At 63.1% G+C, this 54458-nt stretch carries 61 protein-coding genes and 1 pseudogene (2 of these 62 only partly in view); 31 read left to right on the top strand and 31 right to left on the bottom strand.

From position 1 onward, the window contains the following. From QRM57_RS11925 to QRM57_RS11865, 13 genes are all read right to left on the bottom strand, one after another. Positions 1-22, bottom strand: the beginning of a protein-coding gene (locus QRM57_RS11925; RefSeq protein ID WP_284986751.1) for a hydroxyacid dehydrogenase. The gene continues 983 nt to the left of window position 1, outside the view; 22 of the gene's 1005 nt are visible here — the first part of the coding sequence; the start codon lies at positions 20-22; its stop codon lies off the left edge, out of view. Continuing rightward, a complete protein-coding gene (locus tag QRM57_RS11920; protein ID WP_284986750.1) occupies positions 19-930 on the bottom strand; it encodes a carbohydrate ABC transporter permease in 912 nt (303 codons plus the stop codon). The genes QRM57_RS11925 and QRM57_RS11920 overlap by 4 nt, the downstream gene beginning before the upstream one ends. Next, positions 927-1874: a carbohydrate ABC transporter permease gene (locus QRM57_RS11915; RefSeq protein WP_284986749.1), complete on the bottom strand. Its 948-nt coding sequence runs from the start codon at positions 1872-1874 to the stop codon at positions 927-929. The genes QRM57_RS11920 and QRM57_RS11915 overlap by 4 nt, the downstream gene beginning before the upstream one ends. Positions 1875-1933: 59 nt before the next feature. Next, positions 1934-3247: an ABC transporter substrate-binding protein gene (locus tag QRM57_RS11910; RefSeq protein ID WP_284986748.1), complete on the bottom strand. Its 1314-nt coding sequence runs from the start codon at positions 3245-3247 to the stop codon at positions 1934-1936. Between the two features lie 135 nt (positions 3248-3382). After that, a complete protein-coding gene (locus QRM57_RS11905) occupies positions 3383-4480 on the bottom strand; it encodes a substrate-binding domain-containing protein (RefSeq protein ID WP_257370716.1) in 1098 nt (365 codons plus the stop codon). Positions 4481-4563: 83 nt separating this feature from the next. Then, positions 4564-4914 (bottom strand): hypothetical protein, encoded by a 351-nt coding sequence (locus tag QRM57_RS11900; RefSeq protein ID WP_284986747.1) that lies wholly within the window; start codon positions 4912-4914, stop codon positions 4564-4566. Further along, complete coding sequence (locus QRM57_RS11895; protein WP_284986746.1) at positions 4911-5483, bottom strand: Asp23/Gls24 family envelope stress response protein; 573 nt, start codon at positions 5481-5483, stop codon at positions 4911-4913. The genes QRM57_RS11900 and QRM57_RS11895 overlap by 4 nt, the downstream gene beginning before the upstream one ends. Beyond that, the gene (locus QRM57_RS11890) at positions 5480-6064 is read right to left on the bottom strand and encodes an RNA polymerase sigma factor (protein ID WP_257370719.1); all 585 of its coding nucleotides are present in this window, start codon (positions 6062-6064) and stop codon (positions 5480-5482) included. Before QRM57_RS11890 ends, QRM57_RS11895 begins: the two co-directional genes overlap by 4 nt. A gap of 46 nt (positions 6065-6110) precedes the next feature. Then, complete coding sequence (locus QRM57_RS11885; RefSeq protein ID WP_257370720.1) at positions 6111-6716, bottom strand: hypothetical protein; 606 nt, start codon at positions 6714-6716, stop codon at positions 6111-6113. After that, on the bottom strand, positions 6713-7294 hold the full coding sequence (locus tag QRM57_RS11880; protein WP_284986745.1) for a hypothetical protein: 582 nt from the start codon (positions 7292-7294) through the stop codon (positions 6713-6715). Before QRM57_RS11880 ends, QRM57_RS11885 begins: the two co-directional genes overlap by 4 nt. Then, positions 7291-7668 carry a hypothetical protein gene (locus QRM57_RS11875; RefSeq protein WP_284986744.1) on the bottom strand — a complete coding sequence of 126 codons (378 nt, stop codon included), beginning with the start codon at positions 7666-7668 and terminating at the stop codon, positions 7291-7293. The genes QRM57_RS11880 and QRM57_RS11875 overlap by 4 nt, the downstream gene beginning before the upstream one ends. Continuing rightward, complete coding sequence (locus tag QRM57_RS11870; RefSeq protein ID WP_284986743.1) at positions 7665-7856, bottom strand: DUF2273 domain-containing protein; 192 nt, start codon at positions 7854-7856, stop codon at positions 7665-7667. Before QRM57_RS11870 ends, QRM57_RS11875 begins: the two co-directional genes overlap by 4 nt. Next, positions 7853-8329 carry an Asp23/Gls24 family envelope stress response protein gene (locus tag QRM57_RS11865; RefSeq protein WP_284986742.1) on the bottom strand — a complete coding sequence of 159 codons (477 nt, stop codon included), beginning with the start codon at positions 8327-8329 and terminating at the stop codon, positions 7853-7855. The genes QRM57_RS11870 and QRM57_RS11865 overlap by 4 nt, the downstream gene beginning before the upstream one ends. A 642-nt stretch (positions 8330-8971) precedes the next feature. Here QRM57_RS11865 and QRM57_RS11860 point away from each other — a divergent pair. Both QRM57_RS11860 and QRM57_RS11855 read left to right on the top strand, forming a co-directional pair. Continuing rightward, the gene (locus tag QRM57_RS11860) at positions 8972-9175 is read left to right on the top strand and encodes a hypothetical protein (RefSeq protein ID WP_257370725.1); all 204 of its coding nucleotides are present in this window, start codon (positions 8972-8974) and stop codon (positions 9173-9175) included. 134 nt (positions 9176-9309) lie between these two features. After that, on the top strand, positions 9310-10113 hold the full coding sequence (locus QRM57_RS11855; protein WP_284986741.1) for a DUF1206 domain-containing protein: 804 nt from the start codon (positions 9310-9312) through the stop codon (positions 10111-10113). A 110-nt stretch (positions 10114-10223) separates the two neighbouring features. Here QRM57_RS11855 and QRM57_RS11850 read toward each other — a convergent pair whose 3' ends face one another. Continuing rightward, positions 10224-10484: a hypothetical protein gene (locus tag QRM57_RS11850; RefSeq protein ID WP_257370727.1), complete on the bottom strand. Its 261-nt coding sequence runs from the start codon at positions 10482-10484 to the stop codon at positions 10224-10226. Beyond that, a complete protein-coding gene (locus tag QRM57_RS11845; RefSeq protein WP_235521163.1) occupies positions 10477-10746 on the bottom strand; it encodes a GlsB/YeaQ/YmgE family stress response membrane protein in 270 nt (89 codons plus the stop codon). Before QRM57_RS11845 ends, QRM57_RS11850 begins: the two co-directional genes overlap by 8 nt. Before the next feature lie 594 nt (positions 10747-11340). On the opposite strand from QRM57_RS11845, the gene QRM57_RS11840 reads away from it, so the two are divergent. Continuing rightward, the gene (locus QRM57_RS11840) at positions 11341-11763 is read left to right on the top strand and encodes a hypothetical protein (RefSeq protein WP_284986740.1); all 423 of its coding nucleotides are present in this window, start codon (positions 11341-11343) and stop codon (positions 11761-11763) included. Here the strand turns inward: QRM57_RS11840 and QRM57_RS11835 are convergent. After that, the gene (locus QRM57_RS11835) at positions 11760-12464 is read right to left on the bottom strand and encodes an alpha/beta fold hydrolase (RefSeq protein ID WP_284986739.1); all 705 of its coding nucleotides are present in this window, start codon (positions 12462-12464) and stop codon (positions 11760-11762) included. The two genes, QRM57_RS11840 and QRM57_RS11835, sit on opposite strands and share 4 nt — an antisense overlap. 230 nt (positions 12465-12694) lie before the next feature. On the opposite strand from QRM57_RS11835, the gene QRM57_RS11830 reads away from it, so the two are divergent. The 6 genes from QRM57_RS11830 to QRM57_RS11805 are packed head-to-tail and all read left to right on the top strand — an operon-like array spanning position 12695 to position 19063. After that, positions 12695-14191 (top strand): fumarylacetoacetate hydrolase family protein, encoded by a 1497-nt coding sequence (locus tag QRM57_RS11830; RefSeq protein WP_502868643.1) that lies wholly within the window; start codon positions 12695-12697, stop codon positions 14189-14191. Next, positions 14184-14843 (top strand): GntR family transcriptional regulator, encoded by a 660-nt coding sequence (locus QRM57_RS11825; RefSeq protein WP_284986737.1) that lies wholly within the window; start codon positions 14184-14186, stop codon positions 14841-14843. The genes QRM57_RS11830 and QRM57_RS11825 overlap by 8 nt, the downstream gene beginning before the upstream one ends. Before the next feature lie 11 nt (positions 14844-14854). Beyond that, positions 14855-16366: a 5-carboxymethyl-2-hydroxymuconate semialdehyde dehydrogenase gene (gene hpaE, locus QRM57_RS11820; RefSeq protein ID WP_284986736.1), complete on the top strand. Its 1512-nt coding sequence runs from the start codon at positions 14855-14857 to the stop codon at positions 16364-16366. A 25-nt stretch (positions 16367-16391) separates the two neighbouring features. Further along, entirely contained in the window at positions 16392-17486 is a 1095-nt protein-coding gene (gene hpaD, locus QRM57_RS11815; protein ID WP_284986735.1) for a 3,4-dihydroxyphenylacetate 2,3-dioxygenase, read from the top strand. Positions 17487-17489: 3 nt separating this feature from the next. Beyond that, positions 17490-18275, top strand: a complete 786-nt coding sequence (hpaH, locus tag QRM57_RS11810; RefSeq protein WP_284986734.1) for a 2-oxo-hept-4-ene-1,7-dioate hydratase — start codon at positions 17490-17492, stop codon at positions 18273-18275. Then, on the top strand, positions 18260-19063 hold the full coding sequence (locus tag QRM57_RS11805; RefSeq protein WP_235521148.1) for an HpcH/HpaI aldolase family protein: 804 nt from the start codon (positions 18260-18262) through the stop codon (positions 19061-19063). Before hpaH ends, QRM57_RS11805 begins: the two co-directional genes overlap by 16 nt. Before the next feature lie 5 nt (positions 19064-19068). On the opposite strand, the gene QRM57_RS11800 is transcribed toward QRM57_RS11805, so the two are convergent. Next, a complete protein-coding gene (locus QRM57_RS11800; RefSeq protein ID WP_235521146.1) occupies positions 19069-19425 on the bottom strand; it encodes a nuclear transport factor 2 family protein in 357 nt (118 codons plus the stop codon). A 9-nt stretch (positions 19426-19434) separates the two neighbouring features. Then, entirely contained in the window at positions 19435-20034 is a 600-nt protein-coding gene (locus QRM57_RS11795) for a hypothetical protein (RefSeq protein ID WP_284986733.1), read from the bottom strand. A 284-nt stretch (positions 20035-20318) separates the two neighbouring features. Between QRM57_RS11795 and QRM57_RS11790 the strand changes: the two genes are divergently transcribed. Next, entirely contained in the window at positions 20319-21527 is a 1209-nt protein-coding gene (locus QRM57_RS11790) for an aspartate transaminase (protein WP_284986732.1), read from the top strand. Between the two features lie 12 nt (positions 21528-21539). After that, on the top strand, positions 21540-22214 hold the full coding sequence (locus tag QRM57_RS11785) for a 4-carboxy-4-hydroxy-2-oxoadipate aldolase/oxaloacetate decarboxylase (protein WP_284986731.1): 675 nt from the start codon (positions 21540-21542) through the stop codon (positions 22212-22214). 201 nt (positions 22215-22415) lie between these two features. On the opposite strand, the gene QRM57_RS11780 is transcribed toward QRM57_RS11785, so the two are convergent. Together QRM57_RS11780 and QRM57_RS11775 are read right to left on the bottom strand one after the other, a co-directional pair. Further along, on the bottom strand, positions 22416-22637 hold the full coding sequence (locus QRM57_RS11780; protein WP_284986730.1) for a hypothetical protein: 222 nt from the start codon (positions 22635-22637) through the stop codon (positions 22416-22418). Positions 22638-22761: 124 nt separating this feature from the next. Next, positions 22762-23706: a LysR substrate-binding domain-containing protein gene (locus QRM57_RS11775; protein ID WP_284986729.1), complete on the bottom strand. Its 945-nt coding sequence runs from the start codon at positions 23704-23706 to the stop codon at positions 22762-22764. Between the two features lie 279 nt (positions 23707-23985). Here QRM57_RS11775 and QRM57_RS11770 point away from each other — a divergent pair, with 279 nt between their 5' ends. The 5 genes from QRM57_RS11770 (at position 23986) to QRM57_RS11750 (ending at position 28791) form a co-directional block, all read left to right on the top strand. Beyond that, the gene (locus tag QRM57_RS11770) at positions 23986-24774 is read left to right on the top strand and encodes a LamB/YcsF family protein (RefSeq protein ID WP_284986728.1); all 789 of its coding nucleotides are present in this window, start codon (positions 23986-23988) and stop codon (positions 24772-24774) included. Position 24775: 1 nt separating this feature from the next. Next, the gene (locus QRM57_RS11765) at positions 24776-25558 is read left to right on the top strand and encodes a 5-oxoprolinase subunit B family protein (RefSeq protein WP_284986727.1); all 783 of its coding nucleotides are present in this window, start codon (positions 24776-24778) and stop codon (positions 25556-25558) included. Next, positions 25555-26568, top strand: coding sequence for a 5-oxoprolinase subunit C family protein (locus tag QRM57_RS11760; RefSeq protein WP_284986726.1), 1014 nt, complete (start codon positions 25555-25557; stop codon positions 26566-26568). The genes QRM57_RS11765 and QRM57_RS11760 overlap by 4 nt, the downstream gene beginning before the upstream one ends. A gap of 56 nt (positions 26569-26624) precedes the next feature. Beyond that, entirely contained in the window at positions 26625-27965 is a 1341-nt protein-coding gene (locus tag QRM57_RS11755) for an MFS transporter (RefSeq protein ID WP_284986725.1), read from the top strand. A 76-nt stretch (positions 27966-28041) separates the two neighbouring features. Next, a complete protein-coding gene (locus QRM57_RS11750; protein WP_284986724.1) occupies positions 28042-28791 on the top strand; it encodes an SDR family oxidoreductase in 750 nt (249 codons plus the stop codon). A gap of 129 nt (positions 28792-28920) precedes the next feature. Here the strand turns inward: QRM57_RS11750 and QRM57_RS11745 are convergent, their stop codons facing one another. The 4 genes and pseudogenes from QRM57_RS11745 to purB all read right to left on the bottom strand — a co-directional run bounded on the left by QRM57_RS11745 (position 28921) and on the right by purB (position 32447). Beyond that, positions 28921-29355: an acyl-CoA thioesterase gene (locus tag QRM57_RS11745; RefSeq protein ID WP_159706417.1), complete on the bottom strand. Its 435-nt coding sequence runs from the start codon at positions 29353-29355 to the stop codon at positions 28921-28923. Positions 29356-29414: 59 nt separating this feature from the next. Then, entirely contained in the window at positions 29415-29918 is a 504-nt protein-coding gene (locus QRM57_RS11740; RefSeq protein ID WP_211710764.1) for a GNAT family N-acetyltransferase, read from the bottom strand. 185 nt (positions 29919-30103) lie between these two features. Beyond that, positions 30104-30767 (bottom strand): annotated as a pseudogene (locus QRM57_RS11735) (histidine phosphatase family protein). A gap of 273 nt (positions 30768-31040) precedes the next feature. Continuing rightward, the gene (gene purB, locus QRM57_RS11730) at positions 31041-32447 is read right to left on the bottom strand and encodes an adenylosuccinate lyase (RefSeq protein ID WP_284986723.1); all 1407 of its coding nucleotides are present in this window, start codon (positions 32445-32447) and stop codon (positions 31041-31043) included. A 168-nt stretch (positions 32448-32615) separates the two neighbouring features. Between purB and QRM57_RS11725 the strand changes: the two genes are divergently transcribed. Together QRM57_RS11725 and QRM57_RS11720 are read left to right on the top strand one after the other, a co-directional pair. After that, positions 32616-32927, top strand: coding sequence for a hypothetical protein (locus tag QRM57_RS11725; RefSeq protein WP_284986722.1), 312 nt, complete (start codon positions 32616-32618; stop codon positions 32925-32927). Then, positions 32927-34276, top strand: coding sequence for a hypothetical protein (locus tag QRM57_RS11720; protein WP_284986721.1), 1350 nt, complete (start codon positions 32927-32929; stop codon positions 34274-34276). The genes QRM57_RS11725 and QRM57_RS11720 overlap by 1 nt, the downstream gene beginning before the upstream one ends. Positions 34277-34288: 12 nt before the next feature. Here the strand turns inward: QRM57_RS11720 and QRM57_RS11715 are convergent, their stop codons facing one another. Then, positions 34289-34717 (bottom strand): phage holin family protein, encoded by a 429-nt coding sequence (locus tag QRM57_RS11715; RefSeq protein ID WP_257370741.1) that lies wholly within the window; start codon positions 34715-34717, stop codon positions 34289-34291. 72 nt (positions 34718-34789) lie between these two features. On the opposite strand from QRM57_RS11715, the gene QRM57_RS11710 reads away from it, so the two are divergent. The 5 genes from QRM57_RS11710 (at position 34790) to QRM57_RS11690 (ending at position 40577) form a co-directional block, all read left to right on the top strand. Continuing rightward, entirely contained in the window at positions 34790-35908 is a 1119-nt protein-coding gene (locus QRM57_RS11710) for a histidinol-phosphate transaminase (RefSeq protein WP_284986720.1), read from the top strand. 151 nt (positions 35909-36059) lie between these two features. After that, entirely contained in the window at positions 36060-37253 is a 1194-nt protein-coding gene (gene pdhA, locus QRM57_RS11705) for a pyruvate dehydrogenase (acetyl-transferring) E1 component subunit alpha (RefSeq protein ID WP_284986719.1), read from the top strand. Then, complete coding sequence (locus tag QRM57_RS11700) at positions 37253-38233, top strand: alpha-ketoacid dehydrogenase subunit beta (protein ID WP_284986718.1); 981 nt, start codon at positions 37253-37255, stop codon at positions 38231-38233. Before pdhA ends, QRM57_RS11700 begins: the two co-directional genes overlap by 1 nt. Before the next feature lie 54 nt (positions 38234-38287). Beyond that, positions 38288-39901: a dihydrolipoamide acetyltransferase family protein gene (locus tag QRM57_RS11695; protein ID WP_284986717.1), complete on the top strand. Its 1614-nt coding sequence runs from the start codon at positions 38288-38290 to the stop codon at positions 39899-39901. Between the two features lie 79 nt (positions 39902-39980). After that, the gene (locus QRM57_RS11690; RefSeq protein WP_284986769.1) at positions 39981-40577 is read left to right on the top strand and encodes a phosphatase PAP2 family protein; all 597 of its coding nucleotides are present in this window, start codon (positions 39981-39983) and stop codon (positions 40575-40577) included. On the opposite strand, the gene QRM57_RS11685 is transcribed toward QRM57_RS11690, so the two are convergent. Then, positions 40574-41674 (bottom strand): amidohydrolase, encoded by a 1101-nt coding sequence (locus QRM57_RS11685; protein WP_284986716.1) that lies wholly within the window; start codon positions 41672-41674, stop codon positions 40574-40576. The two genes, QRM57_RS11690 and QRM57_RS11685, sit on opposite strands and share 4 nt — an antisense overlap. 223 nt (positions 41675-41897) lie before the next feature. On the opposite strand from QRM57_RS11685, the gene QRM57_RS11680 reads away from it, so the two are divergent. Further along, complete coding sequence (locus QRM57_RS11680) at positions 41898-43382, top strand: APC family permease (RefSeq protein ID WP_284986715.1); 1485 nt, start codon at positions 41898-41900, stop codon at positions 43380-43382. Here the strand turns inward: QRM57_RS11680 and QRM57_RS11675 are convergent. The 3 genes from QRM57_RS11675 to QRM57_RS11665 all read right to left on the bottom strand — a co-directional run bounded on the left by QRM57_RS11675 (position 43379) and on the right by QRM57_RS11665 (position 45593). Further along, the gene (locus QRM57_RS11675) at positions 43379-43690 is read right to left on the bottom strand and encodes a hypothetical protein (RefSeq protein ID WP_235521227.1); all 312 of its coding nucleotides are present in this window, start codon (positions 43688-43690) and stop codon (positions 43379-43381) included. The genes QRM57_RS11680 and QRM57_RS11675 overlap by 4 nt on opposite strands. Before the next feature lie 170 nt (positions 43691-43860). Continuing rightward, positions 43861-44289: a universal stress protein gene (locus QRM57_RS11670; protein ID WP_235521129.1), complete on the bottom strand. Its 429-nt coding sequence runs from the start codon at positions 44287-44289 to the stop codon at positions 43861-43863. Continuing rightward, the gene (locus QRM57_RS11665) at positions 44286-45593 is read right to left on the bottom strand and encodes an aminotransferase-like domain-containing protein (protein ID WP_284986714.1); all 1308 of its coding nucleotides are present in this window, start codon (positions 45591-45593) and stop codon (positions 44286-44288) included. Before QRM57_RS11665 ends, QRM57_RS11670 begins: the two co-directional genes overlap by 4 nt. Before the next feature lie 111 nt (positions 45594-45704). Between QRM57_RS11665 and QRM57_RS11660 the strand changes: the two genes are divergently transcribed. The 3 genes from QRM57_RS11660 (at position 45705) to QRM57_RS11650 (ending at position 48263) form a co-directional block, all read left to right on the top strand. Further along, a complete protein-coding gene (locus tag QRM57_RS11660; RefSeq protein ID WP_284986713.1) occupies positions 45705-46553 on the top strand; it encodes an isocitrate lyase/PEP mutase family protein in 849 nt (282 codons plus the stop codon). Positions 46554-46648: 95 nt separating this feature from the next. Continuing rightward, the gene (locus tag QRM57_RS11655) at positions 46649-47743 is read left to right on the top strand and encodes a hypothetical protein (RefSeq protein ID WP_284986712.1); all 1095 of its coding nucleotides are present in this window, start codon (positions 46649-46651) and stop codon (positions 47741-47743) included. Between the two features lie 55 nt (positions 47744-47798). After that, complete coding sequence (locus QRM57_RS11650; protein ID WP_257370752.1) at positions 47799-48263, top strand: hypothetical protein; 465 nt, start codon at positions 47799-47801, stop codon at positions 48261-48263. Here QRM57_RS11650 and QRM57_RS11645 read toward each other — a convergent pair. Together QRM57_RS11645 and QRM57_RS11640 are read right to left on the bottom strand one after the other, a co-directional pair. Then, a complete protein-coding gene (locus QRM57_RS11645) occupies positions 48260-49108 on the bottom strand; it encodes a GerMN domain-containing protein (RefSeq protein WP_257370753.1) in 849 nt (282 codons plus the stop codon). The genes QRM57_RS11650 and QRM57_RS11645 overlap by 4 nt on opposite strands. Before the next feature lie 162 nt (positions 49109-49270). Further along, positions 49271-49837, bottom strand: a complete 567-nt coding sequence (locus QRM57_RS11640; RefSeq protein ID WP_235521117.1) for an NAD(P)H-dependent oxidoreductase — start codon at positions 49835-49837, stop codon at positions 49271-49273. Between the two features lie 96 nt (positions 49838-49933). Between QRM57_RS11640 and QRM57_RS11635 the strand changes: the two genes are divergently transcribed. The 4 genes from QRM57_RS11635 to QRM57_RS11620 form a co-directional block, all read left to right on the top strand. Beyond that, complete coding sequence (locus tag QRM57_RS11635; protein WP_235521115.1) at positions 49934-50539, top strand: TetR/AcrR family transcriptional regulator; 606 nt, start codon at positions 49934-49936, stop codon at positions 50537-50539. Between the two features lie 377 nt (positions 50540-50916). Next, positions 50917-51900, top strand: a complete 984-nt coding sequence (locus QRM57_RS11630; RefSeq protein WP_257370756.1) for an ABC transporter permease — start codon at positions 50917-50919, stop codon at positions 51898-51900. Then, positions 51900-52871, top strand: a complete 972-nt coding sequence (locus QRM57_RS11625; protein ID WP_211710745.1) for an ABC transporter permease — start codon at positions 51900-51902, stop codon at positions 52869-52871. The genes QRM57_RS11630 and QRM57_RS11625 overlap by 1 nt, the downstream gene beginning before the upstream one ends. Then, a protein-coding gene (locus tag QRM57_RS11620; protein WP_284986711.1) for an ABC transporter ATP-binding protein crosses the window boundary here: on the top strand, positions 52868-54458 show its 5' portion. It continues 563 nt past the right edge of the window; the window shows 1591 of its 2154 coding nt (coding positions 1-1591); it begins with the start codon at positions 52868-52870; the stop codon falls past the right edge of the window. Before QRM57_RS11625 ends, QRM57_RS11620 begins: the two co-directional genes overlap by 4 nt.

Below are 54458 nucleotides of genomic sequence, written 5' to 3'. Positions count from 1 at the left end.
CCAAGGCAACGTTCAAGTTCACTTGACGCTCCCTGCAGTGAGGCCGGATTTCCAGAAGCGCTGGAGCAGGATGAACGCCACCAGCAGCGGAAGGATGGACAGCAGCGAGCCGGTGATGACCATGGGTGTGAACTCGGGTTGGGGCAGCGCGTAGCCCTGCCAGATGGAGATGCCTACACTGACCGGAAGCAACTTCTGGTCCTGCAGCATCACCAACGGAAGCATGAAGTTGTTCCATACACCCACGAATTGGAACAGGGCGATGGTGATGTAGCCGGGCATCATCATGGGCAGGCCCAGGGAGAAGAAGCTGCGGATGGGTCCCGCGCCGTCAACGCGGGCTGCTTCCAGCGTCTCGGCAGGGACATACGACGCCGAGTAGACCCTGGCCAAGTACACGCCGAACGGATTGCACAGCACCGGGATGAGGATGGCCCAGACGGTGTTGGTGATCCCAAAGACGGAGGCCAGCAGGTACATGGGCAGGACGGTCGCGGTGTTGGGAATCAGCACGCCCACCAGGACGATGCCAAAGAACGAGTCCCGGCCGCGGAACTGGAATTTGTCGAAAGCGTAGCCGGCCATGACAGAGATCAGCCCACCGAACACCGCGCCGAAGGCGGCATAGAACATCGAGTTCGCCATCCAGCGAAGGAAGACTCCGCCGTCCTGGTTCAGCACGGCGGCGACGTTGTCGAAGAATGCCGGCTGGCCGAATGCGTAAGCGGCGGTGCCGTAGAGGTCTGCCGTGTTCTTGGTGGATGCAAAGAGCAACCACACCACGGGAAGGACCATGTAGGCGCAGCCCAGGATCAGGAGTGCATTGACGGTGAACGAACTGGCAAAACCGCCGCTGCGGGCAGAACGCCGCCGTTTCAGTGGCGAAGCCGGGGCGGAAATCCCCGGGCGCGACATCGTTGAGGTGCTCATGCTTTGTTCGTCCTTGAGCTGAAGCGGGTGACGGCCCAGGACAGTACTGCGGCCATGAGCGCGATGATGATGGAAGCGGCGGCGGCCTGGTTCAGGTTGTGCCGGTTGAACGCGGCGTCGTAGGCCCACATGTTGGGAACCCAGGTGCTGGTGACGGACGCCGTGGCCTTGGAAATAATCGACGGTTCCGTGAACAACTGAAGCGTTCCGATCACCGTGAACAGCATGATCACGCTCAGGGCCGGGAGGATCAACGGCAACTTGATGCTCAGGGCACTCCTGATTTCACCGGCCCCGTCAACGCGGGCTGCTTCCAGGATTTCCCGCGGAACAGCCTGCAACGCGGTGAAGAGGATGATCACGTTGTACCCGGTCCATTCCCACACCGCGATGTTCACGATGGAGGGCAGGATCATCTGGTGGTCCAGGAAGTTCACCGCAACCCCACCCGATTCCAGGGCTGAGACGATCGGGCTGACACCGGGTGTGTACAGGTACGCCCAGATCAGTGCGGCGATGACGCCCGGGACCGCATGCGGGAGGAAGACCAGCAACTGAAAGAGCTTCCTGGCCCGTGCCACGGCAGCATCCAGCAGGAGCGCGAAAGCGAGCGCCCCGCCCACCATGCACGGGATGTAGAGGGCACAGTACAGGGCGAGCCTGCCGATTCCTCCCACAAAGCTTTCCGACTGGAGGACCTGCAGGTAGTTTTCCAGGCCCACGAAGGATGTTTTGGCCTCGCTGAAGCCAAGACCGGATTTCTGCTGGGCAAAGAAGCTCAGCACCACCGCGTAGATAACGGGTGCCACCATCGCGACGGCGAATAATGCGAAGAAGGGGGTGAGGAACAGTGCCGCGGTCCGTCCTCCCGTTCCGGACATGGGGCGTTGTTTGCGGGATCCCGGGCGTTTGGCGCCTCGGACGGCAGGTACTTGGGTGACCATGATTAATCTCCTCGCCGGCTGGTCGGCCCGGTGCTCCCGGGCCGACCAGCCTCGCGGGCCTACTCCTTGACGGAGAGGCCGTTCTGCTTGAGTCCGTCAACGGTGGCCTTCTGGGCCGCATCCACGGCATCCCGGACTTTGCCCCCGGTGCTCAACGTGCCGTAGGCGTCCTTGAGGGCCGTGTTGGTGATGTCCCAGTTGGGACCCCACTGCCAGCCCGGTGTGATGGTGGAGTAGGCCTTATTGAAGACTTCGTAGATGTCGTTACCGAAGTAGCTGGCATCGAAAGCGCTTTGCGCAACGGGGGTCAGCCCAGGCGAAGCGAGGAAAGCGGAGCCGGTGTTGCCGCGGGCCTTGATGGCGGCCGGGCTGGTGGTCAGGTATTCGATGAACTTCGCCGCCGCAGCAGGGTTCTTGCTGCTTTTGGTGACGTTGAAGCTGGAGCCACCGTAAAAGGCGTCCGACGGCGAACCCCAGTTGGGCACCTCCGCTGCTATCCACTGGCCTTTCTGCCCGCTGGCTTCGGTGCGCTTCTGGATGCCGGTTGCGCTCCAGTTGGCCCCCAGGACACCCACGACGGCGCCACTGGCCAGGTCCGCGGACCATTCGTCGCTGAAGGACTGCTGGACTTTGACGATTTTCTGGTCGATCAGCTTCTGCCAGTAGTCCGCTACCTTCCGCGTGGACTGGTCATTGATCCCGACCTTCCAGCTGTCCGCGTCGGTACCGAACCATTTGGCCCCGGCCTGCCAGGAGAGGGCTGCGGTCAGGGCAGCTTCGTTGGGGTTGAAGCTGGCCAGGTGGGCTTCGGGCGCCACGGCCTTGATCTTTTGGCCTGCGGCCTCGAACTCTTCCCAGGTCTTGGGCACCCCGACGCCGGCCTTCTCCAGCATGTCTTTGCGGTACCACATGATCATCGGGGCTGCGTCGTAGGGGAGCGCGTAGGTCTTTTCGTCGAACTGCACCAGGGCTTTGGTCTCATCGCTCAGTTTGTCGAGTGTTGCGGCCTTATCGATCAAGCCGTCCAGGGGCTGGAGTTGGCCGTTGCTGACGAACTGCGGCAGCTGGGGGTATTCCATGGTGGCAACATCTGGGCCGTTGCCGGCCGTGATGGCGGTGGACAGCTTTGCGTACCCTCCGCTCGCGCCGTTGGGTACGGTCTCGAAGGTGACCTTGATCTTGTCCTGGCTGGCATTGAATGCGGCAGCCACTTTGTCCATTCCTGCCAGCGATGACCAGAAAGTGACGGTGCCGGTGGGGTCCCCGGTAGGGGCGGGCGCGGATGTCGCGGCCGGGGAACTGCCGCAGCCGGTGATGAGGGCGGCGCTGGCCATGAGGCTGACCGTTCCGAGCAGAAGCTGGCGACGCTTCATTCTGTTCTCCTTTGAAGTTCACGATGCGAAGTTGCGGAGTGCTCCGGGGCACTATCGAACTAACCACCATTGAATCCACAAAAGTGAACATTGACCACGAAGTGAACAGAAGTAAACAGATAGGGAGTGCCGAAGCTACCTTCGCGTCGAGTCCCGCACCACCAGCGCGGGCGAAAGGTTGACCCGCTGAAGCGCGGACGTGCCTCCACGTCCGGCTCCGATGCGGTCCAGGCACATCCGCAAGGCCTGGTGGCCGACGTCGTACTTGGGTGGTGCCACAGCAGTCAGGGGGACTGCCCCCAAAGCCGCAATCTCGTCGTCGTACGCGATAATCGCGAAGTCCTTCGGAATCCGGATTCCCTTTTCCTGGCAGACGCTGGCGAACTGGAGCGCGTCCTCGTCGGTGTGGACTATGGCCGCCGTGACCTGCGACCCGGCACACCAGGACAGGATTCCGTCCACCATGACCCGGTGCGCCTGGGGATCGTTTTGCGCGCGCGGCATGGTGCGCACCAGGGAATCGTCCCGGGCATGGCCTGCCCGTTGCAGGGCCACGTGGAAGCCACTGATGAGCTGTGGGGCGGTGGGGCTGTCCTCGCGCAGGCAGATGGCGATGCGTTGGTGGCCCAGCTCGAGGAGGTGGTTCACGGCGATTTCCGCGCCGCGGACGTGGTCGCTGCGGACCGATTCGAGGCGGCCGTGGTCCAGGGCGTCATCGATGGATCGCTCCACCACCACCACGGGAACCTCCGCTTCCGCGAGCAGCCCCAGTGTTTCCGTGCCCGCGAGCGACTGCCCTCCGGGCGTGACGAGGATCCCGTCCACGCCGTGCTCGTAAAGCCGTTTCAGCTGGCGCCGTTCCTCCGGCCCCGAGTAGTTCGAGACCCCCAGCACCAGCCGGACGCCCGCTTCCTGCGCCGCCGCTTCCGCACCCCGGATCACGCCCGGAAAGTAGTACGACGCCGACGGCACGATCATGCCGACCGTCGCCAGCGGCCGCCTGCCGCCGGGACGCCAGGTGGTGGATCCGGCGGTACCGGGGCCAGGCTTTCCGCCGCTTGAGATGGCACCCCCGTGGACCCGCTCCAGGAGGCCCCGCTCGGCGAGGACCGCCAGGTCCCGCCTGATGGTCATCCCGGAAGTGCCGATCTTGGCGGCGAATTCCCCGGCGTTGAGGGATCCGTGAAGGGCGAGTTCCTTCAGGATGAGCTGTTGGCGATCCTCGGACAGCATGCGGGACTCCGTCCATCAAGTTCACTTGTGTTCAGTTTGTTCATTATGAACCAGAAAACCTCATCGGCGGGAGCGCGAATGCCCTAACTGCCAACTTTCACAACGGAAACCTCGACGGCGGCGGAGCGGGGGAGGAGGTGCCTCCGGATCGCGTCGGCTACTTCGCGGGCTACGGCCGGGGCCGGACGGGGACTGCTGACACCAATCCGCGCTTTGACCGCCAGAGTGCCGGCCGTGTCCGTCAGGCCAATCACGGGGAGTGGCTCGCCTGTCACCGCGGACAGCGCTGAGCCGGCTATGGATTGCCACAGCGGCTGCGCGGGGTAGACCGCGCTGACACCAGGAACGGATTGGACCACGTCCAGCAGTTCCTCGGCCAGGCCGGTGGGAGGGGTGGACGCGGATGAGCCCGCGGCGTCCAAGGGCTCGATCATGGCTGCTCCTCCAGGACATCGGTGACGGTGATGTTGATGGCTTCGATGGCGAGTTCGGTGTGGGTGGCCAAGGTCCTGGCCAGTTCCTCCCGCAACTGGTCGGCCCGCTCCTCCATGGAGTGCCCGTAGACAACCGCTATCTCCACCTCCACGGTGGTCAGCGCCCCGGGGGTGGTGACGTCGCCATGCAGTCGGCATTTGCCGGCGGCCGTGCCTGGATGTGCATCAACAACGGACCGGATCAGTGCCGAGATGGATCCTTCGGTTTCCCAGAGGGTGTCATCAGGATGGTCCGACTGCAGGGGGGTGCTGCGACCCGGCCGCAGTTCCAGCCGAAGGTTGTCGAGAATGGACTGCATCCAGTCATCAGTGCCTGAACCGGCGTCGGCCACGTCCGAGCTGAGGAGCTCACTGCCCAAAGCAGAGAGGTTTCGCAGGGATGCGAGGCCCGCTTGGCATTCGGGGCATGAGTCCAGGTGGGCAGGGTCAGCGATCTGCCCCGTGTCCAGGTAGGCACTCAATTCCGCCAGGCTATGCCCGCATTCGAGGGTGTCGCGGGGATTGTTCATCGCCATTCCTCCATCCTGCGCGCCAGGGTAATCCGGGCCCGGGCCAGACGGCCCCGGACACTGTCGGGGCTGATGTTCAACGTCAGCGCAATCTCCTCGTAGCTCTGGTCATTGAATTCCTTGAGCACCCAGCAGCGCCGCTGTTCCTCGGGAAGGGCTGCCAGAGCCGCCTTCAGCGCCTCCACCCGTGAGCTGCTGAGGGCATTCCCCTCGGGGTCTTCGTGCCGTGGCCGCGTGTGTTGGTCCACGTGGTTCTCCGCATCATCAAGGTCCGCGTGGTTACGGCGTTTGCGCAGGTAATCGATACTCCGGCTGCCAACGATCCTCAACAGCCAGCCCTTGACCGCAGCGGGGTCGCGAAGGCTGTCCAGCTGCTTCCATGCCTGCACCAGGGTTTCCTGGACGACGTCGTCGGCGTCTGCCAACGAGCCGGTCAATCGTCGCGCAGTGGCCCGCATCAACGGACCGTGCCGGCGGGCAAGCGCTTCGAAGGCAGCAGTGTCGCCGTCGGCCGCGCGGCCCGCCAGCAGGGCGTCGGGTACGAGGTCCAGTTGATGCTGAGCTGCGGGTGAACCAGTCACGTTCCTGCCTTCCTGTCCTCGTTGGTCTGTCCGGAATCACGTTGGCTCATTTCGCGCGCTGGGCCCCGGACGTCCGGGTGCGGGCGCCGCTGGTGATTCGCACCAGTACGGGCACCGGATGGCCCAGCCACGAATCGATCTGCCTGACCAGCTGTTCGGCTGTATCCGCCAGTTCCCGCGGCGAGCTTCCGTGACGGGCTTCCATGCGGAGCCGCAATGCTGTTCCCTGCCTGGATTCCCATGCGGAGACCGATGTGGCCAGGACGTTCCGGTTCCCGCTGAGGGCATCCTGCACCGCCGCGGAAATGAGTCCGACGTCCACCACGGTCCGCCCGTCGGCTCCTTCGGATCGTTCGGCCAGGCGTGGCGTCCGCCCCCCGCCTTGGGAAGCCAGCCATGCGGCGCTGAGTCCAGCACCGAGCAGGAGGACGCCGATTCCGGCCACCAGCCACCAGCTCCGTGCCGGTCCCGGGATGGGTGCGGTGCTTGCCAGTTGCCGAACCTGGTCCGTGAGGTTCGAGCCGATGGTCGTCCACGTGTCGGCAACTCCCGGCAGGGTACCGGCCGCGATGAGTGCGGCTCCGGCGCCCAGAAGGATGATCCCCAGGATCGCCAGCAGGATGCGGTTAAGCGCCCGATTGGTTCGTCTCATTGTCCTACCGCTCCTTCGTTCGCGACCCGGACTTTGCCCGTGACCTGCCGGTCGAGCGCGTAGGCGGCCAGTTCGCCGTCGAGCGCTGTTTTGATGGACGCAAGGTCCAATGGAACGCCCGACGTCGGACGCACCTGGACGCGCACGGAGCGTCCGCCGACGGTTGTGGTCACTTGGCCCGGTGCCAGGCCCGCAGCGAGGCGCGACGTGCTGGACACTGCGGCGGCGATGACGTTGTCGTCCACGACTGTGGCGATGCGGTCGCTGGCCAGCGCGCGCCGGGCGCGGCGGCCTTTGCCTACGGCCACGCCAAGCAGCAGGAGCCCCAGGATTCCCAAGCCGACACCGGCCGCGGTCAGCCCTGCCGGCACGGTGGAGCCGGGGAGCCCGACGAGCCACTGACGGATGTGGGCCGGGCTGGCCAGCAGCGGCCGGTCATTGAGCAGCCACAGGACGCTTTCCGCAGCCAGCCAAAGGAAAACGAGGAGCAGGGTACTTGCCACAATGATCGACGGGAGGGCCCGCGAGGAATGGGTTTCGCGTCGGACCATGCGCCGAAGGGTTCGATCCTGGGTCATTCCACTCTCCTTTCCTTTGACTGTTGGGGCTTGGCTCCCATCAGCCGGACATCGACCCGGCCAAATTCCAACCCGGTCAACTCCAGCCCCCGGGCCACCAGTTCGGTGCGCACAGCGTGGGCTTGGTCGAAGACGGTGCCGCCACCGTCCCTACGTGGTGCCAGCAGCGGGGGAAGAGCTATCTTCACCGTGAGGTTGACGCCCAGCTTTCCGGCGTCGTCCTCCAATTCAGCCCGCACTTGGTGCGGGTCCACCCGGAATGCGCGGGCGGTGATTGCTTCCACCGTCTTTTGCAGTGCCGAACGGGCGATTCGGGTGTGTCCTGCCCTGGCCGGCGTGGTCGCGGCAGGCATGGTCCCGGCTTCCCCGCTCATGTGGAGGAGCGCTTGCCCGACAAGGCATCCAGCACCCCGCGGAGGTCAAGCTTTCCTTCGGCGGAGCGGCCCACCACTGCTCCGATCGCCATGAACAGGGCTGTCAGCAGCAGGCCCCAGAACCCGAAAGCCAACGAAACGACAGCCAGGACCGCGCCTACGGCCAGTCCGGTAATGGTGGGGCTCATGCGACCCTCGGCTCACGCCCGGCATCATCGGCGTCCGCATCCTCGGACGGGACATGGATGTCCGTGATCGTGATGTTGACTTCCGTTACTTCCATGCCCACCAGGTCCTCGATAGCCGTGTAAACGGCGTCGCGGGCGTTGTCAGCCACTTCCTGGAGCGGGTGCGGGTATTCAACGACCAGGGTGACGTCGACAGCCACTTGGGTCTGGCCAACCTCAACGCTGACACCTTGCGTGAGGTCTTTCTGGCCGACCTTTTCACGGAGTGTTCCGATAGCCCTGGCTGCGCCGCCGCCGAGGGCGTGGACGCCGGGGATTTCCTGGATGGCGATACCGGCGATCTTGGCAACGACGCCGTCGGCGACGGTGGTGGCTCCGCGACCATCCTTGCCCTTATCGAGTGCCCCTGCGGAGGTGGTGGCTGCGGCGTTCTTGGCCGGTACGTCTGCGGGGGTGTGCGTCTGAACGGTCATGGCATTGACTCCTATGCGTTGGGTTTGCGTTGGGTTTGCGTTGGGTTTGCGTTGGGTGCGGCGCGTTCTGCGCCGTCATGAATAAGACGTGCCGGTGCGGTGATTCCTCACGCACAGTTTTGTGTGACGTGCATCACTGCTGTTTTCTTGATGTGGAATCATGTAGTTAGATTGCCATATAACTAGCCAATCAAGTTACATCTGTCCTTGGAGGAAGCGCTATGACTGTTGCATTGACGACGGGAACGACGGCCCAAGCTCTTCCCGGGCCTGCGCAGGAGGGTGCCCCCTCCCTGTCTGCGCCATCGCGGCGAACAATGTTGCTGGACGACGTCTGGGCGGCCTCGGCTCGAGTTGAGAGCCTGCAGTGGGAAATGGACGGAGCAGAGGACTCTTTATTGCAGGCCATGAGAAGTGCGGCCGCGGCGGGAGCGCAGCTCCCCGATCTTGCGATCGCGTCAGGGCTGGGCTTCGCCGACATTGAGCGCCTGCTAAACAGCGGCCCCACTCAGGCGGGTCGGGCGGAGATCGGAAATTCTTGACCCAATCTTGAGATGACCCGGCGGGGTTCTTGAGGGCCCGGTCCGATGGTTGAAACATCAGCCAACAAAGTTGATGGAACTTCCAGGAAGGACCACCGAGATGCCTGACCAGATCATCGCCCTGTCCGTCAGTGCCGGCCCGGCGCCTGTCACGTCCAGCCCGCTCGCCGGAACGGCCGAGCCTTCCCGGCACGCAGCCGAGGTCCCGGGCCAGGCCCGGGCCGTGGTGAGCGTACGCGAGCAGTTCAACCCGCTCGGCGTGGGCCTGAGGAGTATCTGGCCTCAGTCGGTGGTCGGGTTCTAAGGCCCGCAAACGAGTCGTGGCGGGCAGGCACCAAAGGTGCCTGCCCGCCGTCGTTAATGCGGTGGCCTGGACAACGATCGAATGGCACCATGGAGTGCAGGCGATAGCTAAGGAGGCTTGTCATCAAAGAGGAGATGAAGAAGGCGGCTGATGTGGCCGAGGACGCCTCAAACTCCCGTGCCTTCGAAATCGTTGCCAGAACCGGCTTTGCCGTCAGTGGACTGTTGCATCTGCTCATCGGTGTCATCGCCTTGCAACTGGCGTTCGGGCGCACGGGTGAAGCCGATGTGTCCGGGGCTGTGGCATCCCTGGCTAACCAACCTGCCGGACCGTTCCTGCTCTGGGCCTGCTTCGCCGCTTGTGCAGCGTTGGCACTGTGGCAGTTGGGCAACGCCGTCCTGGGTTACCGCAGGAAGTCCGACAATAAGCCTGCCAAGCGATTCTCCGCAGCTGGCCAGGCCCTGGTGTTCGCCGCGCTCGCCGCCACTATCATCTCCTTCATCATGGGCAAAGGCCGGAACAGCCGGGAATCCACCAGCGACTGGACCCTCACGCTCCTGAAAGCTCCTTTCGGGGTTTTCCTGCTGGTCGCAGTGGGCGCGGGCGTTGCCATCACGGGCATAGTTTTCGCGGTGCGTGGCTTCAAGCAAACGTTCACGCGGGACCTGTCCCTGTCTTCCAGCCAGAGCGTGCGGAAGTTCCAAACCGGTGTTGGCGTGGTGGGCTACATTGCCAAAGGAATAGCCCTTTTCCTTGTGGGGCTCTTGGTGGTCATTGCAGCTTTGCGGGCCCAGCCCGAGCAATCCACGGGGCTGGACGGCGGCCTCAAGGCCCTCAAGGAGCAGCCGTACGGGCCATACCTTCTGGCGGCGGTTGCCGTTGGCCTTATTGCGTATGGGTTGTTCATGGTGGTCAAGGCCAAGACTTTGCGGACGTAGCCCCCGGCAGAACGCGGCCCTGACGCGTCGGGGGCCTACGGAAGAACGACCAACGTAAAGAACCCGGAGGCTGCAGTGCAGTCCTCCGGGTTCTTTGCTGTATTCAGGTGTTACGGACGGCTTGAGCCCGAGGCTTCGTCGTCCGGCTCGGATGAAAACGGACGATCCTTCGGGGTGTCCTCCGTGTTGCGCTCATCAAGCTCGGCGTCAGCTGAAGGGACCGTCTTCTCGGCGTAGTCACCCTCGGTGTAGTCCCCGCCGGCGTCCTCCTTCAGCGTTTCCGGTGAAGCGCCTGCGTCGCCGTAGTCGCCCTCAACATACTGGCCGTCCAGTTCCTCGCCGTTGGCGTCCCGATTCTGGTTGTTAGCCATGGTGTGCCCTGCGGTTGGTGAGGAGTCCCCAGATCAGCAGGACGATGATGGAACCGCCGATGGCCAGCAGCCAGGTGGTCAGGGAGAAGAATTCCTGCAGGCCTGTGCCGAAGATGAGGCCGCCGATCCAGCCGCCCAGGAGGGCACCTACGACGCCCAGCAGGAGGGTTACCAGCCAGCCGCCACCCTGGCGGCCGGGAAGAATAAGCTTTGCGATAGCGCCGGCCAAAAGACCAAGCAGTAGAAAACCAAAGAAACCCATTTTTGTTCCTTCTTTCTTGTTGATGGAAATTCCATGAACATTATGAAGAGGTTCAGTTCATCGGGTGCCTGTTCCAGTGTTCAGGCACCTTAATGGGGCCCTTGAAGGCCCTTTTCAATGCGGGGATTGGAACGGCTACGAAACCCCGATGAATTTGTTAACGACGGCCAATAAAGCACTCCTGCCGATTGGGTCGGTCTTGCTGCTACACCAGTAACGCTAGCCGCTCCGCGGACTAGTAGCAAGTAACCTGTCTAATTGTCGGCACGCGGCCCCCGCCACTGGGATCCAAGGATTTGCGGGCAGGCGGCTATGAATGGAGCCTTCAACGCCCTTGGCTACCCCTTGGGGTTTCCCGCTGAACCGCTTCAGCTTGGCCTGGCCGAGGTTGCCTTGGTCCCCACCTGGAGCACCCTGTTGGTGGTCGATTAATAGGTCTTCTGCTCCATCTTGTCCGGCCTTGGCATAACGGCTGGATGGTTCCTTCAAATTCAGCAAATGTTCACGGATCGGCACATTAGTAATGTGCGCGTGACAGCGGGTGCGCTACCCGGCTAGTGTCGAAGGATAAACACCTCGGAAGGAGTGATTGCTGTGAAAGGGAAGGCATTGTTCGCCGTTGGCGTGGCCGTCGGCTACGTGTGGGGATCAAAATCCTGGCCGGAGGTGTATCGCCGGCTTCGCGGGGGCACCGAGAAGGTCCTGAACAACCCCGACGTCCAGCAGAACGTCCACCAGGCTACTGAGGCTGTCCAGGAGTCTGTACCGGACATCCTGGACAACCTCTATGACGCGGGAAAGAAGCTGCTCGAGAAGGTCGAAACCCTGTTCCCGGGTATCAGCGCCCCAAAGTCAGGCCAGGATTCCAGCTCCAAGCCCACTGTCACGACGGTGCCCACGGTCACGTCGGACGTCATCTCGGATCCCGCGTTGGATGACAGCACGGGCGCTGACTGGACGGACGAGGGCGGCGCCGCGCCGGAGGGGCCTGCAACGAATACGCGACCCCGCTCCTAGTTGGAACGTTCAATGGACCGCAGGATCGCCTCGCCCAACTCCTTGGGCTTGGTGAACTGCGGCCAGTGGCCTGTTGGCAGGTCGATGTAGTCCACGTCCCGGATCCTCGCGAGCTCGGCCGTGAACGGATGCCCGGCGTCCATCCACTCCTTGAGGAGCGAGGACGGGAACTCGCAGGCGATGATAGTGGCGGGGACCTCGTAGCGCTGCACATCGTGGAGGTGTTGTTGGTCGAACGCGACACCCCTGGGCTGGGGAATCGCGCGGGCACGGAAAGACTTGCGCAGTTCGTCGGTGAGGTCAACGAGGTCTTCCTCTTCGAAGGCTTCCCACGGCGGCAGTGGAATCTCGTCGCCGTCGTCGGGCAGTTCATCATTGATGACACCGCCCTCGCCCAAGGGGCCGCTGTCCACGTAGATGGCGCGGGCTACACGGTCCGGGCGGGCATCCGCCACGCCATGAATGATTGCCCCGCCGCCTGAGTGCCCTACCAGGATGACCTTGCCTTCGAGGGAGTCCACGGTGGAGGTAACGGCGTCGATATGTGTCTGGAGGCCAATTCCGGCACGGCTTGAATCGGCCGACTCCAGTCCTGGCAGTGTGAGCGGATGAACTGTGTGCCCTGCTGCCACCAGCGCGGGCGTTACCTCCGCCCAGGATGAGGCGTCCAACCAGAAACCGGGTACAAGGATGATGTCCATGCCGGTACCCTACGGGAGCCCACCGACAGTATGTAAGGGGTCGCCGTCCTCCCCGCGTTGCCTCCCTCGGCCTGCATCGGAAGGTATCGGGAATAGGGGTTGACGTGCCGTGGATCACGAGCCATAGTTATCGTATACGATTTCGTACCTGATAACGCTTGATGGAGCGTGCTCGCCGAAGAGGAGGACCCGTGACGCTGGAGTTCCGGACCCAGGAAGTCAACCAGGACATGCTGGCGCGGACGCGCAAAGTCATTGCCGTCCACATCAACTACCCCAGCCGCGCAGCCCAGCGGGGCCGCACGCCGCTGCAGCCCTCCTACTTCCTGAAGCCGGCAACGTCCCTGGCGCTTGGTACGGCCGACGCTCCGGGAACTGTTGAACGGCCCGCCGGTTGCGAGCTGCTCGGCTACGAAGGGGAGATCGCCTTGGTCATGGGCAAGGCCGCCCGCCGGGTAGGGCTGGAGGACGCGTGGAGCCATGTCCAGTGGGTTACCGCGTCCAACGACCTCGGCGTCTACGACCTCCGTTACGCGGACAAGGGCTCCAATGTCCGGTCCAAGGGCGGCGACGGCTTCACGCCTGTCGGTCCTGCACTGATCCCGGCAGACGCTGTGGATCCCGCTGCGCTGCGGATCCGGACCTGGCACAACAACGATCTCGTCCAGGACGACACCACGGAGGACCTGCTCTTCCCGTTCGCGCAGCTCGTCGCGGACCTCTCCCAGCTGCTCACCCTGGAAGAAGGCGACATCATCCTCACCGGCACCCCGGCCGGCGCGTCGGTCGCCCAGCCGGGAGACGTCGTCGAAATTGAGGTCACCGGCGGTGAATTCAGCAGCGGACGGCTGGTTACCAAGGTGACGGAAGGTACGACGCCGTTCGCGGACTTTGGTGCCCAGCCCAAGAGCGATGACACCCAGCGGGAAGAGGCATACGGTTCGCGGGAAGCTGCGGGTCTTGAGGCTTCGGAACCGGCGGCTGCCGCAAGTGTGCTGACGCCGGAGTTGAAAGCCAAGCTCGAATCCGTCGCGACGGCCACGTTGTCTTCGCAGCTGCGCAAGCGCGGCCTCAACAACGTCAGTATCGATGGGCTGCAGGCCACCCGCCCGGACCGCAAAGTTGTGGGCCTCGCTCGGACGCTGCGCTACGTTCCCAATCGGGAGGATCTCTTCAAGACCCACGGTGGCGGGTTCAATGCCCAGAAGCGCGCCATCGATTCCGTCAACGAAGGCGAAATCCTGGTCATGGAAGCCAGGGGAGAAAAGGGTACCGGCACGGTGGGGGACATCCTCGCGCTGCGGGCCCAGGTTCGCGGGGCAGCTGCGATCATCACCGACGGCGGCGTCCGCGACTACTCCGCCGTGGCCGATCTGGAGATGCCCACCTACTTCGCCAACCCGCACCCGGCCGTGCTGGGACGCAGGCATATCCCGTGGGATACGGACATCACCATCGCCTGCGGCGGGGCCACCGTGCAGCCCGGCGACATCATCGTGGCCGACTCCGACGGCATTCTGGTGATCCCGCCGGCCATCGCCGATGAACTCGTGGATGACTGCATTCAGCAGGAAAAGGAAGAGACGTTCATTTTCCAGATGGTCCAGGAAGGCAACAGCGTGGACGGGCTCTACCCGATGAACAAAGAATGGCAGGCGCGGTACGCGAAGTGGGTCACAGCCGAGTGGAACGCCACGCAAAGCCCGGAAGGAGCATCCGGTGACTGAAACCGCCGTCGGAAGTAAGTCCCAGCAGGCCTATGACGCCGTCAAGGCCAGGATCGTCGAGGGTACCTACACCCCGGGCTACCGGCTGGTGCTGGCGAAGATCGCCGAGGATCTGGGCTTCAGCGTGGTTCCCGTGCGCGAAGCAATCCGCCGTCTGGAGGCCGAAGGGCTGGTGAAGTTCGAACGCAACGTCGGTGCGACGGTGTCCGGAATCGACCCCACCGAGTACCTGTACACGATGCAGACCCTCAGCATCGTCGAAGGTGCCGCCACGGCATTGTCGGCTCCGCTGATCGATTCGGTGGCGATTGCCCGGGCACGTGCGGTGAACGAGGAGATGCGTGAGTGCCTGGAACACTTCGATCCCGTCCGCTTCACGGCTTTGAACCAGGACTTCCACAGTGTCCTCTTTGAACACTGCCCGAACCCACACATCCTTGACCTGGTCCACCGGGGCTGGAACCGGCTCGCATCCCTGCGATCGTCCACGTTCCGGTTCGTCCCCGGCCGCGCCCAGGAATCAGTCCGCGAACACGAAGCACTGCTGCAGCTCATCGAGTCCGGAGCAGACGCCGACACCATCGAAAAAGCAGCCCGACAACACCGCGCCGCCACCCTGGACGCTTACCTCTCCACAGCAAAGAACCAGTAAGGACTTCAACGATGACGACCTCAGTAGAAACCAGCAAGCATTACATCCCCGAGAACCTCCCCACGCACATCCAGCACTTCATCAACGGCGAGTTCGTTGACTCTCTTTCAGGCAAGACCTTCGACGTCCTGGACCCCGTATCCAACGGCAATTACGCCACGGCCGCCGCCGGCCAGAAGGAAGACATCGACCTCGCCGTCGCCGCAGCCCGCGAAGCATTTGTGAACGGTCCCTGGCCGAAGATGAAGCCCCGCGAACGTGCCCGTGTGCTGAACAAGATCGCCGATGCTGTCGAGGCCCAGGAAGCGCGCCTCGCGGAGCTGGAAACGTTCGATACCGGCCTGCCGATCACCCAGGCCAAGGGCCAGGCCCTCCGCGCTGCCGAGAACTTCCGTTTCTTTGCCGACCTGATCGTTGCCCAGTTCGACGACGCCATGAAGGTCCCGGGTTCACAGATCAACTACGTGAACCGCAAGCCGATCGGCGTCGCCGGCCTGATCACCCCGTGGAACACCCCGTTCATGCTCGAGTCCTGGAAGCTTGCCCCAGCACTCGCCACCGGCAACGCCGTGGTCCTGAAGCCAGCCGAATTCACGCCGCTTTCCGCCTCCCTGTGGGCGCAGATCTTCAAGGATGCCGGGCTGCCCAACGGCGTGTTCAACCTGGTCAACGGCTTGGGCGAGGAAGCCGGGGACGCCTTGGTCAAGCACCCTGACGTACCGCTGATTTCCTTCACGGGCGAGACCACCACCGGACAGACGATCTTCCGGAACGCCGCGGCAAACCTCAAAGGCCTGTCCATGGAGCTCGGCGGCAAGTCGCCCTGTGTGGTGTTCGCCGACGCTGATCTGGACGCAGCCATTGATTCGGCCCTCTTCGGGGTGTTCTCCCTCAACGGCGAACGCTGCACCGCCGGTTCCCGCATCCTGGTTGAGCGGGCCATCTACGACGAATTCTGTGAAAAGTACGCCGCCCGCGCCAAGAACATCGTGGTGGGTGATCCCCACGATCCCAAGACCCAAGTGGGTGCGCTCGTCCACCCTGAGCACTACGAGAAGGTCGCATCGTACGTGGAGATCGGCAAGTCCGAAGGCCGCCTCTTGGCCGGCGGCGGCAGGCCCGACCACCTGCCCGAAGGCAACTACATCGCACCCACGGTGTTTGCCGACGTCGCACCTGACGCACGGATCTTCCAGGAAGAAATTTTCGGGCCGGTCGTGGCCATCACGCCGTTCGAGAACGACGACGAAGCCCTCGCCTTGGCGAACAATACCAAGTACGGCCTGGCGGCCTACATCTGGACCCAGAACCTGACCCGTGCGCACAACTTCTCCCAGAACGTCGAAGCCGGCATGGTGTGGCTCAACAGCCACAACGTCCGTGACCTCCGCACCCCGTTCGGCGGTGTGAAAGCCTCCGGCCTGGGCCACGAGGGCGGTTACCGTTCCATCGACTTCTACACCGACCAGCAGGCCGTGCACATCACCCTCGGCTCAGTCCACACCCCTAAATTCGGCGCCTAAGACCTTTCAACGAAGAGAGAATCCCATGAGCAACCCCTTTACCGGCCCCATCCCCACTCCCACGGTTCCGGCTCCGGACATTGTCCGCTGCGCTTACCTGGAACTCGTGGTCACGGACCTCGCCAAGTCTCGCGCTTTCTACGTGGACCTCCTCGGCCTGCACGTCACCGAAGAAGACGAGAACACCATCTACCTGCGCTCCTTCGAGGAGTTCATCCACCACAACCTGGTCCTCCGCAAGGGCCCGGTCGCCGCAGCCGCTGCCTTCGCCTACCGCGTGAAGTCCCCGGCCGAGGTCGACGCCGCCGAGGCCTACTACCGCGAACTCGGCTGCCGGGTGGAGCGCCGCAAGGAAGGCTTCACCAAGGGTGTGGGCGACTCCGTCCGCGTGGAGGATCCGCTGGGCTTCCCGTACGAGTTCTTCTACGACGTGGAGCACGTCGAGCGCCTCACCCAGCGCTACGACCTCTACTCCGCCGGCGAACTGGTCCGCCTGGACCACTTCAACCAGGTCACCCCGGACGTCCCGCGCGGACGCAAGTACCTGGAGGACCTCGGCTTCCGCGTCTCTGAGGACATCAAGGACTCCGACGGCGTCACGTACGCTGCGTGGATGCACCGCAAGCAGACCGTGCACGACACCGCCCTGACCGGCGGCAACGGGCCGCGCCTGCACCACATCGCGTTCTCCACCCACGAGAAGCACAACATCATCCAGATCTGCGACAAGATGGGTGCCCTGCGCATCTCCGACAGGATCGAACGCGGCCCCGGACGCCACGGTGTGTCCAACGCGTTCTACCTCTACATCCTTGACCCGGACGGGCACCGCGTGGAGATCTACACCCAGGATTACTACACCGGCGACCCGGACAACCCCACCGTCACGTGGGACGTCCACGACAACCAGCGCCGCGACTGGTGGGGCAACCCCGTGGTCCCGTCCTGGTACACCGAGGCTTCCCTGGTCCTGGACCTCGACGGCAACCCCCAGCCCATCATCGAACGCGAAGACAAGTCCGAAATGGCTGTCACGGTAGGCGCCGACGGCTTCTCCTACACCCGCCCCGAAGGCGCTTCAGATACGGCGGAGGGCTTCAAGCTGGGGGCGCAGGTCTAAACCATGATGGACGCGAAGACGATCGAAGCCATTGCCGACGAACTCCTTGAGGCGAACCGCAACCGCAAGCCGGTGCCGCGCCTGACCGCACGCTACCCGGAGATGACGGTGGAGGATTCCTACGCCGTACAGCAGTTGTGGCGGCAACGGAACGAGGAAGCAGGCCGGACGCTGGTAGGGCGCAAGATCGGCCTCACGTCCAAAGCCATGCAGGCCGCCACGGGCATTACCGAACCCGACTACGGAGCCATTTTTGATGACATGGTCCTCGAAACCGGGTGCTCCGTGGAATGGGACCGGTACACGCATCCGCGGGTGGAAGTGGAGTTGGCCTTCGTGCTGAAGAGTGCCTTGAAGGGGCCGGGCTGCACCATCTTCGACGTCCTCAACGCCACCGACTACGTGGTTCCGGCCCTCGAAATCCTGGACTCCAGGATCGAAATGGAGGGCCGGACCATCGTGGACACCATCTCTGACAACGCCGCCATGGGTGCGATGGTGATCGGTGGGCGGCCGGTGCGTCCCGACGCCGTCGACCTCCGCTGGGTGTCGGCGATCCTCTACAAAAACCAGACCGTGGAAGAGACCGGGGTCGCTGCCGGAGTGCTCGATCACCCGGCCAACGGAGTGCACTGGTTGGCCAACAAGATCGCCGCGCACGGTGATTCGATGAAGGCCGGAGATATCATCCTGGCGGGCTCGTTTACCAGGCCGTTGTGGGTGTACAAAGGGGATAGCGTTCACGCGGACTATGGACCGTTGGGAGTTGTGACATGTCACTTCAGCTGAGCCCTACCTTTTATTCGGCCCTTGCTTCCGCTGGCCGTCCACTCGCTGGCATGTGGGTGTGCTCCGGCAGTCCGTTGGTAGCGGAAATCTGCGCCGGGTCCGGACTGGATTGGGTGCTGATCGACGCCGAGCACAGCCCCAACGGCCTCGAATCGATCCTCGCCCAGCTGCATGCCGTCAGCGGATACCCCGTCCAGGCCATGGTCCGGCCGCCGGTGAACGACACCGTGGTCATCAAGCAATACCTGGACCTCGGCGTGCAGAACCTCATGGTGCCCATGGTGAACTCGGCGTTCGAGGCGTCTGCCGCCGTTGCTGCGGTGAGGTATCCGCCGCATGGGGTCCGCGGCGTGGGATCCGCCTTGGCCCGTTCCTCGCGCTGGAACCGTGTTCCCGACTACCTTGGCTCCGCGTCGAATTCCATCAGCCTCACGGTCCAGATCGAATCCGAAGCTGCGGCATCGGCTGTGGAGGAGATCCTGGCCGTCGACGGCGTCGACGGCATCTTCCTGGGGCCCTCGGATCTAGCCGCCTCCATGGGGTTGCTGGGACAGCAGGAAAACCCGTTGGTGAGGGCCGTCGTCGAGCATTGCCTTGAAGCCGCCAAAGCGGCCGGTAAGCCTGCCGGCGTGAACGCCTTCAACCCCGATACCGCCCACGCCTACCTCGACGCCGGTGCCTCCTTTGTGCTGGTCGGCGCCGACGTTGCGGTGCTGGCGAGGGCGTCCGAAGGGTTCGCTTCAACGTTCATCCCGGTTCCCGAAACGGCCGAGCGCGAGAGCTACTGACGGGACTACTTCCGGGCCATGTACCACTCGGTGAATTCGCGGGCACGGCCGTCGTCGGCGAAGCGGATGACCCAGAGGTTGTCGTATGTGGGGTCGCCGTTGAGGTACGTGGTGAGGCCCTGAACGAACGCTGTGTCTCCGTCCTGGCCCAGGAGAGTCCATTCAAACGTCCAGTCCTCCGGCTGATCGGCCGAATCGCCGGACCAGTGCTGAACGATCTCATCATGCCCGTGCCACGGTTTCTCGGTGTTTGGCCGGTCGTAGTAGACGGCGTCCTCGGTGAACATGGCCCGGATATCGTCGGGCTCATTCGAGGTCCACGCTTGCAGGTACAGATCCATCCATGCGTTTACGTCGCTCATCCCACCGTTCTACCGTCTGCGGCCGTCGGGTTCAACGGTGGGCTCAGGCCGGGGGCTGCCCCGGGTGCGACCGGGCTCAGGCCGGGCACTGCCCCGGTGCGACCGGCGAATGTGGTCCGGAGTGAGTCCGGTCAGCGACGCGAGCTCCAGCTCATCACAGACCTGGTTCCGGAGGGCCATCACAATCAGCGCTTCGCGGCGTTCGATGATCCGGTCGCGATGCTGCGCAGCTGCCCTGAGCTCGTCGGTTTTGTGCCGGAGCGCGGACAAATGTGCGCTGCGGGAGACGTCGCTCGGGTGCAGATCGTCATAAGCCAAAGCAATGGCCCGGACCGATTTCATGTTCTCCCCGGTGACCGCTGAAACGGTGGCGATGGTGAGCCCGTCCTCAATTGCCTGCGCAAGCAACTCATTTCTGGCGGCGGTCAGGGTGCGAATCGCGCTGTTGGCATGAGATAAGAGCTGCCGGTGCGTTCCCAGCGCATGTGCCAGCTTGGCGTGTTCGATGTGTTCCGCGTGGTCCAAAGTCTGCCGCCGGGCTGCTTTGGCCCGGTAGGCATACCGTCCTGTGGCTGGGCGGCCTTGGAGTGAAACGGTTTGGGCCGGCATAGGCTCCCTTTCGGAGTGGGACCACACTTCTGACTCTTTGAATCTAGGCAGGGTTCGCCTCCATCAGGAAATACCAATCCACAGTGAACCCATAAGCAAAGTGCATGTTCAGGGCCGATTAGGCGCACACATAGGCCGCCAAGGCGGCGGAAGCCCCACTTGTCATAAGGCTCCCTTATAGATCCACGCACATTAGGTCTTATCCACAGAGCCAGCAAATACCTAGTCTCGAAAAGGGGACACGCTAATCAGCGGGTCCTGAGTCCCACATTCCTGGAGGAGACATGGCCGACTACCTGCCGGCGTCGAGGGTCATCCGCATTAAATCCTCGGCGAGCGTCGCCGCGGCTGCACGCGTCCGCGAACTCAAAGCCGAAGGCATCCCGATCATCGACCTGACCGTCGGCGAGCCCGACTTCGACACCCCGGACCACATCAAGGCAGCCGCCATCGCAGCAATCACTGCCGGCGAGACAAAATACACCTCGGTGAACGGTACGCCCGAGTTGCAAGCGGCCATCCTGCGCAAGATCGAGGCCCACACCGGGCAGCACTATGAGCGGAACCAGCTGACCATCGGCGGTGGTGCCAAGCAGGTCCTGTACGTGGCGTTGATGGCCTCGCTGAATGAGGGCGACGAAGTGATCGTCCCCGCGCCCTACTGGGTTTCCTACCCGGACATGGTGCTCGCCAACGATGGCACGCCTGTGATCGTCGCATGCGGTGAAGAGACAGGCTTCAAGCTCACCCCTGATGCCCTGGCAAACGCCATCACCCCGAAGACCAAGTGGCTCATTCTCAACGCGCCGTCCAACCCGACCGGAGCTGTGTACTCCCGCGAGGAATTGCAGGCACTTGGAGCAGTCCTTGAGGAGCACCCGGAGGTCTACGTCCTCACCGATGAGATCTACGACGAGGTCTACTTCGGCGAAGGCCGCGTGACCAGCCTGGTCTCTGCGGTGCCTGCGCTGAAGGACCGCATCCTGCTGGTCAACGGCGTTTCCAAGGCCTACGCAATGACCGGCTGGCGTTTGGGCTACGGTGTGGGTCCCGCCCCGCTGATCGCAGCCATGAACAAGCTGCAGTCCCAGACATCGTCGTGCCCGTCGTCCATCAGCCAGGCGGCCGCAGTTGCTGCGTTGGACGGTGACCAGGCCTTTGTCCGCGACTCTGTGGAGGTGTACCGCAAGCGCCGGGACGCCGCCGTCGACGGTTTGAACTCCATCAACGGACTGTCCGTGGCCCCGGCGGAAGGCGCCTTCTATGCCTACGTGAACTGTTCCGGGGTGATCGGCAAGACCGCGCCGGACGGCCGTGTGATAGGGAACGACCAGGACTTCACGCTGTATTTGCTGGACGCTGCCCGCGTGGCCGTAATCCAGGGCTCGGCTTATGGCCTCGGCCCCTACTTCCGTATCTCCTTCGCAACCTCGCTGGAGACCATCAACGCCGGTGTGGATTCGATCCGCGAAGCCGTCAACGCCCTCACCTAGAAAGATCCAGAGATGATCCACGTCAAAACAAAGTTTGAACGTCCGGATGCTGACGTTGTCAGCCGCCTTGCCGCTTTTTCCTCGGCAACCATCCATGAAGCCCAGGGCCGCCGCGGCGCCTTGAGCTCCAGGATCAAGCCGATCGATCGTTCAATGTCGTTCTGCGGGCCGGCCGTCACGGTGGCCTGCGCCCCGCAGGACAACCTCATGCTGCAGGTGGCGATCCACTACGCCCAGGCAGGCGACGTGGTCTTGGTGGGTGCGCAGGAGATGGCCGAGGCCGGCACGTTCGGCGACGTCCTCGGCAATGCCATGAAAGCCAAAGGCATTGCCGCCATGGTTACCGATTCCGGTGTGCGCGACACCCAGGACCTGATCGAGCTGGGCCTTCCCGTCTTCTCCGGCAGCGTCAGTATCAAGGGCACTGTCAAGGAGACCCTGGGGCCCATCAACCACCCGATCGTTTTCGGCGATGAAATCATCTATCCGGGCGACATCCTCCGCGGCGACGCTGACGGTGTCGTGGTGGTTCGCCGCGAAGAGGCCGAGGAAGTCATCGCACTGTCCCAGGCCCGTGACGACCATGAACGCGAACTCATCAAGCTCTACCACGACGGCGGTAACACCTTAGAGCTCTGTGGGCTGACTGAGAAGCTGAAGGAGAAGGGGCTTCTGGTCGAGGACTAGGTGCCTCTGCAGGGCCGGCCGCGGATCGTCGAAAGGCGAGGTGGCCGGCCCCTTTCGCATGCACTCCCACGGCAGCGTTGTGCTTGCCGACGTGAACGCCTGCCCATATGGAAAAGGCGCCTTGCCGGTGGCAGGGCGCCTTTGGGGGCTGCACATCATGGTGATGTACGACGGCGGGCGGTCGGGTTGGGTGGTTCGCCCTCAATCCAGTCCGGCGTGTCCGGGCCGCGTGTCCACGAGGTGCCATTCGATGCTGCCGCCGGCGTGCGTGGGCATCAGGCTGCCTTCGAAGACGAAGAGCGGTTCGCCAATTCCACCGGTGGGCCGCCAAAAACCATTTCGTGGGCAGTGGAATCCGGTCCGTGCGCTGACTGTTCCGCGGGTTGGATGTGATGCCCATCCGGTTGTGCTGATCTTTTTCACCGTTGTTTCCTTTGAATGTGCCCACGGAATCCGGGGTCTGGTTTCGAATTGTTTGCTGATTCGATATTAGGAAATTAAAACGGTCCTGAATAAGACCAAAGCTGACTGTCCGGATAAGGCTTTGTTATGGATGGGCGGGCAGCTGGACGGGGTCGGTCCCGTACTTGGTGATCAGTTGTTGGTGCAGCATCTCCTTGACCACCAGCAACACCGCTGACGCTGCCTCCGACAGTGGCTCATGGTCCGGGGTGCAAAGGGCGATCTTGCTCTGCAGGCCGGGTTCGACGATCCGCATTACCTTGAAGTCCTGGTCTGGGAAGAGGGCGTCGGCAGCGGACTTGGGCAACACTGTGCCACCGAGGTTGGCCTGGATGAGCCTTGTCAGCGAAGGAACAGATTCCACTTCGCCTACCAGCTTCAGGGGAAGGTCCTGGTCCGCCAGGCCCTTTTCGATGAGCTGACGCAGTGTGTGGTTCTTCTCCGGAAGGAACAGTCCCAAAGTGCTTGCCTCCGCGAGGGTGACGGTGTCCTTGCCGCGGTTGATGTCCACGTCAGGGTGGACCACCAAATGCAGATCCTCCACGATCATGGTGGTGAACTGGACGCCACGGATCTTCCCCGGTTCGTAGATCAGCGCCATGTCCAAGCGGCCGTTCTTGATGGCCTCGCTCAGCACGCCGCCGAAGATCTCGGTCAGGTGGACCACGATGTCCGGGTATCGCCGGCCTACCTCGCTGATGATCTGTGGTGTCAGGCTGGAGGCCATGCTGTAGGGCGCAATCGCGATTGACACCCGTCCGGAGGGAGCCGCGCCGGAGGATGCGACATCCTGCCTGGCCTGCTCAACCAGACGCAGGATCGATTGTGCGTGACGGTAGAGCGTGTGCCCGGCTGCCGTGGGCTCAACCCCTTGTTTGCTGCGAATCAGCAGGCGCTGCTTAAGGTCCGTTTCCAGTGCGGATACCTGCTGGCTCAGGGCGGGCTGGGCAACGTGGAGGGCAGCTGCAGCCTTGGTGATGCTGCCTGAGTCAACGATCTGCACGAAGTATGAGAGCTTGCGCGTGTCCATGGGTCTGCCTTCCTGGAGGGCCACGTCCCCCGGGTGGCATGCGTAAAGGAAATTCTATCCGGGTGTGGTTGGGACCCAAGGCACAGTACAGGGTGGCGCAGGTCATAACGGAGAGCTATCACGGGATAGCGAATAGGTCTTTGTGCGGCATGCCCGGCCGGTGCGAGACTTTTGGAAAGAACTTCAGGCAAAACTTTGGTTTCCCTGAAGAATCTTCCCGCAGTGGAAATTCCTTGAATTTCCTTTTCCCCACTGTCAAAGCCATGGAAAGAGAATTACGTGAATCCGATCATTGATCTTGTAGCGGATCTGGGAGAGGGGTTTGGCGCCTATACCATCGGCGACGATTCCGAGCTCCTGGACATCGTGACAAGCGCCAATATCGCTTGCGGGTTCCATGCTGGCGACCCCGACATCATGGCCGCCACCGTCGCCGAGTGCGTTCGCCGCGGAGTAGGCATCGGGGCCCACCCGAGCTTCCCGGACCTGCGTGGCTTTGGCCGCCGGGATATGGGCCTCACTGCGGGCGAAGTACAGAACGATGTTCTGTACCAATTGGGTGCGCTGAACGGATTTGCCGCTTTCCACGGCACCAAGGTGGCCCATCTCGCGCCGCACGGCCGGCTCGGCAACCTGGTGGCGGTCCGGACCGACTATGCCAAGGCCGTTGCCGAGGCAGTCGCCCGCGTGGATGCCGGCCTCACAGTGGTAGCCCAAGAGGGCCAACTGGCCACCGCAGCACGTGAAGCAGGGTTGAACGTCGCCATCGTGGGAATCGTGGACCGCGCCTACCAGGAAGATGGCACCCTGGTTCCCCGCAGCCAGCCCGGGGCAGTCCTCCACGATCCCACCGAGATCGTGGACCGAACCCTTCGCATGGTGACCGAAGGCAAGCTCCGCTGCGCAAGCGGGGTGGACATGGACATCACCGTAGACACTGTTCTGCTCCACGGCGACAACACTGGTGCGGTAGAACTGGCGCGGCTGATCCGCACGGAGCTGCTTGCAGCAGGCGTCCGGATTGCACCCCTTGCCGAGGTCATGGAATCCCGGGCGAAGGTGGCCTGACATGTCGCTATCCGTTGCCTCGCCCACCGAGATCCACGAATCCGGTGATTCCGCTTTGCGCGTCGTTGCCATCTCTGCGGACAGCGAAGAGAACTGGCTGACCGTCCACAGCCTGGCCCACTGGCTGGAAGGATGCGGCGCCGAAGGGCTTCACGGAGCCGTCCCCACGTACGACTCCGTGCTGGTGGAATTCGACCCGCTTTTGGTCTCTGCCCGGCAGATGCGCGCTTTCGTCAAGCTCGGCCTCACTGAGCTGGGCCGCGCAGGGGAAGCGTCAGTTGCTCCCCGATACTTCGATGTTCCCGTTGTTTACGGCGGTGAATATGGCCCGGACCTGGAAAAGGTTGCATCCCACCAAGGCCTCAGCACAGATGATGTGATCCGCCTCCACACCGGGAAGACCTACACCATCCGTTGCCTGGGAGCGCCGGCAGGATCACCCATGATGGACGGCCCGGACTTCCCCAAGCCAGTACCGCGCTTGAAGGACCCCCGGTTGAGCGTTCCCGCCGGCGCAGTATCGGTTGCGGGACGCCAAGCCGTCATCGCGCCAGCCGTCGCTCCCGGCGGATGGTGCGTCATCGGACAGACACCCTTCTCAGTGTTGAACATCCGCCGCGAACCACTGGTGCCTTACCGTCCCGGCGACATTCTCAGGTTCAGGCAGATCAGGGCGGAAGACTTCGGCGACTTTGACGGCATGGAGCTTCAGCCCAGCACCCTTCAGCCCGGCGCTCTTCAGCCCGGCGCTCTTCAGCCCGGCGCTCTGAAGGCAAGGCCATGAGCGGCGGAATCCTGATCCAGCAGCCCGGCAACTCCGTCGTCACGGACCTTGGCCGGACCCGTGGCCCCCGCTACGGACTCCCAGTCAACGGGGCCCTGGACCAGTACTCGGCCCGGGCCGCCAACATCCTCGCCGGCAACCTGGACAACGATCCCCTGATGGAGATCACGGCCCTGGACTTCCGGATGAAAGCCACCACAGACATCCTGATCTCCGTTACCGGCGCCCCGCTCACGCTCACCGTTGGCGGACGACCGGCCAGCCAATGGGAACCGGTCTCCGTCCGTTCCGGGGAGTCCGTGTCCGTTCGCGGGATCCACCGCGGACTGCGCGCCTACCTGGCCATCCACGGTTCAATCGAGGCAGAGAGCCTGTTGGGCAGCGTAGCACCGGACACCGTCGTTGGCTTCGGCCATCAGCTCAAGGAAGGAACCAGCCTGTCCACCCGCAGGAGCGTCGGCCCGGTACGCCAGCCGTACTTCGACCTTCCGCTGTTCCGCCTCGGCTTGGAACAGCCAAGCATGAATTCAGACTTGTTGGTCGATGTGACCGACGGGCCGGACGTCGTCGATTTCGGCCGCTCCGGTGAGCTCCTCTTCACCTCCGAATACGCCGTCAGTGGCCGCAGCAACCACATCGGCCTGAGGCTGGGTGGGGAGCTACCGGAAAGAACCTCAAGCGGCGAGGTCCTTTCCCGCGGTGTGCCAGTGGGCGCCGTCGAGGTTCCTTCCCGGGACGAACTGCTGGTACTGCACAGAGGCCGCGGCGTGACCGCCGGGTATCCCGTGCTCGCAGTTGTCACCAGTACCGGACTGGATGTCCTGGCCCAGGCGAGGCCAGGGGACAAAGTCCGTTTTCGGAAAACCACAGTGGCAGATGCAACTGCCGCCCTTAGGCGCTCGCGGGCCCAACTTGAAACCCTCCGCGAATCCGTCAACACCGTCTTCGGACTCCTCGGCATCGGATGCCGTCCCCGGTGGCAGGACCTGCCAGTTGCCGCATGCAGCTAAAAGGCCTGTCGCCACACCAGTAGGCGTTGCTACGCTCATCCCAGTAAGGAAAAGTCATGACCGCAAGCACCAACGCTGCGCCAGTGCAGCATGAGCGGCTCACGGGCCGCCAAACCCGCAAGGTTGTCACCGCAGGTTGTGTTGGCATCTTCGTGGAACTGTACGACAACGGCATTTTCGCCTTCATGGCGGGAACGCTGGCGCTCGTCTTCCTCGCGCCGGGCAACCCTGACAACGCACTGCTTTTCGTGTTTGCAGGCTACGCGGTCTCGTTCTTCGTCCGGCCGCTCGGGGCAGTGGTCTGCGGCTATCTCGGCGACCGGATCGGCAGGCAAAAACTACTGGTCTTCGTGATCCTCCTGATCAGCGTGGCCACCGCGGGCATCGGGCTGCTGCCTCCGTATGCGGCGATCGGCGTTGCGGCCCCGATTCTTCTGGTCCTCCTCCGGCTCCTGCAGGGCTTCTCCGTCGGTGGCGAAGCCGCAGGCGCCATGACCTTCCTCGCTGAGCATGCCCCCGAGGGCAAACGCGGCATCATCACCTCCTACGCACAGATAGCCTCGTTCGCGGCACTGCTGACCGGTACTTTGGTGGCGTACTCCATGTCGCCGTGGCTCACCCAGTCAGCGATCGACGGCGGCGGCTTCGGTTCGTTCGCATGGCGCATCCCGTTCCTGGTCGCCATCCCCATGGGCATCATCGGGTGGTACATCCGCAAGGCCATCAGCGACACCCCCAACTTCGAGAAGCTCAAGGAAGAGGGCGGACTCTCAAAGAACCCGCTCAAGGAAGCATTCCAGTCCAAGGAACACCGCCGTGCCATGCTCCTGGCGCTCTTCATCCCCCTGATGAACGGCTCCGGCTACTACGTCCTGTTCTCCTACATGCCCACGTTCCTCAAGGGCAAGCAACTGAACTTCACGATTGGCGAGGCCCTCCTGGTGACAGCCTGCAGCCTGGTGGTCATCTGTGTCGCCATCCCGTTCATGGGTGCCCTGTCCGACCGTGTTGGCCGCAAGAAGGTCATCGCAGGATCAGCAATTGCCATGGCCATCCTCGGAATCCCGTCGTACGCACTGATCGCAACCGGCCAGATGGGCCTGGCTATCCTTGGTGCCTGCATCATGGCCGTCGTCTTCGCCGGTCACACCGCAGTAATCCACATCCTGATCGTCGAACTGTTCCCCACCCGCGTCCGCTACTCCGCTTACGGCCTGGGCTACAACATTTCCTCGGCCCTCTTTGGCGGCACGGCACCGCTGCTCATGACCTGGCTCATCGGCAGCACGGGCAACATCTACATGCCGGCCTTCTACGCAGTCATTACCGCCCTCGGCACCCTCATCGCCGTGAGTACGGTCAAGGACCGCGCCCACGAACCGCTGCGCGACGCCTAGCCCCCACGCCATTCCGGGCAGCGCGCCGGGCTTCCGGGCCCGGCGCGCTTCGCCCCACGCTTTCTTTGGAGATCCAATGTCTTTTTCTGACTACACCGCAGCCCTCGTCACCGGCGCGTCGACCGGCATGGGGGCAGCAATTACCGAGCGGCTCGCCAAGCGGGGCCTGACTGTCCACGCCGTTGCGCGCAACGAGGAACGCCTCGCCGATTTGGCTGACCGCACCGGAGCCATCCCGCACGTAGTGGACCTGACCGACACAGCCGCGCTGGCCGCCGTCGTTGGTGAGCTCAAGGTGGACGTCCTGGTGAACTGTGCAGGCGTTTCCCGCCCCGGCAACATCCTGGACTCTTCCGAAGAGGACATCGACGAACTTGTGGATGTGAACCTTCGTGGTCTCCTGCAGCTCACCCGCCTGGTTCTCCCAGGCATGGTGGAACGGGATCTGGGCCACGTCATCAACATCAGCTCAATCGCCGGCGTGTACAACTTCTACGGACACACGGTTTACCACGCCACCAAGGCCGCCGTGCACCAGATCTCCCGGCAACTCCGGAACGACACCGTGGGCAAGCGTATCCGGGTCACCGAGATCTGCCCGGGACGAGTGGAAACCGAAATCTTCGGACGGAACATGGGCGGCACGCCAGAAGCCATGGAAGAGGCCTGGAAGACCTACTACGAAGGCTACGAATCACTCACTACGGATGACATCGTCAACGCCTTGGACTACGCGATCGAGACGCCACGCCACGTTAATGTGGGCATGCTTGAACTCATGCCCACGTTCCAGGTGCCCGGTGGGTTGACGTTCGACAGGCGCTGACGCTTGTAGCCCAGCTCCCCCAGATTCCGGTGGCAAACACTCCCGTCACCGGAAATACAAGCTGGCGGCCGCATCACCGCGGCCGCCAGCACCCGTTTAAGTCAGGACTTAAGTCACGACGCCGGCCCGTCAGTCTTCGTCGAGCGTCTCCGTCAGGTGGTGGGTTGGGATGCGGTCCCGGTCGTAGGTGATTTCGGTGTAACCGTGCGGCTGGGGACGGCCATCGGCGCCAAGGTTCACGAAGACTATTTCCTCGATGGTCAAGATGGCCTGGCGGGTGATCATGTTGCGGACTTCTGCACGCATGGTCAGCGAGGTACGGCCGAAACGCTTCGCCGTCAGGCCCATCTCGATGAGGTCACCCTGGACCGCGGAGCTCACAAAGTTGATCTCCGAAATGTACTTCGTGACGGCCCGGCCGTTGCCCAGCTGGAGGATGGCGTAGATCGCTGCCTCTTCATCGATCCACTTCAGCAGGCTGCCACCGAAGAGTGTGCCGTTGGCGTTGAGATCCTCGGGCCGCACCCATTTGCGGGTGCGGAAGGTGATGTCTGCTTTTTCCATATCCCGAGATTATCGAACTGCCGCGGACTCCGCTTGATGTTTCGGGTCATCCGTACCGGCTAGGCCATCGCCGTGTGCGAGGCACTGTGCGAATCAAGCCGCTTGGAGTAGCAGTAGGACTCGTCGACGCCCACATACGGACCAAAATTGGGCACGGCCGCGAACCCGGCGCTTTCATAGAAGCTCCGGCCATCCGATTGGGCCGACCCCGCCTCCGCCGCGATCACGGTGAATCCGTGGGAGTGCGCCTGGGCTTCGAGAGCTGCCAGGATGGAGCTCGCCACTCCCGAACCACGGGCATAGGGGACCACATACAACCTCTTGATTTCGGCTGTGTTCTCGTCCAGCATCCTGAGCCCACCGCAGCCCAAGGGTTGGCCTGAGCATTTCTCATAAGCCACGACGAACACCGCGGTGTCCGCTTCCGACGGCGGTGGTCCTGGCTCATGGTCGGTGCTACCGAAACGGGAGTCCAATTCGGCTTGCTGTGCGGCCCGGAGGTCGGCGCCCACGGGGTTGGCCCACGTGACCTGCCGGATGTTGAGCCGTGGGTTGGTCTGCATTTCTGCCTCAATTCGCCGGGTTTCGTCGGAGGTGTCTATGCGTCTCAAGCCTAAGGAGCGGTGGTTACCACGGTGTTTCCTGCGCGTAAGCGTCGGGAGAAATGCTGGGCTTTCCCGCGTAGCGGGGCCCGGTCTGCACCTTTCGGAGTGGTTTTAGGGTGAAGAGCAGGCCTCGCAGTTTCAGATCAGGGTTGGAGAGCTTCGCCCGTGGGGTCCTCGGCGGTTTGGTCCGAGAGGGCCATACCGCCCACCGGCATCTGGTCCCAGTGCAGCACCTTCCAGCCGTTTTGCGGGTCGCCTTCGAGGGCCACAATCCCGGTGTTTGGGAGCTGGTGGGTTTCGGCGAACACGGTGTCGATGTCCGTGGCCCGTCGGCCAGCCCAGCAGCGAATCGCGGCACCGTGGCTGACGATCACAGCTGTCGAATGCCCTGCGGCGGCAACTCTTTCCACCGAAGCATCGAAGCGGGCGAAGAAGTCATGGCCGTTGAAAGCTCCCGGCATGCGCACGTCCAGGTCACCGTCCGTCCAGGCAAAGACTGTGCCCATGTAGCGCATGTGCGATTCGTGGTCGGTCTTTCTTCTCTAGGGCGCCGGCTTCGATTTCATGGACGCCCGCCAGGATCTCCGGTTCCAAGCCGGTCGCCTTCGCCAAGGGTGCCACGGTCCGCTGGGTCCGCAACAGGGTGGAGGTGTAAAGGGCCTCAATGCCTTCGCCCGCCAACGCCTCCGGCAACGCAGCCGCCTGTCGCTCCCCAAGTTCGGTCAGGCCAGGTCCAGGAAAAGCCGTGTCCAACTGGCCCGCAACATTTCCGGGGGTCTGTCCGTGCCTGATCAACAGGAGCTTCATGGCCGCTCCGCTCCTCTGCGTCTAGCTGTTCGGGTGTGGACTGGCTGCGCTCCGGCCCGGTTGCTTTAAGCCAATCAGCTGCATGAGCCCGGCCAAAGCCCGACACGCCGTGTCTCGAACCCTTGGACGGGATGCTGAGGAAAACAACTGGGAAGGAGCGCTCTTCCGCCTGCCCACTGATCGCCCACGACGCGTTAAACGCCGACGGCGGGCCGAGGCACCCAGCCCCGGCCCGCCGTCGGCGAGCGTTTGGTTTTACTGCAAGTGATCCACTTACTGCAGGTGGTCCACGAGTTTGTCGGCGATGCCGGTGTATTTACCCGGGGTCAGTGCCAGCAGGCGTGCTTCGGCGTCGGCTGAGAGGCCCAGACCCTGCACGAATTCCTGCATGCGGGCACCGTCCACGCGCTGGCCGCGGGTGAGGTCCTTAAGGCGTTCATACGGGTTTTCCATGCCTTCAACACCGGCAATGGCCTCTGCACGCATGACCATCTGGATCGCTTCGCCGAGCACTTCCCAGTTGGTATCGAGGTCGCCTGCGAGGACTTCCTCGGCCACGTCGAGTGCCTTGAGGCCCTTGGCCACGTTGGAGATCGCAAGCAGCGAGTGCCCGAAGGCCACCCCGATGTTGCGCTGGGAGGAGGAATCCGTGAGGTCGCGCTGCCAGCGGGAAGTAACCAGCGTTGCTGCCAGGGTGTCCAAAAGGCCGTTGGAGATCTCCAGGTTGGCTTCCGCGTTCTCGAAGCGGATCGGGTTGACCTTGTGCGGCATGGTCGAGGAACCTGTGGCGCCCGCAACCGGGATCTGGCGGAAGTAGCCGATGGAGATGTAGCTCCAGATGTCCGTGCAGACGTTGTGCAGGATGCGGTTGAACCGTGCAATGTCTGCGTAGAGCTCAGCCTGCCAGTCGTGGCTTTCGATCTGGGTGGTCAGCGGGTTCCAGGTGAGCCCGAGGCCTTCCACGAACGACTTGGCGACGCTTTCCCAGTCCGCACCCGGGACGGAGGCGACGTGGGCGGCGTAGGTGCCGGTAGCGCCGTTGATCTTGCCCAGGTATTCGGTCTTGGCGATACGTGCCAGCTGGCGGTTCAGGCGGTGCGCAATGACGGCCAGTTCCTTGCCGAGCGTGGTGGGCGTAGCTGGCTGGCCGTGGGTGCGCGACAGCATGGGAACCGAGCGGTTCGCTTCCGCCATGGCCTCGATCTGCTGGACGAGGGCGGTGGCATTGGGCAGCCACACGTTCTCCACTGCACCCTTGATGCCGACGGCGTAGGAGAGATTGTTGACGTCCTCGGACGTGCAGCCGAAGTGCACCATGGCCGTCAGGTGCTCAATGCCGATGGCGGGCAGGCGGCGGGCGATGTAGTACTCGACAGCCTTGACGTCGTGGACAGTGACGGCCTCGATTTCGGCAAGCTCGTTGACCGAGGCGGCGTCGAATTCGCTAACGATGGCGCGCAGCTTGGCGTTCTGCTCGTCCGACAGGGGACCGGCGCCCGGCAATACCGACTGGCTGGTCAGGTGGATCAGCCACTCGACTTCGACGTGAACGCGATCGCGGTTCAGGGCCGCCTCGGACAGGTAGTCGACGAGGGGCGCGACGGCGGCACGGTAGCGGCCGTCAAGGGGGCCAAGGGCGAGGGGTTCGGAAGCGAGGGACACGCGAGGGGATTCAGCCATGATGCCTATTCTTTCATGCCCGGCGCGGAGGCCGGGAGTTGGTGACGGGGCTATGTGGACGGCCCTTCGGGTTATCCACATACACGACGGCGGCGCTTCCGCCAGGTGATGGCGGTCCGTAGCGTCGTACCAACCGATCAGCCCAACAAATCAAGGGAGTACAAGGACATGAGCGTCGGCTTGATGCCTGCAGCCCAACCGCCAGTTTTCGATTCCCTGGAATGCGCGTCCCGTAGCCATGAAGTCCAGAGACTCGCATGGCGAATCAAGGCTTGCGTTGACCAGGCAGATGCTGTCCTGGCAACACTGCGACGGGCGCAGCTGGACCACTGGCTGTCCCCGGCAGGACGCGCCTACCGGACCACTATTGCGGTGCACGCGTCTGCGCTCATGAGCGCCCGGGAGTCGTTGGATTCCGCGGTGGCCCTGGTTCTACGGCACTCGCAGAACGTGTCCGTCTCGGGCGAGAGGGGTCCTTGATGTCCGACGCAGCTCCGGTGGGTGCCGGTGAAGCTCCGAGGCCCGTGCCGCCGGCTCCCGACGGGCCCCTCGCCATCAGGGGCGGTGTAGGTGGGGTGTCGTTCCAACTGGAGGAACTGCTGAGGGGCGCCAGCCAGCTTGATGATTTGGTACAACAACTTCTTCGGATCGAGGAGGAGACGCGTCGTGTCCAGGATGACTTGGAGCCCTTCCTCTACGACGCTTATGTTTCCGGCTGCGAGGCCATCAATGCGGTGGCCGATAGCCGAAAGGACGTGGGGCGAGTGCGCCAGGAACTGGTGGACGTCAGTTCCGATGTGAGGGCCAGCCACCGGGACTATGTCGAGGCGGAAGCCAAGGCCGCGCTTCCGCGGATCCTCAGCATTGACGAGATGCGTTTGTCCAGCCCACTCTGGCCCCCGGGCCGGGAAATGACGAGCGATCTCGCATCAGCCATTGTGCCGTTTTGGCTTGGAACGCGTGGGGCTGTGCGGAATGTCCTTGAGTCGCCGTTCGGTCCTGACATGCGCCCGAGGCCTGTGAGCGTGGAAAGAACCACCGAAACTGTGGAGAACGTGGAGCCGACCATGGGGGCGAGCCTCCGCCGGCTGGAGCAGCTCCATGCCCGGGGAGACGGCGAGATCGAGGTCATCCGCCTTGGGAACAATGGCCAGACAACATGGATGGTCCTGATTCCCGGCACCCAGCCCGATTCCGCGGTCACCAACCCTTTCGATATGCAGGGGATCGGGGAAGGGCTGGGTTACGACTCCGAAGCGATCATCCCGGCCGTAAGCCAAGCACTCCGCGAAGCTGGTGCCGGGACTGGAGACCAAGTCGTCGCTGTAGGGCACAGCCAAGGAGGTATCCATGCCATGAACCTCGGCCAGAACAAGGCGTTCCTCAGTGAATTCGACCTCAAGTACGTGCTGACGGCCGGAGCACCCGTTGGGGGGATCACAGCTGAACCTGGAATCAGTTCGCTGCATTTGGAACATGCCCAGGACTGGGTTCCCGGCACTGACGGCCGGATGAATCCGGACACGAAGGACAGGGTGACAGTGACGCTCAACAACGAGGTCAGGACGCCCGAGGGGGAGGGGCTCGGACTGGGGCCAGGGCACAACCAGGAGTACTACGCGGAAGGAGCGGATTTGGTGGGTGCAAGCCATGACGCATCCCTGATGGCGTCCACCGCGGTATTCGCCGGCGTCGTAGGGGCCGGCGGAGCAGCCAAGGTCACCCGCTACAAACTGACAAGGGCGCCCCTGCCGTTACCGTCATCGGACACAAACCCGGACGCGCCACCAACGGTCCGGGAGGCGAAAACGGCGGCCGGGGCACGGTAGGCCGGCCTGCATTTAGCGTTTCCGGGCTCCAGGGATGAGCCCGGCCACCATGGAAATGATGCTGATGATGATTGAGGCCAGAATGGCGGTCCAGAAGAAGGAGTCAAGGGTGAGGTGTACTGGGGTGAAGCTGCTAAGCCAAGCCGTCAGGTACAGCATCGCGGCATTGATGACGATGGTGAACAGGCCAAGTGTCAGGATGGTCACAGGGAGGGACAGGAGCCTCACCAGGGGCCGGACAAAGGCGTTCACCACACCGAATATCAGTCCGATGAACAAATACGCCAAGACGATGCCTGCTGTGTCTGCCCCTTGGGTCAGTCCGGCGTTCGTGGCGGCCTTCTCGGTGGCGTTGGTGGTGATGTCCATGCCATCCAACAACCACGTGGCTACCCAGAGGGCGAGCCCGTTGATCAGGACGCGAATGATGAAAGAACCCATGGCCCTATGCTTTCACACGGACCTGTTAAAGGGCTCGGCATCTCCCACGGTTGGGCAAGTAGGCTTGAGGCCATGACTACTACTGACAACGCACCGGAGGGCGTAATCCCTCGTCCGGTCGTAGACAGGCTCCCTAAATACGCGGCAGGTAAACCACCAGCCCCGATTGAGGGCCTCACCAGCTACAAATTGTCGTCCAACGAAAACCCGCTGCCGCCGATTCCTGCAGTGTTGCAGGCCATTGCCGACCAGTCCGATATCAACCGCTACCCGGATCCGCTGGCCACAAAGCTCCGTAACGCCCTGGCCGGATTCCTTGACGTCCCCGCTGACGATGTTGTCACGGGTGCGGGCAGCCTTGGCGCACTGAACCAGATCCTCGCCACCTTTGCCGGACAAAACGACGACGGGAAGCCGGACGAAGTCATCTACGCGTGGCGTTCCTTTGAGGCCTACCCCATTTGCGTAGGTCTCGCCGGCGCCGCCAGTGTCCAGATACCGTTGCTGGCAGATGGTCGGCACGATCTCGACACCATGGCTTCGGCGGTTACAGTGCGCACAAAAGTCATCCTGCTTTGTACTCCGAACAACCCCACTGGGCCGATTCTCACCGCAGAGGAAACGGAGCGTTTCATTCAATCCGTTCCCTCAAACGTGGTGGTGGTGATCGATGAGGCCTACCAGGAGTTCGTCCGCAACGGTGATGCGGTGGACGGAATCAAGCTGTACCGGAAATACCCGAATGTCGTAGTGCTGAGGACCTTCTCCAAAGCGCACGGTTTGGCTGGATTGCGTGTGGGATACAGCGTTTCAGGTCCCTCGCTGACCCAGCACCTCAGGGTTACCGCGACTCCTTTCGCTGTTTCGCAAATCGCGGAACGCGCAGCCGTGACGTCGATCGAGCATTTCGACCAGGTTGTGGAAAGGGTACAAAGCCTTGTAGAGGAGCGCGACCGCGTTTCTGCCGGGCTGAAGGAACTTGGCTGGTTCGTGCCTGAAGCCCAAGGCAACTTCGTTTGGCTGAATCTCGGCGAGAATAGTGCTGATTTTGCGGCGTTGGCGGCGGAACAGGCACTGTCGGTCCGAGCCTTTGCCAATGAAGGTGTCCGGGTAAGCATTGGCGAGGTTGAGGCCAATACCCGATTCCTGAATCTCTGTGCGAGTTATACAAAGGCGCCCCACGGTTCCTAGCGGTTAACAAATGCGCCTCCGTTACTTACTGCGGATAAAGTAAGGGACGAAAGCCAAAAGTATGCCCGTTCCGGAATGCATTCCGGAACGGGCATATATCCCAGCGACAGACATTGCCTGGCGCCCCGCCAACGGCAAGCAAGGAGACGGAATGGGCTCGACACAAGTGCCCCCCGGGACGGAAGAAACTCTCGCGGCAACCACCGCGGCAGCGGCCGCGCCAGGCGAACCAGTCGAAATGGTTCAGTTGCTCGGGCCCGACGGAAAGCTCGGCACTGACCCGGTTTTCTCCGACTACGCCAAGCGAATTGATCCTGAGAAACTTCGCGTTTTCTACACGGACATGGCTAGAATCCGGCGTTTCGACCAGGAGGCCACCGCACTTCAGCGCCAGGGCGAACTTGCCCTGTGGGTTCCATTGACGGGCCAGGAAGCCGCGCAGATTGGGTCCGGCCACGCAAGCCAGGCGCAGGATTACATCTTCCCGACCTACCGCGAGCACGGCGTCGCGCTGGTCCGAAACGTGGATCTTGCCGAAGTGCTTAAGCAATTCCGCGGTGTGTCGAACGGTGGCTGGGATCCGCGGGAGAACAACTTCCACCTCTACACCCTGGTCTTGGCCGCGCAAACGCTTCATGCAGTGGGGTACGCCATGGGTATCCAGCGGGACCAGAAGCTCGCGGCTGCGCAGGACTCCACCGATTCCAAAGCAGCCGTGATCGCCTACTTCGGGGATGGCGCCAGTTCCGAGGGTGACGTCCATGAGTCCATGGTCTTTGCTGCGTCCTATAACGCTCCCGTGGTCTTCTTCTGCCAGAACAACCATTGGGCAATCTCCGTGCCCACGGAGGTCCAGACCAAGGTGCCCCTGGCCAACCGCGCCAAGGGATACGGCTTCCCGGGCATCCGGGTGGACGGCAACGACGTCATCGCCGTCCATGCCGTCACCGAGTGGGCACTTGAGCACGCCCGCGAAGGACGCGGCCCCGTGCTGATCGAGGCCTACACCTACCGGGTGGGAGCGCACACCACCGCAGACGACCCCACCAAGTACCGGGAAGCCGCGGAAGAAGCGGCCTGGCGTGAGAAGGATCCGCTGGAGCGCCTGGAAAAGTACCTGCGTGCCGAGGGCCTCGCGGACGAAGCATTCTTTGACCAAGTGGACGCCGACGGCGACGAGCTGGCCAAGTACGTCCGCAGCACCACCCACGGCTTGGAAGTACCAGACATCCGTGAAGCCTTTGCCAACGTCTATGCGGAGCAGCACCCGCTGATTGCGGAAGAACTTGCCTGGTTCGAGGAATACTCGGCAGGCTTCGAAAGCGATGAGGAGACAGCTAACTGATGGCTACCATGACCATTGCGAAGGCCATCAACGAGGGCCTCCGGGCGTCGCTGACTAAGAATCCGAAATCGCTTCTGATGGGCGAGGACATCGGGCATTTGGGCGGCGTCTACCGCGTGACCGACGGTCTCATCAAGGAATTCGGCGATGATCGTGTCCTGGATACCCCCCTGGCCGAGTCCGGCATCGTCGGCACCGCCATCGGCTTGGCGCTCCGCGGCTACTCCCCGGTCTGCGAGATCCAGTTTGACGGGTTCGTTTATCCGGCCTTCAACCAGATCACCACCCAGCTGGCCAAGATCCATTCCCGCAGCTTGGGCAAGCTCACCGTTCCCGTCGTTATCCGCATTCCGTACGGCGGTGGCATCGGCTCGATTGAACACCACTCCGAGTCTCCGGAGGCACTGTTCGCCCACACCGCCGGTCTGCGGATCATTTCGCCGTCCAACGCCCACGACGCCTACTGGATGATCCAGAAAGCCATCGAATGCCAAGACCCGGTGATCTTCTTTGAACCCAAGCGCCGCTACTGGCTCAAGGGCGAGGTGGACGTGGAGAACGCCGGCCTGTCCGAGGATCCCTTCAAGGCGCACGTGGTTCGTGAAGGAACCGACGCCACGATCGTGGCCTACGGACCGTTGGTTCCTGTTGCCCTCGCAGCTGCCAACGCCGCCTTGGAGGACGGTCGAAGCGTGGAAGTTATCGATCTGCGTTCCATTTCGCCCCTGGACTTTGACACCATCGAAGCTTCGGTCAAGAAGACCGGGCGCCTGATTGTTGCCCACGAGGCGCCCACCTTTGGAGGCATCGGCGGGGAGATCGCTGCGCGGATCGGCGAACGTGCCTTCCTGCACCTCGAAGCCCCGGTGATCCGGGTCGGCGGATTCCACATGCCGTATCCCGTTGCCAAGGTGGAAGAGGATTACTTGCCGGACATCGACAAGATCCTCGAAGCGCTCGACCGCTCCCTGGCTTACTAAACCGCCCTGATCCAGCCCGGCTCGCCGCTGGGTAACCGGAAATCGAGGACCACTGTGACTGTAAAGAAATTCAACCTGCCGGACGTCGGTGAAGGCCTGACCGAGGCCGAGGTCGTGGCCTGGAAGGTCAAGCCCGGCGACACCGTCGCGATCAACGATGTCCTGTGCGAGATCGAAACCGCCAAGTCCTTGGTGGAACTCCCTTCGCCCTTCGCCGGTACCGTCACTGAGTTGTTGGTGGAGGAAGGCATCACTGTGGAGGTCGGGACTGCGATCATCGCTGTCTCGGAAGGCGCTGGAACGGATGATGCCACCCTTGACGGCGCTGCGCCCCAGGGGCAGCCGACCGATGCGGTAGCGGTTGCCCAGGCCCCCGCCGCCGAGGAAGTTTTCACGCCCACGTACGGAAAGCTTGTGGCGGACGACAGTTCCGACTCAGGGCTCGCGGGCGGACCGTTGGTAGGGTCCGGGCCCAAGGCCGACGCCGTCAAACGTCGTGCGCGCAAACGCCCGGCAGGGTCCGTGGTTCCGGCCGTAACGGTTGCCGAGAACGCGGAAGGTACCGTTCAGGACAACCAGGCACTGCTGGCCGCCAAAGCAGCCGAAGCACCGGTCGCGCACCGCACGACGCCGGCACGCGCCGCCGTCGAACCTGTCACGCAGGTGCCGGCATCTTCGGCGCCGCAGACGCCTGCCTCCCAACCGGCCGTTTCCCAGCCCGCCGCCTCGCGGGGTGCGGCCATCGGCGGAACCATCAGCGGCTTGGTCAGCAGGGTTCTGGCGAAGCCGCCTGTCCGTAAGTTCGCGCGTGATCTTGGTATTGACCTCGCTGATGTCGTCGCAACCGGACAACGCGGAGAAGTGACCCGTGAGGATCTGGTGAGCTATCAGGCGCAACGCGATGCCGAGCACGATCAGGCCGATTCGTTCTGGGGCGCATCGAAGAAACCGCAGGACCAGCGCATAGAACGTGTGGCCGTCAAGGGCGTGCGCAAGGCCACCGCCAAAGCCATGGTGGATTCAGCGTTCTCGGCACCCCACGTGAGCATTTTCGTGGATGTGGATGCCAGCCGCACCATGGAGTTCGTCAAGAGGCTCAAGGTTTCGCGCGACTTTGAAGGCATCAAGGTGTCTCCACTGCTCATCCTGGCCAAGGCTGTCATCTGGGCCGCCGCGCGCAACCCCAGCGTGAATGCCACGTGGGTGGAGAACGCTGACGGCAAGGGTGGTGCTGAGATCCATGTCAAGCACTTCATGAACCTCGGCATCGCTGCTGCGACGCCGCGCGGGCTCATGGTTCCCAACATCAAAGATGCCCAGGACCTCTCCCTCAAGGAGCTGGCGCTGGCGCTGAACGAGTTGGCCACCAAGGCGCGTGCGGGAAAGACCCAACCAGCGGAGATGCAGGGCGGAAGCCTGACGGTCACCAACATCGGCGCCCTGGGCATTGATACCGGCACTCCGATCATCAACCCGGGCGAAGTGGCAATCATCGCGTTCGGAACCATCAAGCAGAAGCCATGGGTCCTGGACGGCGAAGTGATTCCGCGCTGGATCACGACGCTTGGCGGATCCTTCGACCACCGGGTGGTGGACGGCGACCTGTCGGCTCGTTTCATGGCAGATGTCGCCGCCATCCTGGAAGAACCGGCGCTGCTGCTTGACTGATCGGAACAGTGTGCCTGAAACGGCTACCCGCACGGCCACGACCACTGGCGGCGAGCCCGACCACGTTCATCCCCAGCTGGTGGCGGGACCGTGGCGGACCGTGGCACGGGTGCTGACGGAAGTCTTCCAACCCCCGGTCGTTGTCCTGGTACTTCTGTTGATCAGTCCAGCGGTGGAGCCCGGCTTCCCCGGGACCATATGGTTTGGCCTGCTCGGGGCTTTCTTTGTGTGTGTCCTGCCGCTGGCCTATGTTCTGGTGATGGTCAAGCTGGGCCGGATCACCGACCACCACGTCAGCGACCGGCGTCAACGACCTGCCCTGCTGCTGATGGCCTTGGTATCAGTCGTTGCGGGCCTGGTAGTGCTCCAGCTCCTGAACGGTCCGGCCAGTGTTTCCGTGATGATCATTTCACTGATCGGCGGCATCGCAGTTTTGGCGGTAGTCAGCGCTTTTTGGAAGATGAGCGGGCACGCCTCAGCCTTGTCGGCCGCGGTCGTTATCGCCATCCTGATGTTCGGACCAGCGTGGCTGCCGCTTCTCCTGCTGGTACCGGCAGTGGGGTGGTCCCGTTTGGTGTTGCGTGCGCACACGTTGGCGCAGGTAGTTGTGGGTTCTCTGTTTGGTGCCGTTGTTATTGCGGGCCTGTGGTGGCTGTTGCGTGGGTTGATGCTTTAGTCGACCGACTCCCGGGTCACCGCCTTGCCGTTCCTGATGACGGCCAGCGGAGAAGGCCGGTCAACAACCAATTCGGGGATGGATTCTGCAGGGAACTCGAGTCGGTCTGCGGATCCGGTTCCGGTAAATTCCTTGATGGCAGGCGTATCCAACAGCTCCGCCCCGGACGTGGTGGCAAGCCGGAAGCACCGCTCCAAATCGGAGTCGGTCAAGGCTCCTGTCCGGTAGCCCAGCAGATGCATCCGGTCCACCATGCTGCCCGTGCCAAACGGTGACCACGCATCCCGTATTCCGTCCGACCCGAGCGCAACCCTGACGCCATGGTGCTCCAGCACATCAAGGACAGGCACGGGGTCGGCCCCGAGGGCGCACGTCGCCATCCACATTCCGGCCTCAGCCATCACATCCAAGGTAGCCCCGAGCTCCGGCTGGTTGCTGTCGCAGAGGGCAAAGGCGTGCCCCACCGTGACTTGACCCTGCATGCCCTCCGCCATGGTCCGCTGTGCAATGAGCCGCAGCTGGGCCAAACCTGCAGCTCCTGTGTCGTGCAGGTGGATGTCCACGTCCCTGCTGTGCCTTCCCGCCAGGCCGAAGACAGCATCCAGATGACCGTGGACGTCGCCGTCGAGTGATTCCGGGTCGATGCCGCCTACTATGTCGGCCCCTTCTCCCAGCGAAGCCTCCATGAGTTCCACAGTGCCGGGATTGCTCAGCAAACCGAACTGAGGGAACGCGACGATCTGTACATCCAGGACTGACGACAGCCGGTCCGCTGCTGCCCTGACGCCATGGATGTTCTTCAGGCCAATCTGCGAACCGACGTCAACGTGAGCCCGCATGGCCATTGTCCCGTTGAGTACGGCTTGCCGCATCAAGGCGAAGGCGCGTTCCTCCACGCTGTCCCCGGCAGCAAGCTGTGCTTGCAGGTCATTGCGGATCAGGGTTGCCAGATCGTTCGCCGGTTGACGGGATAACCAGCCCGATCCCCAGGCAGTTTTGTCGGGGTGAATGTGTGCGTCGACAAACCCCGGCGTGGCCAGGAGGGGACCGCCGGTGGAACGGGCAGGCGACTCCGATTGAAGAGAAAGTGTGTTCATGGGACTCCTGTCGGTTGAATCCATGATGGTATACCGAAAGCTCCCAAATAAACACGTTGGCAGTCAAAACCGGCAGATTTCCGCGCGTGATGGCCGTGGCTGCTCCCGTTTTCACTCTCTCCGTAAGATTTGGCATACCAAAACCTGTACAAGTCGAGGCTGGGCGCCTACTCTAATGAACAACATTCATTTATGTGACGCGGATCGCATCGAGGAGAGCGCCATGAACACCAAACCTAAGCCTGCAGCGGAAGGGTCCTCCGGGGGACCGACCCTCAAGCGTGTCCTGGGGCTGCCATCTTTGGTGGCCTTTGGCCTGACGTCCATGGGGATACTGTCGGTCGTGGCGGTTTACGGGGCCGGAACCGAGATCAGCGACGGGCACTTGCCCGCAGCGTACCTCGCGGCGTTGGTGGCCATGTTGTTCACGGCCCATAGTTACGGCCAGATGGCCCGTCACGTCCCCGTCACCGGAGGGGCGTACGCGTACGCTTCGCGGGCTTTTGGCCACCCTGTGGGGTTCTTGGTGGGTTGGGCGATGATGCTGGATTACCTGTTTCTGCCAATGGTGAATTTCCTGCTATTCGGCCTCTACCTCAACAGCCTGTTGCCCGGCATACCCCCTCAGCTCGCCGTCCTGTTCTGCCTTCTGGCGGTGGGCCTCTTTAGCGTGATCGGAGTCGGCTGGATCAAGAGGATGAACTTCGTGGTGGTGTCCGCGTCCGTTGCGGTGATCCTGGTCTTCGTTGTCCTGGCGATCCTGAACGCGCCGAAGCTATCGCTGGAAAGCGTGGTTCGCCCCCTTAGCCTTGGCGACGGCGGGATAGCGCCGGTTATGGCGGCAGCCGCAATTGTGGCTTTTGCCTTCCTCGGCTTCGATGGCGTGTCCACTTTGTCTGAAGAAGCCCGGAACCCCAGAAGGGATATTCCTCGGGGTATCATCCTCTCCACGCTCTTCGCTGGCCTGGGCTACACTCTGTTTTCCGTGGCCGGCAGCCTTATCGCACCGGAGTGGCGGACGATTCAGAACCTGGATGCCGCGGGAACGGAACTCATGCAGGCTGCCGGCGGAGATGTGCTGATGGTGGTGTTCGTGGTGGTGAATCTCGGCGGCCTGGTCCTGTGTGGAACTGCGGCCCAGATGAGCGTCTCCCGTGTCATCTATGCCATGGGAAGGGACCGGATCCTGCCCTCCGTCCTTGCCCGGCTCCAGCCGCGTTTCCGCACTCCGTATGTTGCTGCTTTGGCGGTTTCGGCCGTCTCGCTGGTTGCCCTCTTCATCACGTTGGAGCAGGCCGTGTTCATGATCAACTTCGGGGCACTGATTGCTTTCGCAGTGGTGAACCTGGCAACCATCAAGGTGCTGTTCTTTGAGCTGCGGAAGCGGGGAGGCGTGGGGATCCTGCGGAATTTGGTGCTGCCGCTGCTGGGGTTCGCCTCCATTGCCTGGCTGTGGACATCGCTTGCCTGGTTCACGTATCTGCTGGGCGCGGCGTGGCTTGCCGTGGGAGTGGCGGTGCTCGTGCTCCGCCGCGTCAAGGGCGGGAATCAGCTGGCACTGGACTTCGACGACGCCATCACCAGCGATGCCATTGCCGACGACGCCATCACCAGCCACGCCGTCAACGCCGTCGATCCCACGCCCGCCAGCGGCGAAACTGGCGGCAACACGCCGTCGCAGTCGGCCGAGGGCGCAGGAATCCGCTAGAACGCCGGGTAGTTGACCAGCAAGGCCTGGAGTTCCGTAGTGGACATGTGGTTCGCCATTTCCACGCTGATGCCCATGGCGACGGCGGCGACGGTGAGCATGGCCACGCATGCCACAGACAGGAAGCGCCAGTCCTTGCGGAAAACGCTGCGAATGGTCTCCGGCATTTCCAGGCTGGGCGAGATCATGTTGGGCGCGCTGTCCCAGGAGCCGTCGTCCAGCATCGCGATGATGCGGTCGTTGGCGCGGTCGAAGCGCATGGTGCTGATGTTGTTGCCGTGGCGGGCAAGCAGGATGTCATGTCCCACGCGTTGGCGCGGCTGCAAGGTAAGCAAGAAAAATCCCCTGAAAATCGAGAAGTGAAGGTGGCACGCGCCATTGGGGGCATCTCGATTTTATAACGGTTCAGTCAGCAGCCGGGCCGAAAAACGCCAAACGCCGGGTGAGGCTCCCCACCCGGCGGCGTGATCCAGCTCGCTTACGGCTGGTCAGTCTTGGCGATGTAGACATCGCAGGGCGCCGTGTGGGCGACGGTGTTGGCGACGCTTCCCAGCACCCGGCCCAAGCCCTGCATGCGACGGTTTCCGACGACGATCAACCGGGCGTCCTGCATCTCGGCTTCCTTGACGAGTGCCTCGCCCGGCTTGCCGCGGGCGGCTGAATAAGTCACTTCAAGGCGTTCGTCCTTGAGCCGCTCTGCTACGTCGCGGGCTACAGCCTCAGCTTCGGCGGCGTCGGAAACGATCCACCTGTCGGTGCCGATCTCCACAACTTCTGTCCGGTTGCTGTCGAAGGCGCTCACGACGCGCAGGCTCGCCCCCAAGCCGATGGCCAATTGCTGGGCCGCCTGGGCCGCCCTCATTGCCGTTTCGCTGCCGTCTACTCCTACAATCACAACTCCGGTCATTGTGCTGCTCCTTCAGTGGTGGCTTCGATGGCTTCCGCCAGGACGGGGGCCAGGCGGCGGACGCCTTCGGCTATCGTATCCGGGGGCACGGCGCTGAAGGCGAGCCGAAGCTTGTTGGATGGTCCGTCGGCGGGTGAGAAGGCTGCGCCGGGGATGAAGACAACGCCGGCGTCGATCGCTTTGCCCAGCAGCGGGAAGGTGTCCACGCCGTCGGGCAGGGTGACCCAAACGAAGAACCCGCCGTCGGGCCGCGTCCATGAGAGTCCGGACGGCATGTAGGTGTCCAGCGCCGACAGCAGGGCCTCGCAGCGTTCTGCGTACAACGACCGGTACGTGTCGATTTGGCCTTTCCAGTCGTAGTCCCGGAGGTAGGCCGAGACGAGCATCTGGTTCAACGGCGGTGGGCACAGTGTTACAGCCTCGGAGGCGAGGTAGAAGCGGCGTTGAAGGTGCGCGGGTACCAGCGCCCAACCGATACGCAGGCCCGGGGCGAAGATCTTGGAGAATGAGCCCAAGTAGATGACGTCGTCGGGGTTGGCTGCGCGCATCGGCGCAATCGGATGGCCGTCGAACCGCAGCAGTCCATAGGGGTTGTCCTCAAGAACGATAATATTCGAACTGCGGCATATATCGACGATGCGCTGCCTGCGTGCTTCTGCCAGCGTGATCCCGGAGGGGTTGTTGAAGTTGGGGATCGTGTAGAGGAACTTGATGTTCTTGCCCTCTGCCTGGAGCGCCGCGATCCTGGCCTCCAGAAGCTCCGGTACCAGGCCGTCGTCGTCCATTTCGATCGGTTCCACCTGCACCTGGTACGCCTCGAAGGTGTTCAGCGCGCCAACGTAGGTGGGGTTCTCAACCAGGACGACATCGCCGGGGTTGCAGAAGACCTTGGTGGCGACGTCCTGGGCGGACTGGGAGCCCGCAGTGATTACCACGTTCTCGGGTAGTGCATCAGTGATGCCTTCAGCTGCCATGATCTCGCAGATTTGCGCGCGCAGTTCCTCGGTACCCTGGCCGCCACCGTACTGCAGGGCGGTCATGCCTTCTTCTGCGATGATGCGGGCGGCGGTCTGTCCAAGCTGCTCCAAGGGCAGCGATTGCAGGTACGGGTTGCCGCCTGCAAGGGACACAAGCCCGGGCCTCATCGAGATGTCGAAGACATCGCGGACTGCGGACTGCTTGATGTTGGCGGCCCGCGCGGAGAACAGTTCCTCGTGCGGGTGGGCGGCCGTGGCGGCCCGCTCAATGGCGTCGATGGCTTCAGCGGGCAGTGTTGCGCCGGCATCCAATGTTTCGTGGGTCACAGTGAAAGGATACTCCTCGAGGTTGCTAATTAGGCAACATTTGTTTTCGCCTGCCGTGCCATTTTGACGGTCGCGCTTTACGACGCGGACGCGAGGGGCTGGAATGTAGCTATGACAGCACATCGGGCATCCGTGACCAAAGCCGAACACTTCCACAAGCTCCACGACGCGGGCCCCGAGCCCTTGGTGTTGGTGAACGTGTGGGACGCGGCTTCCGCCCGCGTGGTCCAGGAAGCCGGCGCTGCGGCCATTGCCACCTCAAGCTCGGCAGTCTCCTGGAGTTTGGGATATCGGGACGGCGACCACGTGCCGTGGGGGCTGGCGATGGCAGCCGTCGGCCGGGTAGTTGCGGCCACCACTCTGCCCGTGACGGCGGATATAGAGACAGGCTATGGACGTACCGATGACGAGCTCCGGGCAACGGTCCACGCCGTTTTGGATGCAGGGGCTGTGGGCATCAACATTGAAGACTCCAGTGCCGAGCCGCTCACGGACATCAACGAGCAGTCCCGTCGCATTGCATTAATCCGTGCAACGGCGGACGACCGTGCCATCCCTTTGTTCATCAATGCCCGCACTGACACTTACCTTTCGGGGCGTTTCAACGAGGCCGCCTACGAGGAAACCCTGCGCCGCGCCGAGTCCTACCTGACTGCCGGGGCAGACGGAATTTTCGTCCCCGGCGTCGTGGATCTGCACGTCCTCCACCAGCTGTCCAGCCGCATTGCGGCGCCCCTCAACGCGCTGGCCGGGGTCGGGGCGCCGTCGCCTTTGGAATTGCACGACGCCGGCGTCCGCCGTGTCAGTATTGGCGGCAACACCGCCAAGGCGGCGTACGCCAAGGTGGCCAAGGTCGCCACGGAAATTCTGGGTGACGGAAACTGGGCCGGCCTGGCAGGGACGCGCAGCCACGACCAAATGGACGCGTTGTTCGCGGAGGGCCCCAAGTACAGCCTGTAGTTCCGGTAGGGCAGTTGGGGCACGACGGCGGCCCCTGGCTTTAATGTCGGTCCTCGCCGGTAGCTTTGGTTCCGTGGAGGACGAGGGGAGGGTCCATGACGCGACGCAGCGTGCAGTTCTGGCGGATCGAGCAACTGAATGGTGACGAGCTCAACCGGCCGTTTCCCGCCCGGCGGGTTGCCGAGGTCTTGAAGAATGCCCAGGACGCCGGGACTGACAGGCACTTCACCAGTGCGGATGGCACGGTGTTGCTTGCCCAGGCGGCGTCGATGGCACCCCATCCCGTCCTTCTCCTGGACCGGGTCCGCGACACCAACCTGCCGAGCGTGGGTGACGTGCTGGGGCGCCGCAAACCGCTTCCCCTGGCACCTGGCGACCACCTTTTGGAGACCACATATTTCGCATTCCTCAAACGGAATGTCATCGCGGTCCTGACCAGTGGCAACGGTCCACGGGCGGCCCGGATGGCCGAGTACCTGGAGGGCATGCTGGGGTTGGAACCCGGCCTTGTTCCGGTGGTCAGGGAGGATATCGAGGAAATCCTTGCCCGGCTTGAGGTGAGCCGGTTCGAGTTTGCCCTTCCCGCGGAACGGTTGTCCGGAAAGCTCATGGAAGGTGAATGGGCTGACGTGCTGGACAGCGCCTCGCGCCTCATGAATGAGGGCACGTTCCGGATTTCCCTGAGCGTCGGCAGGTCAGGCAAGGCTGAGGATAAGCAGAGGATCCGCGACCGCATTCAGCAACTGATCGACCTCTTCCGCAGGGCTGGATCAGTGGAGCACTTCGATTATGTGGTGGCCGAGGGCAAGGATTCGCTGACGGGAGACCGGGAAGTGGTGGACCTCTTGAAGGAAAGGTTCATCTCGCATGTCGAGGTGGACCCGGATGTGTTCAACGATCCCCAAAAGTCGGTTGCGGAAGCCATTGCCATCCTCAACAAGCAGGCACGGGACAACGAGCCGTTCTTCGCAAGGACGTTGCCTGCCCTCAAAGGGCCGGCGGACGCAGGCCTCGTCCCTGACCTTGTCAGTGGGGGCCTGTCCGCGATGCGGGCTGCCCTCGCCGACGTCGAAAGCCCCGACGTCGAAAGCCCCGACGTCGAAAGCCCCGACGTCGAAAGCCCCGACGCCGAAAGCCCGGACGCCGAGGAAAAGGCGGGCGGTGCCGGCCATGAGCTTGTTCGGGGTTGAGGTGGAGTCAACCGGTCCTCGGCGAACCGCCTGGCGATGGTTTCTGTTGCATCCCATGGCCGACTATCTTTGGGCGGCCGGGGCGGTGTCGCTGTGGTTGGGCGTAGCCCTGATCGCGGCTCACCCGCTGATGCTGGAAGATGTCGACGCCGGTGCGCGCCGGGCACTGTTCCAAACCCTGGCCACCTTGGCGGGTGCGACGGCGGGCCTGACGCTCACCAGTGTTTCCATGCTGATCAACGTGCTTGGCAAGAAGTCCGCCCCGGGGCAACGGGAGCTGCCCCTCGAGAGGCTCTCACCCCTTCATCGTCGCCAGATTGGTGAAGTGTTCCTTTTCGCCATTCCCGGACTGGGCCTGTTGGTGGTTGGTGCGCTGGTCACCGTCGTCCTTGAGGGTGATGGGCCCACGGGGCTGTGGATTCCGGAAGCGGTGGTGTTCGTCCTGGCGTTTGCCTCCGTCCTGGCCCTTCTGCGGGTGGCATGGGCACTCCGCCGGGTGTTGGCAATCGCCACTGGCTAGCGCACGCTCAGCGCCTCCGTGAGTGTCCTGCCGTTCACATAGATCTCAGCTCGCGAAGCCCCGCTGGCCGCGACGGCGGTGTGTGTCAGTTGCGCCTGGATGCGGGGCACGTCGCAGACACCTCCGGGCCGCAGCGATCCGCTGAGGTTCACCACGACGGTTGAGCCGCTCATATAGCCGGACAGGAAATGCAGCGATGAGCCAGCGAGTGCGTCGTACAGGGCTGCGTCACCGTCCACGGGCAGGCCCCCTTCAAGCAGCCGTCCCAGCGCCACGGACAGCGGGTCGCCGGGGATGGTTGCTCCACGCACCGGAACCAGGCTGTCGTTGCAGCCGAACCGCACGCCGCGGGCGCCGCCGTCGTTTATTGCAACGTAGTAGACCGCGGGACCGGCAGCGTCGGCGTCGTCCGGCACCCGGGCGGCGCGGTTCGAGGGGAGGGGGACCGGCAGCGGGGTCGCCGGGTCGGTGGAAGGCGCGACGGCGGAGCCCGGCCCGGTCGCGGCCGGCGCGGGAGTGTTGGCGGCAGGAGTGGGTGACGGGGGAGTGGCGGTGACCGGGCTGACCGGAGCTAGCGAGGGTGATGGGATGGCAACTGAAGGCATGGCGGGCACCGACGAAAATGACGGGCCCGGCGAGGCAGGGGCCGTAGGACTGACCGGCCGGGGAGGTGGTGTCACGGAAACTGTGGGCAGCGGCTCGGCGCTTTGCTGAGCGAGGGTGCCGGGACCCGTAGTGCAGCCAGCCACCCACAGGGCCAACACCACGCAGGCAGCCGCGATCGTCGTCGTACCTTTGAGTCCCCGTCCGGCATGCATGACAGCCCCGCGCTCCTGTCCGTCCACCTGTACATCCAACGTTAGGGCCGCAGGCCGGACCGCAACATGCCGTAACGGTGACGGTTCGGACAAGAGTTGATCACGCCTGCCGGGTCATGGGCAGGTGGCCAGGTACGCAAATGCCCCCACGCCACAAGCTGCGGCACGGGGGCATTGAAAGCGGAAAGACTAAGCGGCTGCTTCTTCGTCCTGGGCAGCTGTCAGGGGCTCGAAGATGCCCTTGATCTGCTCAACGATCTCGGCGTCGTCCTTGGGGTGGAGTTCCGCGAAGCGGATCATGGAACCCGGCACGGCGAGCTTGACGTCTTCGAGGACCTTGGCACCGGCGATGCCGACAGCCTTGCGGGCCTCGTCCTGCGCCCACACGCCACCGTACTGGCCAAAAGCGGTTCCGACGACGGCGGTCGGCTTGCCGGAGAGGGCGCCGGCGCCGAACGGGCGGGACAGCCAGTCAATGGCGTTCTTCAGGGAAGCGGGAACGGTGCCGTTGTGCTCGGGGGTGACCAGCAGGATGGTGTCGGCGTCGGCTGCCGCTGCGCGCAGGGCGGCGGCTTCGGCGGGGACCTGGCCTTCGACGTCGATGTCTTCGTTGTAGAAGGGGATATTGCCCAGGGAGTCATGGATCTGGACGTCCACGTTCTCCGGGGCGTTCAGCTGGATGGCCTCGGCGAGCTTCTTGTTGTGGGAATCGGCGCGGAGGCTGCCGACGAGGGTAAGAACGGTGCTCTTGGACATGGTGTCTCCTTTGGGAAGCGATGTAAGCGTTGGTGCCTTCATCGATACTAAACGGACCGCAGTCCGCTTTCTATTCCCGGGTCTAGAATATTTCTTGTGAGCTTCGTCCCCCTCCAGCCGGACCTGCCTCTCGGTTCACCGCATGAGCGCAGCGATGCCGCGCGGAACCGTGAGCGGCTTCTCTGTGCTGCACGCGAGTTGGTGGACGAGTTCGGGGCTGAGGCATTAACCATGGATGCCCTGGCGTGCAAGGCGAAGGTTGGCAAAGGGACGGTCTTCCGCCGCTTCGGCAGTCGTGCGGGCCTCATGATGACCCTGCTGAGCGATGCGGAGTCCGACTTCCAGCGGGCTTTCATGTTCGGGCCGCCTCCCTTGGGCCCCGGAGCCTCGCCAGCGGAGCGACTGACCGCATTCGGTGAGGGCCGCATCTACTTCGTTCTCGAAAACGGCGAACTTCTGAAGGCGGCTGGTGCTGCCACCCGGAACAGGTTCGACGTCCCCGCGACGAAGCTCTCGCATCGGCATATGGAGGTCCTGCTGCGCGAAGCCGGTATCGCCGACCCCTGGGTCATGGCCATGTCCCTGACCTATGCCTTGGACCCTGAGCGAATTGTCGATGACGTGCGGGTGCGTGGCATTTCCCCCAAGCGGCTCACCGATTCGTGGCGCGATGTCGTTGCCCGCTTGATGCGCCCCGCCTAATGCGCCCCGCCTAATGCGCCCCGCCTAATGCGCCCCGCCTAATGCGCCCTGCCTAATGCGCCCTGCCTAATGCGCCCTGCCTTGTAGCCGGCATCGCGGCGCCGCAAAGAAACACTAACGGTCCAATTCGTGACGCAGCCTGTACATAACAATCTGGCAGCAGGCGGGAAACTGGCCCCGCCGAAGCAAAACGTGAAGCAGTTATTGTGGTAGTTTCCTCTTGAATGTGACGCATGCCATACATGGCTGGTGATCACTGAAGGGGTGTGGGGGGCTCAACAAACCACTACGCCAATTCGTAGCTGACGCCGGCCACAGCCGGGAACCGCGGAAGGACGAGCTTTGAGTTTTGCCACGATTCGGGGCAGCAACCCGACATGCTGAAATATCTGATGAAGCGGTCGGGAATCTACCTGATCATGATCTTCCTGACCACAAGCGCCGGCTACTTCCTGGCCGTCTCGTCGCTTAAACCAGCGGTCCTCGAGCAGGAAAAGATTCCGCGGCCCACCCCCGAACAGGTGGCAGCATCCTTCAGGGGTCTCGGCCTTGACCCCGACAAGAATGCGTGGGAACGCTACGTCGAATGGCTTGGCGGCATCGTCACCAGGTGGGACTGGGGACGAAGCCCGAACGGCGCATACGTTAACGCCGAATTCGCGGATCGCGTGCTGGTTTCCACCCGGCTCTTCATTGCCTCGATCATCCTGACGCTGATCATCGGCGTCGCACTTGGCGTCTACTCCGCAGCACGCCAGTACAAATTCCAGGACCGTGTCATCACGTCCTACAGCTACCTGGTCCACATTCTCCCGGCGCCCATCGCCTACTTCCTGGTCCAGCTTGGTGCCATCAGCATCAACGAAACCGTTGGGCAGCGCATCTTCTTCGTGACGGGAATTTCGACGCCGGGAATCGACCCCGGTTGGCCCGCTTTCGTTGACCTTGTGGCCCACTACGCCGTGCCCACCTTCGCGATGACCATCTTCGGTTGGGCCGGCTACCAGATCGCCCAGCGGCAATACCTGCTGGACAACGTCAACGCCGACTTCGTCCGCACCGCCCGCGCCAAAGGCCTCACCCGTAACCAGGCCATCACCCGCCACGCCCTGCGTGTCTCCTTCATTCCCGTGGCGCAGAGCATCGCGTTCACCATCCCGGCGATCTTCACCGGCGGCTTCTTCGCCGAAGCCATCTTCGCCTGGCCCGGCATTGGTTTATGGAGCATCCAGTCCATCGGGCTGCAGGACGTGAACGTAGCTACAGCCACGTTGGCTTACGGCTCGGTGATCTTCGCGATCGGGGCTATCCTGGCCGACTTCGCCACAACGCTGGTTGATCCACGAGTGAGGGTCCAGTAATGACGAACATCATCGATCCCATCGCGGAAATCGACGAGTCCCGGGTTGCCGACCAGGACGTCGTCATTGGGAAATCCCGCATCATTTTCCGCCGGTTCATGCGGAACCGGACCGCCGTCGCAGGTTTGTTCATTTTTCTGGCACTGTTCCTGTTTTCCATTTTTGGCGGGTTCCTGACCCCGTGGGACAAGGAAACCCTGGATCCGTTCAACATCGGGATGCCGCCGTCCCCGGACCACCTGCTCGGCACGACGCAGGCCGGCATCGACCTCATGGCGCTGATCGTTGATGGCACCAGGACCTCCATCCTCATTGGCCTGATTGTTGGCGGCCTTTCCGTCCTGATCTCCGCCGTGTACGGATGCACCATGGCGTTCTTCGGCGGCAAGGTCGATGCCACCATGCTGTTCATCCTGGAAGCGCTCATCATGATGCCCGCCATCCTGGTGGTAGCCGTGGCGACCAGTGGCAGCGGAGGACTCAAGAACCTCCCCAGCTGGCTTCTGCTGGTGATCGTCCTGCTCTTCTTCAGCTGGATGGGCACAGCCCGCCTGGTGCGCTCGCTGTCCATGTCGCTCATGCAACGCGACTACGTCAAGGCGGCCAGGTACATGGGCGTCCCCTCGCGACGCATCGTGTGGCGGCACTTGGTTCCGAACATCGGCTCGCTGCTGGTGCTCGACTTCACCCGCGGCATCACGGGTGCGATCCTGGCCGAAGTGGCGTTTTCGTTCATCGGTATCGGCATCAAGCTTCCTGACGTCAGCCTCGGTGTCCTGATCGGCCAGGCCACGGGCCAGGTCTCGTCGTTCCCCTGGATGTTCTGGGTTCCGTTGACCGTCATGTTCCTGCTGACAGGCTCGCTGGCCATGATGAACGACGGTCTCCGTGACGCCTTCGACCCCAGCTCCAGTTCCATCGGACGGGCCAAGCGGACCAAGCCCCAGACTGCGAAGAAGATCAACAAATGAGCACCAACACCACTCCCGCCGAACGCCTCCGCGATGCCGGACTGTACGCTCCGGGTGACGCCGTCCTCAGCGTCCGCGACCTCAACGTCCGCTTCAACTCGGAGAACGGGGTGGTCCACGCGGTACGCGGCGTGGACTTCGACCTCATGCCCGGCAAAACCCTTGGCATCGTGGGTGAGTCCGGCTCTGGCAAGTCCGTCACGTCCATGGCCATCATGGGGCTCCTCCCCGAAACCGCGGACATCACCGGTTCCGTCCGTTACAAGGGCAAGGAACTGCTGGGCCTGAGCGATAAGGCCATGTGCAAGCACCGCGGCAGCGACATCGCCATGGTTTTCCAGGACCCGCTGTCCTCGCTGACCCCCGTCTACACGGTGGGCCACCAGATCATCGAGGCGCTCACGGTCCACAACCCCACCATGACCAAGCAGGCAAAAGAAGCCCGCGCCGTCGACCTCTTGCGGATGGTGGGCATCCCGAGCCCGAAGGACCGGCTAAAGGCGTTCCCGCACGAGTTTTCCGGCGGCATGCGCCAGCGCGTCATGATCGCCATCGCGATTGCCAACGACCCCCGCGTCCTCATCGCAGATGAACCCACGACGGCGTTGGACGTCACCATCCAGGCGCAGGTGCTCGAAGTCCTGCACACGGCGCAAGAGGAAACCGGCGCCGCCGTCGTCATGATCACGCACGACCTCGGCGTCGTGGCCGGCATGGCGGACGACATCATGGTGATGTACGCGGGCAAGCCCGTGGAAACCGGCACCGTGGAGGACATCTACTACAACCCGCGAATGCCCTACACCCTGGGCCTGCTGGGAGCCGTGCCACGCGTGGACTCCTCGGACAAGCAATCGCTGGTGCCCATCGAAGGGACGCCGCCCAACCTGGCGCTGCCCGTCATCGGATGCTCCTTCGCGGCCCGCTGCCCGATGGTCAGCGACGCCTGCCTGCACGGCGAACCGGAGCTGCTCGCGGTACCGGGTGTGCAGGGGCAGACACTTGGACACAAGGCAGCGTGCATCAAGGCCGATGAACTTTCCGGCGACGCCGATGCGCACAAGATCTTCCAGGCACCGCCCAAGCCCGTTTCAAAGTTCGACGGCGTCGCGCGCCTTGAGCGCGCAAAGGTCCTGGAACTCAAGGACGTGAAGAAGCACTTCCCGCTGCTCAAGGGTGCACTCATCAAGAAGCGCATTGGCACGGTCAAGGCCGTGGACGGGCTGAGCTTTGACATCCGCGAGGGCGAGTGCGTCTCGATCGTGGGCGAGTCCGGCTGCGGTAAGACCACCACTTTGCTTGAAATCATGGAGTTCCACCCGGACCAGGTGGGCGAGGTGGTCATTGGAGGCGTCAGCAACAAGGTAGCCACCGACCACAAAACCAAGATGGCAATGCGCAAGGAAATGCAGATGGTGTTCCAGGACCCCACGGGCGCCCTGGATCCGCGCTTCACGGTTTACGAAGTCCTGGCCGAGCCCCTGGAAAACCTGGGGATGCCCAAGGCCGCCATCAGGAAACGCATCATGGAGCTCATGAAGCTGGTGGGCCTGCAGCCGGACCACGTGAACCGCTTCCCCAACCAGT

Source organism: Arthrobacter sp. fls2-241-R2A-172 (assembly GCF_030208885.1).
In the GTDB taxonomy this organism is placed as follows: Bacteria; Actinomycetota; Actinomycetes; order Actinomycetales; family Micrococcaceae; genus Arthrobacter.
The sequence above is the reverse complement of the archived record's forward strand: the minus strand, read 5'-3'. Positions and strand labels throughout refer to the sequence as shown.

Coding starts and splice junctions, on each gene's coding strand:
- QRM57_RS11750 (WP_284986724.1), top strand. CDS start 28,042: ATGTCTTTTTCTGACTACACCGCAGCCCTCGTCACCGGCGCGTCGACC.
- QRM57_RS11800 (WP_235521146.1), bottom strand. CDS start 19,425: ATGAGCGACGTAAACGCATGGATGGATCTGTACCTGCAAGCGTGGACC.
- QRM57_RS11830 (WP_502868643.1), top strand. CDS start 12,695: ATGCTGGCGCGGACGCGCAAAGTCATTGCCGTCCACATCAACTACCCC.
- QRM57_RS11835 (WP_284986739.1), bottom strand. CDS start 12,464: ATGGACATCATCCTTGTACCCGGTTTCTGGTTGGACGCCTCATCCTGG.
- QRM57_RS11670 (WP_235521129.1), bottom strand. CDS start 44,289: ATGACCGGAGTTGTGATTGTAGGAGTAGACGGCAGCGAAACGGCAATG.
- QRM57_RS11785 (WP_284986731.1), top strand. CDS start 21,540: ATGATCCACGTCAAAACAAAGTTTGAACGTCCGGATGCTGACGTTGTC.
- QRM57_RS11765 (WP_284986727.1), top strand. CDS start 24,776: ATGTCGCTATCCGTTGCCTCGCCCACCGAGATCCACGAATCCGGTGAT.
- QRM57_RS11625 (WP_211710745.1), top strand. CDS start 51,900: ATGACGAACATCATCGATCCCATCGCGGAAATCGACGAGTCCCGGGTT.
- QRM57_RS11860 (WP_257370725.1), top strand. CDS start 8,972: ATGCCTGACCAGATCATCGCCCTGTCCGTCAGTGCCGGCCCGGCGCCT.
- QRM57_RS11700 (WP_284986718.1), top strand. CDS start 37,253: ATGGCTACCATGACCATTGCGAAGGCCATCAACGAGGGCCTCCGGGCG.
- QRM57_RS11895 (WP_284986746.1), bottom strand. CDS start 5,483: ATGAACAATCCCCGCGACACCCTCGAATGCGGGCATAGCCTGGCGGAA.
- QRM57_RS11760 (WP_284986726.1), top strand. CDS start 25,555: ATGAGCGGCGGAATCCTGATCCAGCAGCCCGGCAACTCCGTCGTCACG.
- QRM57_RS11850 (WP_257370727.1), bottom strand. CDS start 10,484: ATGGCTAACAACCAGAATCGGGACGCCAACGGCGAGGAACTGGACGGC.
- QRM57_RS11795 (WP_284986733.1), bottom strand. CDS start 20,034: ATGCCGGCCCAAACCGTTTCACTCCAAGGCCGCCCAGCCACAGGACGG.
- QRM57_RS11640 (WP_235521117.1), bottom strand. CDS start 49,837: ATGTCCAAGAGCACCGTTCTTACCCTCGTCGGCAGCCTCCGCGCCGAT.
- purB (WP_284986723.1), bottom strand. CDS start 32,447: ATGGCTGAATCCCCTCGCGTGTCCCTCGCTTCCGAACCCCTCGCCCTT.
- hpaD (WP_284986735.1), top strand. CDS start 16,392: ATGAGCAACCCCTTTACCGGCCCCATCCCCACTCCCACGGTTCCGGCT.
- QRM57_RS11900 (WP_284986747.1), bottom strand. CDS start 4,914: ATGATCGAGCCCTTGGACGCCGCGGGCTCATCCGCGTCCACCCCTCCC.
- QRM57_RS11790 (WP_284986732.1), top strand. CDS start 20,319: ATGGCCGACTACCTGCCGGCGTCGAGGGTCATCCGCATTAAATCCTCG.
- QRM57_RS11660 (WP_284986713.1), top strand. CDS start 45,705: ATGACAGCACATCGGGCATCCGTGACCAAAGCCGAACACTTCCACAAG.
- QRM57_RS11725 (WP_284986722.1), top strand. CDS start 32,616: ATGAGCGTCGGCTTGATGCCTGCAGCCCAACCGCCAGTTTTCGATTCC.
- hpaE (WP_284986736.1), top strand. CDS start 14,855: ATGACGACCTCAGTAGAAACCAGCAAGCATTACATCCCCGAGAACCTC.
- QRM57_RS11875 (WP_284986744.1), bottom strand. CDS start 7,668: ATGAGCGGGGAAGCCGGGACCATGCCTGCCGCGACCACGCCGGCCAGG.
- QRM57_RS11680 (WP_284986715.1), top strand. CDS start 41,898: ATGAACACCAAACCTAAGCCTGCAGCGGAAGGGTCCTCCGGGGGACCG.
- QRM57_RS11845 (WP_235521163.1), bottom strand. CDS start 10,746: ATGGGTTTCTTTGGTTTTCTACTGCTTGGTCTTTTGGCCGGCGCTATC.
- QRM57_RS11775 (WP_284986729.1), bottom strand. CDS start 23,706: ATGGACACGCGCAAGCTCTCATACTTCGTGCAGATCGTTGACTCAGGC.
- QRM57_RS11880 (WP_284986745.1), bottom strand. CDS start 7,294: ATGACCCAGGATCGAACCCTTCGGCGCATGGTCCGACGCGAAACCCAT.
- QRM57_RS11755 (WP_284986725.1), top strand. CDS start 26,625: ATGACCGCAAGCACCAACGCTGCGCCAGTGCAGCATGAGCGGCTCACG.
- QRM57_RS11720 (WP_284986721.1), top strand. CDS start 32,927: ATGTCCGACGCAGCTCCGGTGGGTGCCGGTGAAGCTCCGAGGCCCGTG.
- QRM57_RS11920 (WP_284986750.1), bottom strand. CDS start 930: ATGAGCACCTCAACGATGTCGCGCCCGGGGATTTCCGCCCCGGCTTCG.
- QRM57_RS11630 (WP_257370756.1), top strand. CDS start 50,917: ATGCTGAAATATCTGATGAAGCGGTCGGGAATCTACCTGATCATGATC.
- QRM57_RS11685 (WP_284986716.1), bottom strand. CDS start 41,674: ATGAACACACTTTCTCTTCAATCGGAGTCGCCTGCCCGTTCCACCGGC.
- QRM57_RS11715 (WP_257370741.1), bottom strand. CDS start 34,717: ATGGGTTCTTTCATCATTCGCGTCCTGATCAACGGGCTCGCCCTCTGG.
- QRM57_RS11710 (WP_284986720.1), top strand. CDS start 34,790: ATGACTACTACTGACAACGCACCGGAGGGCGTAATCCCTCGTCCGGTC.
- QRM57_RS11910 (WP_284986748.1), bottom strand. CDS start 3,247: ATGAAGCGTCGCCAGCTTCTGCTCGGAACGGTCAGCCTCATGGCCAGC.
- QRM57_RS11745 (WP_159706417.1), bottom strand. CDS start 29,355: ATGGAAAAAGCAGACATCACCTTCCGCACCCGCAAATGGGTGCGGCCC.
- pdhA (WP_284986719.1), top strand. CDS start 36,060: ATGGGCTCGACACAAGTGCCCCCCGGGACGGAAGAAACTCTCGCGGCA.
- QRM57_RS11905 (WP_257370716.1), bottom strand. CDS start 4,480: ATGCTGTCCGAGGATCGCCAACAGCTCATCCTGAAGGAACTCGCCCTT.
- QRM57_RS11915 (WP_284986749.1), bottom strand. CDS start 1,874: ATGGTCACCCAAGTACCTGCCGTCCGAGGCGCCAAACGCCCGGGATCC.
- QRM57_RS11655 (WP_284986712.1), top strand. CDS start 46,649: ATGACGCGACGCAGCGTGCAGTTCTGGCGGATCGAGCAACTGAATGGT.
- QRM57_RS11870 (WP_284986743.1), bottom strand. CDS start 7,856: ATGAGCCCCACCATTACCGGACTGGCCGTAGGCGCGGTCCTGGCTGTC.
- QRM57_RS11805 (WP_235521148.1), top strand. CDS start 18,260: ATGTCACTTCAGCTGAGCCCTACCTTTTATTCGGCCCTTGCTTCCGCT.
- hpaH (WP_284986734.1), top strand. CDS start 17,490: ATGATGGACGCGAAGACGATCGAAGCCATTGCCGACGAACTCCTTGAG.
- QRM57_RS11885 (WP_257370720.1), bottom strand. CDS start 6,716: ATGAGACGAACCAATCGGGCGCTTAACCGCATCCTGCTGGCGATCCTG.
- QRM57_RS11865 (WP_284986742.1), bottom strand. CDS start 8,329: ATGACCGTTCAGACGCACACCCCCGCAGACGTACCGGCCAAGAACGCC.
- QRM57_RS11855 (WP_284986741.1), top strand. CDS start 9,310: ATGAAGAAGGCGGCTGATGTGGCCGAGGACGCCTCAAACTCCCGTGCC.
- QRM57_RS11650 (WP_257370752.1), top strand. CDS start 47,799: ATGGCCGACTATCTTTGGGCGGCCGGGGCGGTGTCGCTGTGGTTGGGC.
- QRM57_RS11740 (WP_211710764.1), bottom strand. CDS start 29,918: ATGCAGACCAACCCACGGCTCAACATCCGGCAGGTCACGTGGGCCAAC.